At 33.4% G+C, this 57,671-nt stretch carries 48 protein-coding genes and 1 pseudogene (2 of these 49 cut by a window edge); 21 read left to right on the forward strand and 28 right to left on the reverse strand.

Annotated features, from left to right (window positions below):
• Both ABRY23_10195 and ABRY23_10200 read right to left on the reverse strand, forming a co-directional pair.
• Positions 1 to 146 carry the 5' portion of a 3-hydroxyacyl-CoA dehydrogenase NAD-binding domain-containing protein gene (locus ABRY23_10195; GenBank protein MFA3783421.1) on the reverse strand. Its footprint begins 2,260 nt before the window's first position, so the window shows 146 of its 2,406 coding nt (coding positions 1-146); the start codon lies at positions 144 to 146; the stop codon falls past the left edge of the window.
• A 31-nt stretch (positions 147 to 177) separates the two neighbouring features.
• Complete coding sequence (locus ABRY23_10200) at positions 178 to 1,989, reverse strand: long-chain fatty acid--CoA ligase (GenBank protein MFA3783422.1); 1,812 nt, start codon at positions 1,987 to 1,989, stop codon at positions 178 to 180.
• Positions 1,990 to 2,148: 159 nt separating this feature from the next.
• Here ABRY23_10200 and ABRY23_10205 point away from each other — a divergent pair, with 159 nt between their 5' ends.
• Positions 2,149 to 3,651 (forward strand): helix-turn-helix domain-containing protein, encoded by a 1,503-nt coding sequence (locus ABRY23_10205; GenBank protein MFA3783423.1) that lies wholly within the window; start codon positions 2,149 to 2,151, stop codon positions 3,649 to 3,651.
• 5 nt (positions 3,652 to 3,656) lie between these two features.
• Here the strand turns inward: ABRY23_10205 and ABRY23_10210 are convergent, their stop codons facing one another.
• Positions 3,657 to 4,121, reverse strand: coding sequence for an acyl-CoA thioesterase (locus ABRY23_10210; protein ID MFA3783424.1), 465 nt, complete (start codon positions 4,119 to 4,121; stop codon positions 3,657 to 3,659).
• Between the two features lie 218 nt (positions 4,122 to 4,339).
• Here ABRY23_10210 and corA point away from each other — a divergent pair, with 218 nt between their 5' ends.
• From corA to ABRY23_10225, 3 genes are all read left to right on the forward strand, one after another.
• Complete coding sequence (gene corA, locus ABRY23_10215) at positions 4,340 to 5,413, forward strand: magnesium/cobalt transporter CorA (protein ID MFA3783425.1); 1,074 nt, start codon at positions 4,340 to 4,342, stop codon at positions 5,411 to 5,413.
• 43 nt (positions 5,414 to 5,456) lie between these two features.
• Positions 5,457 to 6,503, forward strand: coding sequence for a mechanosensitive ion channel family protein (locus ABRY23_10220; GenBank protein MFA3783426.1), 1,047 nt, complete (start codon positions 5,457 to 5,459; stop codon positions 6,501 to 6,503).
• Positions 6,504 to 6,910: 407 nt separating this feature from the next.
• A complete protein-coding gene (locus ABRY23_10225; GenBank protein MFA3783427.1) occupies positions 6,911 to 7,573 on the forward strand; it encodes a PAS domain S-box protein in 663 nt (220 codons plus the stop codon).
• An 898-nt stretch (positions 7,574 to 8,471) separates the two neighbouring features.
• Here the strand turns inward: ABRY23_10225 and ABRY23_10230 are convergent.
• From ABRY23_10230 to ABRY23_10255, 6 genes are all read right to left on the reverse strand, one after another.
• Positions 8,472 to 9,821 carry an ATP-binding protein gene (locus ABRY23_10230; GenBank protein ID MFA3783428.1) on the reverse strand — a complete coding sequence of 450 codons (1,350 nt, stop codon included), beginning with the start codon at positions 9,819 to 9,821 and terminating at the stop codon, positions 8,472 to 8,474.
• 88 nt (positions 9,822 to 9,909) lie between these two features.
• Positions 9,910 to 10,578 (reverse strand): response regulator transcription factor, encoded by a 669-nt coding sequence (locus tag ABRY23_10235; GenBank protein MFA3783429.1) that lies wholly within the window; start codon positions 10,576 to 10,578, stop codon positions 9,910 to 9,912.
• Positions 10,579 to 10,742: 164 nt separating this feature from the next.
• Positions 10,743 to 11,051, reverse strand: a complete 309-nt coding sequence (locus ABRY23_10240) for a hypothetical protein (GenBank protein ID MFA3783430.1) — start codon at positions 11,049 to 11,051, stop codon at positions 10,743 to 10,745.
• Between the two features lie 200 nt (positions 11,052 to 11,251).
• Entirely contained in the window at positions 11,252 to 11,680 is a 429-nt protein-coding gene (locus ABRY23_10245) for a GNAT family N-acetyltransferase (GenBank protein ID MFA3783431.1), read from the reverse strand.
• A 4-nt stretch (positions 11,681 to 11,684) separates the two neighbouring features.
• Complete coding sequence (locus tag ABRY23_10250; GenBank protein MFA3783432.1) at positions 11,685 to 12,437, reverse strand: arylamine N-acetyltransferase; 753 nt, start codon at positions 12,435 to 12,437, stop codon at positions 11,685 to 11,687.
• Between the two features lie 5 nt (positions 12,438 to 12,442).
• Complete coding sequence (locus ABRY23_10255) at positions 12,443 to 12,925, reverse strand: DinB family protein (GenBank protein MFA3783433.1); 483 nt, start codon at positions 12,923 to 12,925, stop codon at positions 12,443 to 12,445.
• 208 nt (positions 12,926 to 13,133) lie between these two features.
• Between ABRY23_10255 and ABRY23_10260 the strand changes: the two genes are divergently transcribed.
• From ABRY23_10260 to ABRY23_10280, 5 genes are all read left to right on the forward strand, one after another.
• Positions 13,134 to 14,039, forward strand: coding sequence for an MBL fold metallo-hydrolase (locus tag ABRY23_10260; GenBank protein ID MFA3783434.1), 906 nt, complete (start codon positions 13,134 to 13,136; stop codon positions 14,037 to 14,039).
• A gap of 154 nt (positions 14,040 to 14,193) precedes the next feature.
• On the forward strand, positions 14,194 to 14,757 hold the full coding sequence (locus tag ABRY23_10265; protein MFA3783435.1) for an NADPH-dependent FMN reductase: 564 nt from the start codon (positions 14,194 to 14,196) through the stop codon (positions 14,755 to 14,757).
• 167 nt (positions 14,758 to 14,924) lie between these two features.
• Positions 14,925 to 15,611 carry a metallophosphoesterase gene (locus ABRY23_10270; protein MFA3783436.1) on the forward strand — a complete coding sequence of 229 codons (687 nt, stop codon included), beginning with the start codon at positions 14,925 to 14,927 and terminating at the stop codon, positions 15,609 to 15,611.
• Positions 15,608 to 16,270 (forward strand): DUF6062 family protein, encoded by a 663-nt coding sequence (locus ABRY23_10275; protein MFA3783437.1) that lies wholly within the window; start codon positions 15,608 to 15,610, stop codon positions 16,268 to 16,270. The genes ABRY23_10270 and ABRY23_10275 overlap by 4 nt, the downstream gene beginning before the upstream one ends.
• 1 nt (position 16,271) lies before the next feature.
• Positions 16,272 to 16,628: a zinc-ribbon domain-containing protein gene (locus ABRY23_10280; GenBank protein ID MFA3783438.1), complete on the forward strand. Its 357-nt coding sequence runs from the start codon at positions 16,272 to 16,274 to the stop codon at positions 16,626 to 16,628.
• A 19-nt stretch (positions 16,629 to 16,647) separates the two neighbouring features.
• Here the strand turns inward: ABRY23_10280 and ABRY23_10285 are convergent, their stop codons facing one another.
• The 6 genes and pseudogenes from ABRY23_10285 to ABRY23_10310 all read right to left on the reverse strand — a co-directional run bounded on the left by ABRY23_10285 (position 16,648) and on the right by ABRY23_10310 (position 21,212).
• Positions 16,648 to 17,259, reverse strand: coding sequence for a class I SAM-dependent methyltransferase (locus ABRY23_10285; GenBank protein ID MFA3783439.1), 612 nt, complete (start codon positions 17,257 to 17,259; stop codon positions 16,648 to 16,650).
• Positions 17,260 to 17,913: 654 nt separating this feature from the next.
• Complete coding sequence (locus tag ABRY23_10290; protein ID MFA3783440.1) at positions 17,914 to 18,795, reverse strand: SRPBCC domain-containing protein; 882 nt, start codon at positions 18,793 to 18,795, stop codon at positions 17,914 to 17,916.
• The gene (locus tag ABRY23_10295) at positions 18,788 to 19,672 is read right to left on the reverse strand and encodes a VOC family protein (GenBank protein MFA3783441.1); all 885 of its coding nucleotides are present in this window, start codon (positions 19,670 to 19,672) and stop codon (positions 18,788 to 18,790) included. The genes ABRY23_10290 and ABRY23_10295 overlap by 8 nt, the downstream gene beginning before the upstream one ends.
• A gap of 103 nt (positions 19,673 to 19,775) precedes the next feature.
• Positions 19,776 to 20,140: pseudogene (locus ABRY23_10300) on the reverse strand (DUF2200 domain-containing protein).
• A gap of 116 nt (positions 20,141 to 20,256) precedes the next feature.
• Positions 20,257 to 20,493 carry a hypothetical protein gene (locus ABRY23_10305; GenBank protein MFA3783442.1) on the reverse strand — a complete coding sequence of 79 codons (237 nt, stop codon included), beginning with the start codon at positions 20,491 to 20,493 and terminating at the stop codon, positions 20,257 to 20,259.
• 224 nt (positions 20,494 to 20,717) lie between these two features.
• On the reverse strand, positions 20,718 to 21,212 hold the full coding sequence (locus tag ABRY23_10310) for a hypothetical protein (protein ID MFA3783443.1): 495 nt from the start codon (positions 21,210 to 21,212) through the stop codon (positions 20,718 to 20,720).
• A gap of 686 nt (positions 21,213 to 21,898) precedes the next feature.
• Between ABRY23_10310 and ABRY23_10315 the strand changes: the two genes are divergently transcribed.
• The 4 genes from ABRY23_10315 to ABRY23_10330 all read left to right on the forward strand — a co-directional run bounded on the left by ABRY23_10315 (position 21,899) and on the right by ABRY23_10330 (position 27,412).
• Complete coding sequence (locus ABRY23_10315) at positions 21,899 to 22,492, forward strand: SCO family protein (GenBank protein ID MFA3783444.1); 594 nt, start codon at positions 21,899 to 21,901, stop codon at positions 22,490 to 22,492.
• Positions 22,493 to 22,522: 30 nt separating this feature from the next.
• Positions 22,523 to 22,972, forward strand: a complete 450-nt coding sequence (locus tag ABRY23_10320) for a copper chaperone PCu(A)C (protein ID MFA3783445.1) — start codon at positions 22,523 to 22,525, stop codon at positions 22,970 to 22,972.
• 69 nt (positions 22,973 to 23,041) lie between these two features.
• Positions 23,042 to 26,065 (forward strand): amidohydrolase family protein, encoded by a 3,024-nt coding sequence (locus ABRY23_10325; protein ID MFA3783446.1) that lies wholly within the window; start codon positions 23,042 to 23,044, stop codon positions 26,063 to 26,065.
• Between the two features lie 33 nt (positions 26,066 to 26,098).
• Positions 26,099 to 27,412 (forward strand): amidohydrolase family protein, encoded by a 1,314-nt coding sequence (locus ABRY23_10330; protein ID MFA3783447.1) that lies wholly within the window; start codon positions 26,099 to 26,101, stop codon positions 27,410 to 27,412.
• Between the two features lie 39 nt (positions 27,413 to 27,451).
• Here ABRY23_10330 and ABRY23_10335 read toward each other — a convergent pair whose 3' ends face one another.
• The 5 genes from ABRY23_10335 to ABRY23_10355 form a co-directional block, all read right to left on the reverse strand.
• A complete protein-coding gene (locus ABRY23_10335) occupies positions 27,452 to 27,772 on the reverse strand; it encodes a hypothetical protein (protein MFA3783448.1) in 321 nt (106 codons plus the stop codon).
• Positions 27,773 to 28,000: 228 nt separating this feature from the next.
• Positions 28,001 to 29,260, reverse strand: a complete 1,260-nt coding sequence (locus tag ABRY23_10340; GenBank protein ID MFA3783449.1) for an ABC transporter permease — start codon at positions 29,258 to 29,260, stop codon at positions 28,001 to 28,003.
• Entirely contained in the window at positions 29,253 to 30,176 is a 924-nt protein-coding gene (locus tag ABRY23_10345; protein ID MFA3783450.1) for an ABC transporter ATP-binding protein, read from the reverse strand. The genes ABRY23_10340 and ABRY23_10345 overlap by 8 nt, the downstream gene beginning before the upstream one ends.
• Positions 30,177 to 30,300: 124 nt before the next feature.
• On the reverse strand, positions 30,301 to 31,251 hold the full coding sequence (locus tag ABRY23_10350; protein ID MFA3783451.1) for a threonine/serine dehydratase: 951 nt from the start codon (positions 31,249 to 31,251) through the stop codon (positions 30,301 to 30,303).
• A 205-nt stretch (positions 31,252 to 31,456) separates the two neighbouring features.
• The gene (locus tag ABRY23_10355) at positions 31,457 to 32,056 is read right to left on the reverse strand and encodes a TetR/AcrR family transcriptional regulator (protein MFA3783452.1); all 600 of its coding nucleotides are present in this window, start codon (positions 32,054 to 32,056) and stop codon (positions 31,457 to 31,459) included.
• Positions 32,057 to 32,190: 134 nt separating this feature from the next.
• Between ABRY23_10355 and ABRY23_10360 the strand changes: the two genes are divergently transcribed.
• From ABRY23_10360 to ABRY23_10370, 3 genes are read left to right on the forward strand one after another with little or no spacing between them, the layout of a single operon-like run.
• A complete protein-coding gene (locus ABRY23_10360) occupies positions 32,191 to 33,477 on the forward strand; it encodes an ABC transporter substrate-binding protein (protein MFA3783453.1) in 1,287 nt (428 codons plus the stop codon).
• A complete protein-coding gene (locus ABRY23_10365; protein MFA3783454.1) occupies positions 33,464 to 34,357 on the forward strand; it encodes a carbohydrate ABC transporter permease in 894 nt (297 codons plus the stop codon). The genes ABRY23_10360 and ABRY23_10365 overlap by 14 nt, the downstream gene beginning before the upstream one ends.
• A complete protein-coding gene (locus ABRY23_10370; GenBank protein ID MFA3783455.1) occupies positions 34,354 to 35,184 on the forward strand; it encodes a carbohydrate ABC transporter permease in 831 nt (276 codons plus the stop codon). The genes ABRY23_10365 and ABRY23_10370 overlap by 4 nt, the downstream gene beginning before the upstream one ends.
• A gap of 157 nt (positions 35,185 to 35,341) precedes the next feature.
• On the opposite strand, the gene ABRY23_10375 is transcribed toward ABRY23_10370, so the two are convergent.
• Positions 35,342 to 37,999: a valine--tRNA ligase gene (locus ABRY23_10375; GenBank protein ID MFA3783456.1), complete on the reverse strand. Its 2,658-nt coding sequence runs from the start codon at positions 37,997 to 37,999 to the stop codon at positions 35,342 to 35,344.
• Between the two features lie 534 nt (positions 38,000 to 38,533).
• Here ABRY23_10375 and ABRY23_10380 point away from each other — a divergent pair.
• The 4 genes from ABRY23_10380 (at position 38,534) to ABRY23_10395 (ending at position 45,101) form a co-directional block, all read left to right on the forward strand.
• Complete coding sequence (locus ABRY23_10380; protein ID MFA3783457.1) at positions 38,534 to 39,355, forward strand: AraC family transcriptional regulator; 822 nt, start codon at positions 38,534 to 38,536, stop codon at positions 39,353 to 39,355.
• A gap of 159 nt (positions 39,356 to 39,514) precedes the next feature.
• Positions 39,515 to 42,424, forward strand: coding sequence for a TonB-dependent receptor domain-containing protein (locus ABRY23_10385; protein ID MFA3783458.1), 2,910 nt, complete (start codon positions 39,515 to 39,517; stop codon positions 42,422 to 42,424).
• Between the two features lie 17 nt (positions 42,425 to 42,441).
• Positions 42,442 to 43,644 carry a hypothetical protein gene (locus ABRY23_10390; protein ID MFA3783459.1) on the forward strand — a complete coding sequence of 401 codons (1,203 nt, stop codon included), beginning with the start codon at positions 42,442 to 42,444 and terminating at the stop codon, positions 43,642 to 43,644.
• Between the two features lie 86 nt (positions 43,645 to 43,730).
• Entirely contained in the window at positions 43,731 to 45,101 is a 1,371-nt protein-coding gene (locus ABRY23_10395) for a M20/M25/M40 family metallo-hydrolase (GenBank protein MFA3783460.1), read from the forward strand.
• A gap of 276 nt (positions 45,102 to 45,377) precedes the next feature.
• Here ABRY23_10395 and ABRY23_10400 read toward each other — a convergent pair whose 3' ends face one another.
• Together ABRY23_10400 and ABRY23_10405 are read right to left on the reverse strand one after the other, a co-directional pair.
• Positions 45,378 to 46,034: a porin family protein gene (locus ABRY23_10400; GenBank protein MFA3783461.1), complete on the reverse strand. Its 657-nt coding sequence runs from the start codon at positions 46,032 to 46,034 to the stop codon at positions 45,378 to 45,380.
• Positions 46,035 to 46,064: 30 nt separating this feature from the next.
• On the reverse strand, positions 46,065 to 46,661 hold the full coding sequence (locus ABRY23_10405) for a hypothetical protein (GenBank protein ID MFA3783462.1): 597 nt from the start codon (positions 46,659 to 46,661) through the stop codon (positions 46,065 to 46,067).
• A 208-nt stretch (positions 46,662 to 46,869) separates the two neighbouring features.
• On the opposite strand from ABRY23_10405, the gene ABRY23_10410 reads away from it, so the two are divergent.
• On the forward strand, positions 46,870 to 48,150 hold the full coding sequence (locus ABRY23_10410; protein MFA3783463.1) for a peptidase U32 family protein: 1,281 nt from the start codon (positions 46,870 to 46,872) through the stop codon (positions 48,148 to 48,150).
• Here the strand turns inward: ABRY23_10410 and ABRY23_10415 are convergent.
• The 5 genes from ABRY23_10415 to ABRY23_10435 form a co-directional block, all read right to left on the reverse strand.
• The gene (locus ABRY23_10415) at positions 48,137 to 48,505 is read right to left on the reverse strand and encodes an STAS domain-containing protein (protein MFA3783464.1); all 369 of its coding nucleotides are present in this window, start codon (positions 48,503 to 48,505) and stop codon (positions 48,137 to 48,139) included. The two genes, ABRY23_10410 and ABRY23_10415, sit on opposite strands and share 14 nt — an antisense overlap.
• Before the next feature lie 883 nt (positions 48,506 to 49,388).
• Complete coding sequence (locus ABRY23_10420) at positions 49,389 to 50,435, reverse strand: PorV/PorQ family protein (GenBank protein MFA3783465.1); 1,047 nt, start codon at positions 50,433 to 50,435, stop codon at positions 49,389 to 49,391.
• Positions 50,436 to 50,447: 12 nt separating this feature from the next.
• The gene (locus tag ABRY23_10425) at positions 50,448 to 53,897 is read right to left on the reverse strand and encodes a hypothetical protein (GenBank protein MFA3783466.1); all 3,450 of its coding nucleotides are present in this window, start codon (positions 53,895 to 53,897) and stop codon (positions 50,448 to 50,450) included.
• Between the two features lie 25 nt (positions 53,898 to 53,922).
• Entirely contained in the window at positions 53,923 to 56,688 is a 2,766-nt protein-coding gene (locus ABRY23_10430; GenBank protein MFA3783467.1) for a TonB-dependent receptor domain-containing protein, read from the reverse strand.
• A 201-nt stretch (positions 56,689 to 56,889) separates the two neighbouring features.
• On the reverse strand, positions 56,890 to 57,671 hold the 3' portion of the coding sequence (locus ABRY23_10435; protein ID MFA3783468.1) for a T9SS type A sorting domain-containing protein. 865 nt of this gene lie beyond the right edge of the window; the window shows 782 of its 1,647 coding nt (coding positions 866-1,647); its start codon lies beyond the right edge, outside the window; its stop codon occupies positions 56,890 to 56,892.

The following is a 57,671-nucleotide window of genomic DNA, read 5'->3' on the forward strand; positions in this document are numbered from 1 at the left end:
CCTTTTTTAATTTCTTCATCTGTAAGCTTAGGTGGTACTATATCGAGCAAATAAACATTGCAGCCAATATTTGCAAAATGGCATGCGATGCGTGAGCCCATAACTCCCGACCCAAGCACTGCAACATTTTTAATTATTCTTTTCATTTTTACATCTCAGTTTATTTGTGAAATTACATTATTCGTCTTTAGGTAAATTAATTGAACTGTTCTCAGCATAAATTTCTTCTATTAAATTCTTATACTTTTCGCTAAGAACATCTCTTTTAACTTTCATTGTAGGTGTTAATTCGCCTGTTTCTACTGACCATAAATCTGGCACCAATGCAATTTTTTTAATTTGCTGGACGTGTCCAAATCTCTTATTGTATTTTTGAACTTCCCTCCAAATTCGTTCTTTTACTACAGGCGAGGCTGCGATTTGTTCACGAGTAATCAACTCCATTTTTTTCTCTTTAGCCCATTTTCTTATGAATTCAAAATTGGGCTGGATAATTGCGGCAACAAACTTTCTGTTTTCCCCTATTACCATCATTTGTTCGATAAAGAAAGATTCTTTCATTTTATTTTCGATTGGCTGGGGAACTACAAATTTTCCCCCGCTGGTTTTAAACATTTCTTTTATTCTTCCTGTAATTTTCAAAAATTTTCCTTCAACAATTTCACCCACATCGCCTGTATGTAACCACCCATCTTCGTCAATTGCTTCTTTTGTAGCTTCTGGATTATTGTAATATCCAATCATAACATTTGGTCCTTTAGCAAGAATTTCTCCATTTTCACCAATTTTTATTTCAACATCAGGGATTGGTATCCCGACCGTACCAATCAAGTTTTCTTTTTTATTGAATCTATTGCATGTCAAAACGGGAGAAGTTTCTGTAAGTCCATAACCTTCAATTACAGGAATTCCGGCACCAATAAATATTCTTGAAAGACGAGGCTGTAATGCAGCTGAACCACTAATAATTCCTTTTATATTTCCACCCAGAGCTTCTTTCCATTTTGTAAAAACAATTTTTCTTGCAAAGAACAATCTTAAATTATAAAACCAATTGTTTTTTCCGTGATGGTCATAATGATTAGCAAGATTAACTGCCCATCCAAAAATTGCTTTTTTAGGTAAACTGAGTTTGTAACCTGCATCCATAATTCTTTCAAAAACTTTTTCAAGAAGTCGGGGCACGGTAATGAAAAAGTCGGGTTTAACTTCACGAATATTTTCGCCGACAGTCTCTAAGCTTTGGGGATAATTAATTGAGGTGCCGAGGATCATGTAAAAGTAAACTGCTGTCCTTTCAAAAATATGGCATAATGGTAAAAAGCTAATTGTGGTCTTAAATTTTTTTATTGGCATACAACGCACAAGTGAATTAACATTGGAAATAATGTTTTTGTGAGAAAGCATTACTCCTTTGGGAATTCCTGTTGTGCCAGATGTATAAATTATTGTAGCAAGATTTTCTTCTGTAATTGTATCATTAATTTCCTGCAGTCTTTTTCTTAAATTTTCATCTGCTGCTTCAGTTATTTCCGTCCAATGATGTGCTTTATCAATTCTGTTGAAAGTGTAAATATGCTGAATTTTATTCTTGATTTTTTTATTTACACGTTGAACTTTATCAAACAACTCTTCATCTTCTACAAAGACGAGTTTAACATCAGCATCTTGAAAAATGAAGCTATAATTGTCTTCGCTAGTATTTGGATAAAGAGGAACAACTATGCCACCCATTTGAAGTATCCCTAAATCAACAAAATTCCATTCCACTCTATTTCTTGAAATTATAGCAATTTTATCATTGGGGTTAAAGCCAAGTTTAAGTAAACCCAAACTAACATTATCGATTATTTTTTTTACCTCTGCTGTGCTGTATGCTCTCCACTTACCTGTAACTTTATCGCTGAACGCTTTAGGATTTGGATAATGTTCAAGCTGATAAGGGATTAAATCTATTAACCGATTTTTTGGTAACTGTGGATATTGCATGTTTGTGTTCCTCAATTTGTAACCTTACTAAATCAAAATAAGAAGAACTTAATAAAGTAGCAAGCGAATTTTCGCTAAAAAAGAAAATTTGCTTTTGGAAATAAAATTTAATTAAGTTTTGTTCAGTTTTCTATTTTTGTTATGATTTTTTTTAGTACTATGAATTTATCTGAAAATAATATAAAGTTAATCTTTGGCTTAAAACTAAAACAGCTGCGGCAAGAAAAAGGCTTAACCCTTTCTGAATTAGCCGAGAGGTCCTCTCTTTCAGTTTCTTACTTGAATGAAATTGAGAATGGGAAAAAACAACCAAAGCCAAAAAAAATTGCAGCAATTGCTAAAGCCTTAGATGTTCCATACGATAAGTTAGTTTCTCTTAAATTGAATAAAAATCTTGCACCTATTAGTGAACTGTTAGAATCAAATTTTTTAGAAAAACTTCCTCTTGACCATTACGGAATTGATGTTCATAAACTTCTTATTCAGCTTTCTCAAGCTCCTATACAGCTGAGCGCCCTCGTTTCTACTTTGATTGAAGTAGCTAAATCTTTAGAGTTGACAGAAAATCAGTTTAGTAACATTGCTATTAGAACCTATAAGGAACTTAATGAAAATTATTTTAGCGAACTTGAAGACTCTGTATTAAAGTTTTGTAAAAAAATTAAATTCGATTACAATCCGCCTGTTACATATAATCGTTTGTTAGAAATATTGACGAATAATTTTAATTATGAGGTAGATGAAAACTCTATTCCAGATACACCAGATTTTAGCAATATTCGGGCAGTTAGTGTTATCAACGGAAAGAGAAAGAAAATATTAATCAACCGAAAATTAGCTGATTCCCAAAAAGCCTTTATAATTGGCAAGGAAATCGCTTATGTTTTTTTGAAAATTTCCGATCGTTCAAACCTTTATTCTAATATTCCTTTGGATTCTTTTGACCAGCTTTTAAACAATTTGAAAGCCTCTTATTTTTCCACTGCACTAATAATTAATAAACAATCAATCATAAACGATATTTCTTTCCTGTTTAATCAGAAAAAATTCGATGAGAAATTTCTTCTTTCACTTATAAAAAAATATGATGTCTCACCAGATATGCTTCTTCAAAGAATTACTAACGTTTTAACTAAGTACTTCAACATTAGCAATTTCTTTTTCTTGCGGATTAATTCAGCTAAAAATTCTGGTGTTTATTCTGTTACAAAACAAATAAGGTTAAATATCAAAGATTATCCCAGCGAGTATCAAAACAATGAGCATTACTGCCGGCGATGGTTATCTATTGACATTTTAAAAAGATTAGAAGAACTACAGAAAACCAACGAAGATTTTAAATTACCAATAGCAGCAATTCAAAAGTCAGTTTTTGGTGATTCCAATAATGTGTACATAGAGATTTCAATTGCCAAGTTCTCATCTCTTCATCCTAACTTTAATTATAGCGTTACATTAGGATTTTTGTTAAACGAGGAATTGAAACAAAAAATTTTATTTGTAAATAATCAGTCTATACCAGAAAGAGTAGTTAACGGTACTTGCCAGCGTTGTAATATATTGGATTGTAAAGAGCGGGCTGCAAAGCCAACTATTTACGAAACTAAAAGACAATTAGAAAAACTGAAAAAAGAACTTAATAAAATTGTTCAAGAATCGTAATAATTTCACTGACTTTTCTTTTCAAAATCCTCAATAATATTTTTAATAGCCTGTGGTATTACTGTTGATTCGTTCTTTTTATAATCATAAGAAACCAGCTTGGTTAATGCCTTGGCAGCAATTTTCTTATGCTCATTGTTCACAATTGCAATAACGTGTTCTAAGTCAACGCTTTTATTGCCTATTTTTGATGTGCGGCTGTAAACTTCTAACTTGTCGCCTAATTTAATTTGATGTATATAATCAATCTCTATTCTTGCAACAACTGCATTGAACTCTAAATCCCTTACATTCATGTTTAACACATCTTTGTAGTATGAAAGACGAGCTTCTTCAAGGTAAGTTAAATATGTTGCATTGTTTACATGACCCATTGCATCAAGGTCAGAAAATCTAACTGTTATCTGGATTTTGTGCTTAAATTTTTCTAATTCCATTTCAGATAAATAATTAGTGAAACATGTACCCAAAATTATTTCTTTAGATGGAATATTAAAAATTTTTGAAAAGAGTTTTTTGTATTGAATCTACCATTAAAAAAATTATTTGCTAAAATCAAAACTATCTACATTTATTCTGGTTCAAAATATTCGGTGGTACATCCATAGCAAATTTTTTGGGTTAAATTTTGTAATTATTAAGGAAATTTTACTGGTTGTTTGTTAATTTTGAAAAAAATGAGTTTCTTATGTCCAACCGAAGGCAACAAGTAAAATCTAAAATTGGCAAGCCTCCAGGCAGCTTGATTTTTGTAGGGGAAAAAAATGTTGATAAAACAATAATTACCTTAGTTGAGTATGACCAGACCGAATATGAATGCAGAAAAATAGAATCACTTGATAAATTAAAACAACAACTAACAAATCGTAAAAAGGAAAAAGTATTGTGGATTAATGTAAATGGACTACAGGATGTTGAACTAATTTCTGAAATAGGTTCTTTGTTTGGTATTCATCCACTTAGCATTGAGGATGTTTTAAACAGCTATCAACGCTCTAAAGCTGACTTTTTTGAAAATGGAATCTTCATTGTGGCAAAAAATGCAGAAATAAAAAACAATAAAGAATTATCAATTGAACAAGTTTCTTTTTTTATTGGACAAAATTTTGTCATTAGTTTTCAACACAATCCAGAAGTCGATACCTTTAATTCTATCTATGCAATTATAGAAAAGGGGAAAGGAATTATTAGAAAATCTAAAGCAGACTATTTGTTGTATGTTTTGTTAGACTTCCTTTTAGATAATTATTTTTTGGTAGTAGAAGAATTAGGCGAACAAATTGACGATTTGCAAGAAATATTGTTAAAAAACCCAAAAACCGAAGAGTTAGCTAAAATTCAGAAGCTTAAAAAATACCTCCAAAATACCAGACAGACTGTAAGTCCACTTCGCGAACTGTTGAATAGTCTTATTAGAAGAGATTCTTTATTAATTACTGAGGAGACAGTAATTTATTTTCGCGACACACTTGACCACCAAATTCGTATTGTTGAAAATCTGGAAACCTTGCGCGATACACTTACAACTATGCTCGATATTTACCTTTCAAGCGTCAATAATAAAATGAACGAGGTAATGAAAGTACTTACCATAATTGCAACTATTTTTATCCCTTTAACTTTCATCGTTGGCATATACGGCATGAACTTTCAATATATGCCCGAACTTGAATGGAAGTTTGGCTATCCATTGATTTTATTTTTAATGATTGTAATAGCAATTCTGTTAGTGCGCTATTTTAAGAAAAAAAACTGGTTTTAATGCTTACCCAAGAAAAGTTAAACTACAAAATGAGGAGAATGTTATGGAATTCTTAAATGTAACTATCTGGGGAAATTCTATTAAAGATTACTTGCTTGCCATCGGTATAATCTTTTTGGCTGTGTTAATTATTCATATTATTCGAACAATAGTTATATCTAAATTAAAGAAGATAAAGAATGAAAACGGAGAAATAAAATATTCTTTTGCTATAAAAAGTATTAATAAATTTCTTATACCGGCTTTATATCTCACTGCCATGTACATAGTCATAGAGTCACTTAGTTTTGGCACTAAAGCCGATAAAATTTTTACTATAGTTATTTACTTACTTACAACACTTTATGCTGTTCGTTTTGGAATTGCCTTATTAAATTATTTTCTGACAAAATATGTGGAAAAATCACGAGGCGAAGAAGAAAGTAAAAGAATTAAACCACTATTTGCCTTTTTAAACTTTTTGATATGGATTCTAGGATTACTTTTTCTTTTAGATAACCTTGGTTTTAAAATCTCTACTTTAATTGCTGGATTAGGAATTTCTGGAATAGCTATTGGATTTGCTGCACAAGCAATTTTAGGAGATTTGTTCAGCTACTTCGTTATTTTTTTTGATAAACCTTTTGAACTTGGCGACTTTGTTGTCTTCGAAAATATAGCTGGCAGCATAGAAAAAATTGGAATTAAATCAACACGAATACGGTCTCTTTCAGGCGAACAGATAACTATCTCTAACTCTAAATTAACTGGCACGCTTGTTCATAATTATAAAAGAATGGAAAAAAGAAGAGTGGTTTTTAACATTGGGGTTACTTACCAAACTAAAGCTGATTTGTTAAAAAAAATTCCTTCTATCGTAAAAGAAATAATAGAAAAAAATGAAAATACTTTATTTGATAGAGCACATTTTAAAAGTTACGGCGATTTCAGCTTAATCTACGAAATAGTTTATTATATTCTTTCTTCTGATTACAATGTTTACATGGACGTACAACAGCAAATTAACTTAAGCATCTTCGAAGAATTTGAGAAATTGAAAATAGAATTTGCTTACCCAACCCAAACCATTTTTTTGAACAAAGGAAATTGATTTTCCTACTTCAATTAACTGTAAATTGGCAATAAGTTTAGCAAAACTAAGAGTTATAAAAAATTACTCTTTTAGCTCTTTGAAAGAAATGGAGAGAAAGCGACTCAAATGCAAGTATAATAATTCTCCAAATGAAGCAAAAAATAACTATATTATATACATATCAAAATTTTACTTAACATAATAATATGTTCACTTCAATTATTCGTAAACCATCTAAAAATAAAATAGACGAAAGCATAAATAAAACCGATTAGCTTGAATTTGCAATCACTTGTTAATTTTTTCAGCGTATTACTTAAGCAACATAAAAAAATCTTTTTCTCATATAAAGGTTTCATTCTGGGAATTTTTTTGTTCTTGTAAGCATAACCAGATTTTTTTCCAAATAAAAAGAGGTGCTTTTTATGGAACAAATATTAAAACCGGAAGAATTCTTAAAAGTAATCGCCTCATTTCTAACAGAAACCCATAGCGGTTTAGCGATTATTGATGTTAAGCATAGCTTGTTTCCATTTGTATATGTCAATAGAGGATTTTCTAAAATAACTGGTTATGCTTCAAATGAAATTATTGGCAGAGAATTCGGGTTCTTTTTAGATATTAGGACTAGAAATAATCTAATTACAAAAATAACTGCAATTTTGGAAAAGCCAGAGTCCTTTTCTATTGACACAAAAATTGTAAGCAAAGGCGGCAAGATAATAGATGCCTTAATTTTGTTTACGCCTGTTGTTTCTTATCCAAAAGATATCGAGCACATTTTTTTGATTGTGGATGATATTACAGATAAAAAAGCACGTATAGCAAATGAGGCTTCGTTAAAAACATTTAAGGTTACTATAGAGTCTGTGAATGATATTGTTTTTAATTATATGAATTATCTAAAAGTATTCCGTGATGATTTATTAGAAGTAAACGGACAAATCAACCACAAGCGTATTGAAGAATTAATTGCTGAGTATGATGTTCAATACAGAAACACATTTATGGCTCTTACGAAGTTTGAAAGCTTAACAAGTTTTAAGACCAAAAGCTTAACAGATGATTTAGAAATTTTTGATTTGTAACACTTTTCATACTGAATAAGCTAAGGATTTAACTTGTTACTAAGGTTGTAAACTCTAAGGAGTTAAACTCAAAAATAAGGTTTCTTTGACTCTTCAAACGGGTTTGACCTTATCTTTTTCTTCTAAACCTTAGTAACTCTAACTAACCCAAAAAAACTGAACCTTTGAGAATTCACCACTTTGTGGATTACCTTATATCTCCTCTTTGATTTCAAAGTTTCTGTCAAAATCTTTCTTTCGAGAACTGATTTTAGGTTCATTTGGGTTAAATATGAATTGTAAATTCCTTTTGTTCTATCTGTAAGAAGTTCATTACTATCCAACAATCTCAATTGGTTATTTCCCAAAACTATTTTTGATGTTATCCATAAGGTAATAAGGTTTAGATAGGTTCAAGGATTTGATTTGTTACTAAGGTTTATCTTCACTAATAAAGTTTTTTTCTCATTGCGGTAAGTAAAAGTCACGCGGTAATAAGAGACGACCAATATTTTTCCTTCATAGTAACTAGACTATGAATTTTTTAAAAGTGTTACTTGTTATTTATAACTACAGTTAAGAGTTTAGTTTAAAACCTTATTTATCTTACTTTAACCTTAGTAATCTCTGAAGACCACAGACTCATTAACCTTATTACCTTATTGCTTGAGATATAAAATCTTCCAAAATGTAATGATGAGTAGCTGCATTAAAATTTTTCTTAGTCAATTTTTCTAACAGCAGAGTAACTGCTGTTGTTATTCAAAGGAACCCCGGAAGCAGAGATTTTAACAGGCTCTGACAGACTTGCTTGCTGCAAGCAAGCCTACCGAGGTAGGCAAGTTTTATAATTGAAAAATTACTTTTAGACGTCCAAGCCTAAGGCGGTAATTTGAATAAAATAAATTGGTCAGGTTTATTACGATAAGGGCATTAAAATAGAAACTTTCGTTCTGCCAAATTTAGAATCAACCATAATATCGCCGTTATGCAAATTTATTATTGACTTAACAACTGATAAGCCTAAGCCAACGCCCCCCTTTTTTTGAGATTTTGGATTTTCAACTCTATAAAATCGTTCGAATATTTTATTTAAAGCCTCGGGAGGTATTTCGTCTCCTGTATTTGCAATATCAATCTTTAGCTTGTTTTCAGAATTGTTTTCTGCTGAAACGAGCAACTCCGAGTTCTCATTTCCGTATTTGATAGCGTTGTCAAGTAAATTAGTAATGGCCTGTTTCATTAAACCAGTGTCTAATTTTACATTTATGTTTTTAGGAATATTAGAAACTATTTTTATTTGTTTTTCATTTGCCAAATAAATGAAATTATTTAAGATGGCATTTAAAAACTCTTCTAAATTTACGTTTACTTTTTGAACGTTAATAAGCGAGTGGTCACTTTTTGAAATAAAAAAGAGATTATCTATAATTTTAATCAATCGTATGGTTTCTTCGTGGTTGCTTTTCAATACTTCTATATACTCATCAACTGTTTTTGGGGATTTCAATGCAATTTCAATTTCTCCACGTAAAATTGTTAACGGGGTTTTTAGTTCATGTGCAGCAAATATTGTAAACTGATTCATATAATCGACTGAAGTTTTTATTCGGTCAATCATTTCATTCATTTTACGGACTAAGCGACCGTATTCATCGGTAAACTCTTCACCGGGAATTTTTTCACTCATATTTTGAGCTGTTATCTCTTCTGTTTTTTTTACGATTGCGTCAATGCGAGAGAGTGATTTTGAAGAAATAATTGCGCCACCTAAAAACGAGATGATTAAAAAAAGGGGTGCAAGAAGAATATAAAGATCTGTTAAGCTGTTGAGTGTTTGTGATATTTGATCTTTTGGGTAGGCAACCAAAACAGCATAATTGCCGCTTTTGAGTAAGTAACCTCGTATTGTTTGCTGAGATAATGAATCCCCAACAAAATCGAACGCACCTTTTTTGTTTAATGCAATGTTTGGCAGTAAGAAGTCGTTTCCGGAAAGATTATCTGTTTTAAAAATTATTTTGTTCCCGGAGGAAATTTCTATATATGTATTTCTTTTGTTAAACACTACAATATCGTAAATTAAATCCCAAACCAAATCTTCTTCATTTTGGTAATTTTCATCGGGTGTAAAGGTATCCAAATCAACATGTTTTTCTTTAACAATTTTTATTATTGCATTTGCTTGCGCGGCTAAAGCAGAATCAAGTTTGTCCAAAGATTTAGTAAAAAGGTAAATGTAAATTATTACACCTAATAACAATTCCAAAAAAAGAAACACTAACGAGTACCAGAGAGTTGTTTTAAAACGTGTCGAAGAAATAAAGTTTTTCAATTTGTTAAACATTGTTGCTTGATTAATCTTTTATTATATATCCAATGCCTCGTACAGTATGAATTAACTGCTTTTGAGATGGGAGGTCAATTTTATTACGCAGTTTGTTGATATAGACATCTATAATGTTAGTTTCAGGGTCGAAATGATAATCGTAAACATGTTCTATTAACTTTGTGCGAGAGACGATCTTGTTTTTGTTATGAATCAAATATTCGAGGATAGCGTATTCTCTGGGGGTTAATGTAATTTCCTGTTCGCCTCTGTAAACTTTGTGAGTAATTAAATTTAGTGTGAGGTTATCAATTTTTAATTCGGTTGTTTTTTGTGTTTCTTTTCTTCTGAGCAAAGCACGAATACGCGCTGTTAATTCTTCAAAAGCAAAAGGCTTAGTAAGATAATCATCTGCTCCAGCATCAAGACCAGCTACTTTATCGCCTGTGCTGTCTTTTACAGTTAATAAAAGAATAGGTGTATTTACGTTTTGGGAACGTAAATCTTTTGTAATTTTCAATCCGTCTTTAAAAGGCAGCATTACATCAAGTACAATAACATCATACTCCTGAGAAACAGCCATTTCATAACCGTCTTTTCCATTATAAGCAACATCTACTGAAAAGTATTCTTCCTCAAGGCCTTTTTTGATAAAATTAGCCACTTTTTTTTCGTCTTCAACTACTAAAATTCTCATGCACATAACATAACAAAAAAAAGGGAGAGCGAAAACTCTCCCTTTAACCTATTTTCTTGAATTTATTCAACCCACATTTTTCATTAGAAAAAATTTGTCTTTCGACAAAAAATTCATTTCTAACCACAAGATGGTGAATTCTCATGAATTTTTTGGGTTGAAAATTATTTGCCTTCTTCCTTTGCTTCTTTCTTTTCTGCTTTCTTAGTCATTTTGTGCTTAGGAGCAGTTTTTGTGTGTGTTTTAGCCTCTTTCTTGGCGGTAGTTTTTGCTGTATCAGTTTTTTCGGTTTTAACTTCTTTTTTCTCTACTGCCTTCTCTGGCTTTTTAACTTCTTTCTTCTCCAACTTCTTTTCTACCTTCGGTTTCTCAGTAGCAGGTTTTGTTTGCGGTTTCTCCTGCGCAAAAATTGAGTTTGAAGTAAATGCAAACAAAACAAAAAGTGCCGTTAGAGATGCAATTAGCTTTTTCATATTATCCTCTATTTTTTGTTAGTGATTATTTTGTTAAATAATTATGAATTATTTACGCGGTAAACATACTGTGTAATCATTAAAATAAGCTTAATGGATTATTAATAATTTTTAATCTAATAAGCTGAATTTTCCTAATGAAAAATTGGGGTTAATGGGCTGAATCATTAACGCATGAGAAGTTTAACAAAGAAGTGATTTTATTCCTCTTTCTTTTTCTTCATATAGTAGTTGGACTCAGTTAAAATTTTGAACCCAAATTTTTCGTACAAACCGTGTGCGTCTTTAGTAGCCAGCATCCATGTTTTAACATCAACTAAATCTGGGTGACAGAGTACATTTTTAATTAATAACTTTCCTAATCCTTTCCCACGATGTTCTTTTAACACAAAAACATCTGCTAAGTAAGCCAAAGAAACGTAATCGGTAATAACGCGTGCAAAACCAATCTGTTTTTCTTTATAAAAAAGTCCGAAGCAAAGTGATTTTTTAATCCTTTTTTTAACGGATGCAAAATCAATCCCCTTTGACCAATAAGCATTTGTTAAAAACTCATAAATCATCCATGTATCAAACTTTGTTTTTTTAGTTGTAATTGAATACTCTTCATTTAATTGTATTTCGTACATAATGTTATTCTTCAAATTTTATTTCGAAATATTCATTTAAATATTTGTAAAACTCTTCTTTGGTTTTAATTTCCACTTTAATTTTTTCTTTTCCTTTTTTTATAGTTAACGAAGTATCAGAAAGTGTAATTCTGCCTGTTTCAGTAGCTTTGGAACAAAGCATCCTTGTTCTAAAAATTGATGTGGGCGAGTCTTGTTGAAAGTTACACATTTCTTCAAAGTCACTCAATAATCTTGGGATAATTGTGAAGCTGTAAAGCAGTGTCCACATTCCTTTTTCAAGTTTTTCGACTGCATAATTTTTGTTGCTTCCATTTACTCGGTATGTACCGCTAATATCGCTTACTATTCCTCTTGGCATTTGAATTGGCTTTCTAAAAGAATCACCGAAACCAACATCAACTAAGTAATCTTCTTTAAGGTGGACAAGTAAAGTCATGTGGTCAAATTCTGGTCCTAATCTTTTCCAGCTGTGATTATAAACTCTTGCAGAAAGCATATCAACATTAAAACCCAAGTTAGTAAGCAACCAATGAAAAAGTCCATTTAGTTCGTAACAAAATCCACCTCTTTTTGTAGGAATTATTTTATTGTAGATTTTTTCTAAATCAAGAGAAATTCTTGCGCGGTTGGGTATATCTAAATCTTCAAATGGAATTGCATATAAATGTTTTAATTGAAGTTCAGAAAGAAATTCTAACGAGGGCTCTCTTGTTTCCGACACATTTATTCTTTTAAGATAATCTTGTGTATTCATACTGATTAAAAAGATAATGGAGAAAGTCCTAAAAGTTTTCTTAGCATTGCAAGTTGACCCACGTGATAAGCTTCGTGCTGCGCTAAAAATGAAATCATATTTATAATTGGTTCATCATTGCCGGGGTAATCAAAATCAAGTTTAGCTTTTAATTGATTGTATGTGAGATTGCTCAGCTTTCTTTTTAGTACTTTATCAAGTTTAACCCAATTATCAAGAACAACTTTGAGTGGGGGATATTTTTTAACATCGTCAATAGTATTGTTCCAATTAACATACTCTGCAAATGGGTTTTTAGTTTTACTGCCCAAGTTTTTAATCATTACATAACGAGCATCAATAGTGTGAAGAAGAATGAACATCATAGAATTGATTTTTTTGTTGGGGCGGTTAATTGCAAGTTCTTCACTGACATCTTTAAAAGAATTTATTAACAATCTTGAATTAATCTCATAAATTGAAATTAAAGGCTTTACCTTAGGATGCATTTTTTACCTTTATTTTGTTTGAACTTTCTATTAAGTGTCTACTTTTAGTTAATGTAAAAGTAAATCCGCTAAAGCGAAAATATATGGTTCATTAATAAAAATGCATCTTTTTACAAGGACTGATGCAAAAAACATAACTGTTATTTTTTTACAATTGAATATAAAGCTTTTTCGTTATTAAATTTATTAAACAAAAAAAGGATTTGTTATGAAAATTTCAAGAAGAGCATTTATAAAAGCTACTTCAATTTTGGGTGGTGGGATACTTTTAAACGGAAATAAATTGTTGACTGCTAAAGCAGAAGAAGCTTGGAAGTTGACAAATATCAGAGATAACATTTGGACTTTCACCGAACAGGGAGGAACAATCGGAATCTTGGTTGATAAAGATGCATTAATTGTAGTTGATGCTCAGTTCCCAAATACAGCAAAAGATATGTTAACAGAGGTAAAGAAAAAAGTCGATAGAAAAATTGATATTCTTTTTAATACTCATCATCATGCAGATCACACAAAAGGTAATCTTTATTTAAAAGATTATGCAGAGAAGATAGTTGCTCATGAAAATTGTGTGAGACTTCAAAAAACATCGTACGGTAATGATGAAAAAAATCCCCAAGTGTATGCCGATATAACATTTTCAAAAAATTGGTCTGCAAATGTGGGCAAAGAACAAGTTTTTGCTTACCGTTACGGAAATGCACATACTGGAGGGGATGCTGTGTTTCATTTTGTTAATTCAAATGTTGTGCATGTGGGTGATTTAGTTTTTAACGGCGTTTACCCGTGGATTGGTGGGTTGAAAGATGAATCTTCTCTACTTACTTGGGCAAAATATTTGGAAGATATTGCAGACAAATTTTCAGAAGATACAATTTATATTTTTGGACACGGCACGGCTGTTACCGGCAATAAAAAGGATCTTTACGTTATGAGAGATTATATTGTTTCTTTACACGACTTTACTTCAAAGCAAATTAAAGCAGGCAAATCACTTGACGAAATATTAAAATCGGAAACTTTCCCTGGAGCAGAAAACAGAAAAGCTATGTGGAAAGATGCACTAAAAGCTAATCTTAATGCTGCTTACGAAATAATAACTAACGAAGGTTGAAAGTTCTTTTACTCGAAAAGTTCAATTTAAAATAGAATGAAAGTCATAGTGGAACACAAAAGAATAAATTGAACTTGGTTTTGGAATTGGTTTGCTGAATAAATTTGGAAACTTAGTGAGTACTTTGTGAAACTTTACTTTTTTTAGGATAAAAATGGAAAAAGAAAAAATTACAGTAGCAAGTTTTTCTGGCAGTCTTCGTAAAGGGTCATATAATACAATGCTATTAAAATACATTCAAAAAGTGTCGCCACCATACATTAATTTTGAAATCATTGATATTTCTCAAATTCCTTTATATAATGAAGATGTTAGAATACAAGGCGAGCCTAGCCCAGTAAAAATTTTTAAGGAAAAATTAGGTTTGGCTGATGCATTAATAATCGCAACACCAGAATACAACTACTCATTTTCTGGGGTAACTAAGAATGCAATTGATTGGGCTTCACGACCTTTAGATACTTCTCCACTAAATGAGAAGCCGGTAGCTTTTGTAAGTGTAGGAGGACGATTTGGTGGTAGCCGTGCAGTTTATCATCTTCATCAAGTAGCAATTTTTACAAATATGTATCCACTTAATAAACCCGAACTACTAATTTCCAATGGTGCCGAAAGTTTTGACGAAAACGGCAATCCTATAGATTCAAAAATTGAAGAAAGAGTACTGAAATTGCTCGACGCTCTTTATGAATGGACCTTTAGGTTGAAGAAAAAATAGTATCCCTTTTTCAGAAAATTTTTTTTATAATTGAATAAATACTTCTACCCTCTATAAAATTAGCGATGGGGTTCGCTTAACATCCCACCTGAGCGGGATTAATAACTCCTACTTTTAATAAAAAATAAGCAAGGTTAATTTTTCTTTACAGTAAAAGCGAGATTTATATGAAAGCACTAATTTTATCAGATATTCACGCAAACTACCCTGCTCTTCAAGCTGTATTAAACTACGAACCCAAGTATGATTTACTTATTTTTCTTGGCGATGTGGTTGATTACGGCCCGCATCCCAAAGAATGTTTGACTTTTGTTAAGGAAAATGCAGATTATTACGTGCGCGGCAACCACGATAATGCACTTGGCTACAACGTTGATTGTAATTGCATGGGCTCATTTCGCCAATACTCAGTTGAAACAAGAAATTGGCATAGTACATTATTAAGTAAAGACGATATTGAATTCCTTAAATCTATGCCAGTCTTAGAAACTGCTCATATAGATGACAAAACATTTTTTCTTGCACACGCCTCACCAAAAGGCAACATATTCAAGTATTTAAACGAAGACGAAATTGAATCAGAAGTCAATAATATAATAGCAGAGTATATACTAGTAGGTCATACACACATCCAATATAAAAAAAAGATTGAGTACAATTTAGTGGTCAATCCAGGCAGTGTAGGTTTGGCTCGAGATGGTGGGCAAGCTTGCTACGCAATTTACGAAGATGGCAATATTTATCTAAAAAGAATTAACTACGATGTAGGGCAAACAATTAAAGATTTGTTTAAAAGCCCTCTTTCTCTTTCTACTAAAGAAGGATTAAAAAAGATATTGTTGCATAAACCATGAAAAAAATATTAAAAACAACCAACAAAGAGGAAGAAAAACATTTAAGCTATTTTAAACTGATTGAACTTTTCGAAGAAGACGGATGCCCAATTTGCAATGGTAATAAAAAAGAAGCTTATAACTATCTCGATAATCTTCTCTACGAAAACGTAAATGATAATAAAATTAGAAATCAGCTTAGAAGTTCATTGGGTTTTTGCAAAGAGCACTCACAATTGTTAATTCAAATTAATGACTCGCTTGGAACAGCAATTATATACAACGATTTACTTTCTTATTTCGGGAAAAAATTGACAGCAGACCATTTTAAGACATTTAAAAAGAAAGAAAAATGCCATGTATGCAAAATAGTTGAAGAAGAAACGTTAAATAACTTGCATTTGCTGATTAGTTATTCTGATGATAGTGAATTTAAAAATGCATTTGAAAAATCAAGTGGCTTATGTGCAGAACATTTAATTTCGTTGTTGTTTTTATGTAAGAATAAAGATTCTATGGAATATTTTATTCGCTTTCATAAAGAAAAAATTGAAATGATGAGGAAAAATCTTGAAGAACTCATCCGAAAGAACGATTATAGATTTCGAAAAGAAAAAATTACTGGGGAAGAAGGAAAATCGTGGATTAAAGCAGTGAACTTTTTAAACAATTGGTACTAAGATGGTTTTTTATTGCACAAACTGCTGGAAGGAAATTGATGAAAATACACAAATCTGTCCTTATTGTGGAGCCGACCAAGTTGAACTGGATAATGAAGATTTTGTGACAAAATTAATCCGTTCGTTAAACCATCCCGAACCAACAACACCAATATTAGTGGCAAATATATTGGCTGATATAAAGGCAGTTGAAGCTGTGCCCGCACTTTTAACAAAATTGAAAGTCGAAAAAGATCCTTTCATTATAGAAGCCTTAGTAAAAGCGCTTTTAACTCTTAATCCCCAAACGAAAAACGAAATAAAAAAATTAATTGAACCAAATATTCCAATAACAATAAAAGATATATTCGATAATTAAATGAACTTAAGAAGGTTTTTCAATCATCTTCGCCATTTAATTTGGTACCGACAAAACGTATAACAACTGCTTCCCCATTGTGGAGCTCTCCCTCGTTAAGCAAAATTGTCTCTTTGGTAAGAGTCTCAAAATCCATCTCAATAAAATCTTCAACCACATCTTCTAATGAATAAAGCATATCAATTTCTTTTGGTCCGCCTGAATTTTTATTTATTTGTTCAGTGTGAAAAGCCTCAAGAATAACTTTGCCTGATGGTTTTAAAGAAGCAATTAACTTTTTATGAAATTCTTTACGGTAGTCTGATGGTAAATGAACAAAAATTAAACCTACGGCATCGTAATAATTCTCAGATGGTTGAAAGCTCGTTAAGTCACTTATCGTGTAATTTATTTTCACACCGAATTCATCAGCTAATCTTAAAGCTTTTTTTCTGCCTTCCTCACTTTGGTCAACTGCATCAACTTCCCAACCCAGCGTGGCTGCATAAACAGCATTTCTTCCTTCGCCTTCGCCGGGTAAAAGTATTCTGCCGGGATGAATTTTTTCTAATTCATGTTTAAAAAAATCATTAGGACTTTTACCATAAATATACTCTTCCTTAGAGTACCTCTGGTTCCATAATTCTTTCATTAAATACCCTATAAAAAATAAAACATGTAATGAAAATCTAACTTAAAGACTGCAAAAAAAGAAATCGAAGTTCATAAAATTTTGTTTAACTTTATTAAAAATCATATTTGCCAAAAATAATTTTTTATATCCTCCCTACGTGATTTATTGATGAGAATTCACCACGTCTTGGTATGTTGGGATTATTTCTTTCTATAGAATAGATATTTTATCCCTAGTGGAACAAAAAGCCGCTTAGAATCATTATTTTAACATTATCATGAGGCTTCTAAAAAGTAAGATTTTTCCGCCAGAATACGGCGGACAAGTTAAAAAATAGAACACTGACAACACGGACCTGCCTGAGCAGTCAGGTTTTAACGGATGCTTCGCTAACTCAACACAGGTTTTCACAGCCTGCCTGCTGAACGAATTCATTCGGCAAGCAGGATTTAAAATTGAACAATTACTTTCCACAAGGCGGTGAATTCTCATTAGACAGCCCCCTACATTGGTTTAAGCATAATCAATGCTTTATTGTCCTATTAGGACAAAATATTTATAGAATAAAGAACAAAGAAACAGATTAAATCCCTTTAGGGACGAAATAAAAAATGTATTGGACAGATATGGATTTTTCAAGAAAAGATGGCTGGTAATAATGCATTACAATCTCTACCTCTCACAGATCTCCTTTAACTTTACAAGTGCTTTAGGCCAGGTTGATAAAAAGTATTCTTTAAATTCTTCGCTTAAGTCCATCTCAATCTTCAAAATTGTTTTGCCGTTTGTTTCTACGAAAGAATAATTTTCAAAGGCACCAGTCCAGGATTCAACTTCAGATCCTTCGGTAATAATTTTTTCTCCGTCTATAATCCCAATATGTTGAATTGATACAAATTTGTTTGGGATTATTTCAACAATTTTTGAAAGCATTCCACCTTTCTTTCCATTAGAATCAGTACCAATAAATTTGATCTCATCACCTTTGCCCCAACTGCCTTCAAAGGTAGAAGTCGGATTAAATTCTAATGTCCAATTTTCATAACTTATTTTGTTATCCAATCCCAACATAATGTTGTAAACAATTTTAGCTGGAGCATTTATCTCGATTTTGAATTCAACCTTTTGTAGCTTACTTGTTGACTCAGTATATTTTTTAAAATTATTTAAAATTGCCTGCCAGCCATCACGCTGTTGTTCAAGGGTGTGAGAGTCTTCAGCTTCAAATGTTTCTGTAACCAATACAGAATCTTTCTGTGAAATAAAATTTATTTCTACTTTTCTACTATCGCCAAGCGTGTAGGATATTTTTTTATGTTTTTCAACCTCATCATAAACACCTCCAAAATCAAAACCAAATGAACCATCTTTGGCCTCCATTCTCCAGGAAAATTTTCTACCAACTTCTAAATCATTTTGTGCACGAGGGCAGCACCAATCCTCAGATGCAAAATTCCATTTTGTGATGTGCTCGGGTTGTGTGTAGTAATTCCACACTTTTTCAATAGGTGCGTTTATTAATGCTTCAACTGTAATTTTTGTTTTATCACTCATTGCCAGCCTCGATTAATTTTTTGATATCAAACTTCACCATTCCGAAAATTGCATTCATTGTTTTGCTGGATTTTTTCGGATTACTGATTAATTCATTTAATATTTTTGGAACTACCTGCCACGATACACCAAATTTATCTTTCAGCCATCCGCACTGAACTTCTTTCCCGCCGTCTGTTAACTTATTCCAGTAATAATTAATTTCATCCTGGGTATCACAATAAATTATTAGTGACAAAGCATCGTTGAAATCAAAATTGTGAGTCATTTTCCCACCACTCAGTAAGTTAAGTAAGTAACCGTTTAACTTTACTTGTCCGAATAATAAATAATCTTTTTCGGGATATTCCATTAAAATTTTTGAGTCGGGAAAAATTGAGGTGTAATAAGTTATCGCTTCTTTAACCAACGAATATTTATCATTTACAAAAAGAAGTGTTGGGACAATTTTCTGCGGCGAGTTTATTGCTTCAATATCAAGCTGCCACGAAAGGCCAAATTTATCTTTAACCCAGGCATATTTTGGACTCCAGTCATATTTATCCAGAGGCATATTGATTGAGCCGCCTTCGGAAAGTTTATCATACAAAAAATTTATTCTCTCTTCTGTCTCGCAATAAACAAAAAGTGAAGCAGATTCATTCAGCTTAAAATCAGGTCCACCATTAAGAGCCAGAAAATTTTGTCCGTTTAATTCAAACTCAACAGTCATTACAGAACCTTCCGGTTTATGGTGATATTCAAATCCTTCTTTACCATAACGAATAATTCTGTCGACTTTTGAATTCTCAAATAACGAAGAGTAAAATTCAGCCGCTTCTTCTGCTTCATTATCAAGCCAGATGCATGGAGTGATGGAGTTGTTTTGTGTATTCATTAATGTATTTCCTTAAATTATTTTTAATGTTTGAAGTAAGGTACTGAATAATAAAATCAAATAATAAACTTAAAACTAACTAAAGTATAAGTTGTGTATTTTTTTAAGATTTGCGGAATATTTTATCTAAGCTCCAACCTTTTGCAAGTTCATCAACAAGTTTATCTAAGTATCTTATTTTTTGAGTTAATGGATTTTTTTTTCTTCGACACGAATGCCACATATTACACCTTTAATCAAATGCGCATTAGGATTTAATTTCGCATCCTTAAAAAATTGTTCGAATGTTACTTTCTTTTCAATCAACTTTTGAAGTTTTTTTTCCTCGTAACCAGTGAGCCACCTTATAATTTGATGCAGCTCTTCTTTTGTTCTGCCTTTCTTCTGAACTTTAGCAACATAGTGAGGATATACAGAAGCAAAAGTTAATTTAGCAATGCGTTCATCTTGTGTGTAAGTTGTTTTCATAAATCACTTTTTTGTAGATGGTCTCCGATGTGGACAACCAGGCCAGCAACAGGATTGTCGTTTTCCCTCATTCAACCACTTTTATAAATTATTTTATCATTATTTTGATAGTAATACTATAATTCTTTTGTACAGTGCCCACAAACTTTTGCTTCTTTTGGCACCCATAGTTTGCAATGAGGACACTGTTTACCTGCTGTTAATGCGGCTAAAAATCCAATTGGACCAAATATCAGGCCCAAGAAAAACCAGACAACAGGTGACCCGCCTCTTTTTTCCGCAATAACAACACAACCAATTGTTGAAATTATTGAAATAATTCCCCAATACTGAATAGGTGTTAATATTTCCATTTTTCCTCCTTATTTTATTAAAGGCTTAGTAACTTTGCTGCTAAGTTGCAGCTCTGAGCAACAATACCGATTATTTGTAGTAATTTTTTATTATTAGAAAATTTTCTAGAATAAAATAAACTGAAATAGTAACTATGTTTTGTAAACTAACTCGATAATAAAAAAGATACCACAATAAAAACAGCTTGCGGGGCGGTCAATGTTGACCCTCTGTTTGGGCTCCTTTATCTTGTTATTTCAATTCCAAGTGACAGCATATAGCGTAAATAAATAGTTGAAGCAACATCATTACTGTAACCGTAACCATGACTATAACTTTTTCCATAAATGTTATCTAATGGAATTATGTAATTAATATTCAATGCTATACTTTTAGTTACATAATTGCCTAAACGAAAAAATACTGTCGGCTTAAAAAATTCGGCGTCATTATAATTATGACCTCCTTCTTGAGCTAAAACTATCTTACCAACAAAACCAAAATTTAAAAACCATAATTCATAAACATATTTTTGGAAATTAAATCCCAATAGCAATCCAGAATAATATTTATCCCCCAAAATTACTCCAGGGGTAATATTAAAAAAATATTTTTTCCCTAAATCAATCTTGATATTATACATGAATGAAAATGCGAATGATGGTCTGTAAGAAGTTTCTGCAGGAAGTTCGACTCCCATATAATCCCATGAACGTGTAACAATTTTTGGAAAAACCAAAACACCTTCAATCCCCAAACTATTTCTTGACGTTTGGCTAAAATTGTCGGTAACAAAAAAAAAGAACTAAAAGTAATAATAAATTCATTCTATTCATTTTAGAAACCCAGCTATTACTTATACAGCACATAATATTTAACCAAGGAACTATATCCTGCGTGCAACTGCAGGGCCGCAGTCCATCATTCTTATTATTTTGCTTTCCTTCAAAAGACACAATTAAAAATAATGTCTACACATCTATATTCTTAGTAGTAATTTTTATGTAAATGACGTCGCTGAGTGAAAGTAGCTTAGGCTTGGCGTTAGTCTCTTTGAAGGTCATTAACTATTCCCCTTAGACCCAAACATTTTCATTTGAAGTTAGCTGATTATAAAAATAATGTCAATAAAAAAATTTTGCTTTGGAGATAGGTACTGATTATACGCTCAAAAGAATATTGTGTATAAATTACAGCGATACTGAATTGAATATGATGTTCTAAAATTTATAGTTCCTACTTGCTGCGGGCGAGAAGATTTAGAATGAGTGTTTAATTCTTATACTGTTTGTCGGGGTTAAACATACACAGTGCACTTTGTTGTATTCTTCAATATCGTTCTAAAGCGGGTCAATTGTTTGTACAATGTTTTTCTTTATCTATATATTTATTTTTATTTTTTGTTAGAATTACGTGAGAATCAACTTGAAAAATAAAACGAGATTTTTATTTATTATAGAGCTGCTGCTAATATATGCTTGCAGCAAAGACCTCCCCGTAATTGATAGCTGGGATGATAATTCTTATAACCTCGTAAGCCAAAACAATCAGCCTGTAAAATTTCCAGATATACTTAAAGGAAAAATCAGCGTTGTGGGATACATCTATACAAACTGTCCAAGTATTTGTCCACTTACTACAAACAACATGCGGTTGATACAAAAGAAAGTTAAAGAAGATGGCATCGATAATGTTGAGTTTATAACTATCAGCTTTGACCCAGAGAATGATACTCCAGCGGCATTAAGGGATTATGCTCGCCTTCGTAAGCTAAATCTTTCTAACTGGATTTTTTTAACCGGCAGTAAAAGCACTATCGATTCATTAATAAAAGAAGTTGGAGTGTTTGCAATCAAAAGCGATTCCACAGTACTTCAGAACGGTAAAAAGATTTATAATTTTGTTCATACTGATAGGATTTCTCTTGTTGATAAAAACGGGAGAATCAGAAAAAACTATCAAGGAAGCAAAATAAATATAAGTGAAATAGTTGACGATATTAAATCACTATCCAATTAAAAATCTACAAACTAAACAAGGAACAGTTGCATGAAAAAATTAATCTTTGTAGTAATAATATTTTTTATTGTTTCTTGTCAAAATAAAAATGACAATAAACAAGAAGTGGTAAATCAAAAAGTTGATATAAAAAACCAATGGATAAGTCCCTCTACAGCTAAAGCTAATTCAGCAATGTTCTTTCAAGTAATAAATAATACCAACCAAGCAGATACATTATACGGCGTAAAGTGCAGTATTGATGAAGTTTCAATGATACATGAAACATTTACTAACGACGATGGGACCACTGGAATGAGACATGTAATGTTCATAGAAATTCCACCAAATTCTAAAATCGAATTTAAACCCGGCGGCTTGCACGTAATGCTGATGAACTTAAAGTCGGATTTAAACGAAAACGACACGGTAGATGTAACACTTCAATTTAAGAAGTCGGGCGACATAAACATAAAAGTCCCTGTTAAAGAAATTTATTAAAATCACCAAAGTGCTTGTAAAATAATTCATCGAAGCTGTATATTTACATAAAACATTGAAAGGAAATTTATGAGAAAAAAATTCCTCCTTTTTTCTCTCCTCATCACTTCACAATTTTTTGCTCAAGAAACTTTTCCCATTAATGGAGTGCAAAATAAAAACCACAACTACTACGGTTTTACAAATGCAACGATATTTGTGGATTATAAAACAAAACTCGAAAATGCCACATTACTTATACAAGATGGTAAAGTAGTTGATGTTGGAAGTAACATTAACATTCCAAAGGGTACAGTGATTTACGATTTGAAAGGAAAGTTTATCTATCCTGCTTTAATAGATATTTACTCTAATTACGGTGAGCCTTTAGTACATAAAGAAGCTCAACAAGGAATTAGAAAACCTCAGATTGAACGAACAACAAAAGGAGCTTTCGGTTGGAACCAAGCAATTAGGCCAGAAGTTAATGCCGAAGAAACTTTTGCAGTTGATAAAAAATCAGCAGAGGAACTGAGAAAACTTGGCTTTGGTTCGGTGCTGACTTCTCAAATGGATGGTATTGCAAGAGGTACTGCAGCATTTGTTTGCTTAGGTGACCAGTTAGAAAATGAGATGGTTGTTCTAGGTAAATCAGCAGCTTTATATTCATTCGATAAAGGGAGTTCAAAACAAGATTACCCAAGTTCTTTAATGGGTGCAATTGCTCTGCTACGACAAAGTTATCTTGATGCTCAATGGTATAAGCAATCTAAAGATAAAACCGAATTTAATATTTCGTTGGAAGCGTGGAATGATATACAATCCCTACCTCAAATTTTTGAAGTTAATGACTGGCAATCAGCATTAAGAGCAGATAAAATAGGTGATGAGTTTAATGTTCAATATATAATTAAAGGCAGTGGAGATGAGTATCAAAGAATTGATGAAATTAAAAAAACAAATGCACAATTTATCATTCCAGTTAATTTCCCCGAAGCTTACGATGTAGAAGACCCGTACAATGCTGTGCTTGTTTCTTTAGCACAAATGAAACACTGGGAATTGGCACCTCTTAACCCTGCTACCCTCGAAAAAAACTCCATTGAATTTTCACTAACAGCATATGGACTTAAAAACAAAAACAATTTTTGGAAAAATCTAAGAAAAGCAATTGAATATGGTCTTTCAGAGCAAACAGCTCTTAAAGCACTTACTTTTAATCCAGCTAAAATGCTTGGCTTGGAAAACCAAATTGGAAGTTTAAAAAAAGGAATGATAGCTAACTTTATTATCACATCTGCAAACCTGTTCGACCCTAAAAATATTATTTATGAAAATTGGATTAAAGGAATACCGTACCATATAGCAGATTATGATTTGGTTGATATTAGAGGAGTTTATGATTTGAAAGTTGGCAGTAGAAATTATAAACTTTCTATTGAAGGTGATATAAATAAGCCTAAGGCTACTGTTACCTATGATACTATGAAAATTGCTGCAGTATTGAATATAATGCGTAGACTTATTTCACTAAGCTTTGATGATAAGAAAACAACCGGTGTTACAAGACTCAGCGGAATAATAACTGAAAATCCTCTCCAAATAAAAGGAAATGGACAACTTGGCAGTGGCGATTGGGTAGAATGGAAAGCTGTTTTTATATCACCAATAAAATTAGAAGAAAAAAAATCCAAAGAAAAAAAACCGCTGCAGCTTGGCGATATAATTTATCCGTTTCAAGCTTACGGCAAAAAACAAGTACCAGAAAAACCAAAAGATATGTTGATTAAAAATGCTACTGTATGGACGTGCGAAAACGAAGGCATTCTTAAAAACACAGATGTCTATTTGAAAGATGGTAAAATTTATAAGATAGGAAAAAGCCTTTCGCCGGAGAAAAATGACGTTGAAATTATTGATGCAACTGGAATGCATTTAACACCTGGCATTATAGATGAACACTCGCACATAGCTATATCTGGTGGTGTTAATGAAGGAACACAAGCCTCTAGTGCCGAAGTTAGAATTGGTGACGTAATCAACAGCGAAGATATAAACATTTACCGCGCACTTGCGGGCGGTGTAGTTGCAGCACAGCTTCTTCATGGCTCTGCAAATCCAATTGGCGGTCAATCCGGCATTGTTAAACTTCGCTGGGGGAAAACACCAGATGAAATGAAAATTAAAAACGCATCCCCCTTTATAAAATTTGCACTCGGCGAAAATGTTAAACAAAGTAACTGGGGCGATTTTATGAGAGAACGCTTTCCCCAAACAAGAATGGGCGTTGAACAAGTTTACGTTGACTATTTTACTCGTGCAAGAGAATACGAAAACAAATGGAAAGAATATAATTCACTCTCAGCTTCTGAAAAAACTAAGGCTTCTCCACCACGACGTGACCTTGAACTTGAAGCCATTGACGAAATTCTAAATAAAAAAAGGTTCATTACTTGCCATTCCTACGTTCAGTCAGAAATTAATATGCTGATGAAAGTTGCTGATAGATTTGGATTTAATGTTAACACTTTTACTCATATACTTGAAGGATATAAAGTTGCAGATAAAATGAAAGCACACGGTGCTGGCGGCAGCACTTTTTCCGATTGGTGGGATTATAAGTTTGAAGTCTACGAAGCAATTCCTTACAACGCCGCAATTATGCACGACGTTGGCGTCATAGTTGCAATTAATTCAGATGATCCTGAAATGGGACGAAGATTAAATCAAGAAGCCGGCAAAACAGTTAAATACGGCGGCGTTCCCGAAGAAGAAGCATTAAAGTTTGTTACAATCAATCCTGCTAAACTACTTCATCTTGATAATAGAATAGGTAGTATAAAAGTAGGCAAAGACGCTGATGTTGTTCTTTGGACTAACAACCCGCTTTCAATTTATGCTAGAGTGATAAAAACAATTATAGATGGAATCTGTTACTTTGACGCTAAAGAAAGTGAAAATATGACTAAAGAAATACAAAAAGAAAGAGCCAGATTAATTAGTAAAATGATAGAAGAGAAAAAAAGCGGTGAGCCAGTCCAAAAACCAGAAAAGAAAGATCAAATCATTTATCAGTGCGACACTATTGTTGATAACTACATGAATGAACTGTAAAAATTAATTTCAAACAAATTTGGTTAATCTATCATGAAAACAATAAAAATTATTTTACTTGTTACTTTTGTTCTGTTAGTTCAGAAAATTTACTCTCAAAGGCCAGTCCCTGCACAACCCGAATCAAAAAGCATCTTACTTGTAGGTGGAACAGCACACATTGGCGATGGAACAGTAATAACAAATTCTCTTATTGGCTTTGATAAAGGGAAAATTACACTTGTCGCAAACGCTGATAAAGAAAGCATAGATAAATCAAAGTTTGATAAAGTTATTGATGTAACAGGTAAACAAGTTTATCCAGGCTTTATACTGCCTAACACAACACTCGGCTTGGTAGAAATTGAAGCTGTAAGAGCAACGCAAGATTATTCAGAAGTCGGGTCGCTCAATCCAAATGTCAGGTCATTAATTGCTTATAATACAGATTCAAAAGTAATTCCTACCGTCCGAGATAATGGTGTATTGATTGCTCAGGTAACGCCTCGTTCTGGAATTATCTCTGGAAGTTCATCAATATTTAATTTGGATGGGTGGAATTGGGAAGATGCTGTTTTGAAAGCCGATGATGGCATTCATCTAAACTGGTCTAATATTACAGTTTTAACTGGTGGGCGTACTGGTAATCCCGAATTAAAAAAGAATGACAAGTATGATGAGTACGTTAACACAGTTAAAAAGTTTTTTGCAGATGCAAAAGCTTATAGTGAGGCAAAAGAACATAAAGAAAAAAATCTGAAATTTGAGGCAATGAGAGGCCTGTTTGATGGTTCAAAAAATCTATATATACATGAAGACAATGTAAGAGAAATTCAAGAAGCTGTTAACATTGCAAAAGAAACAGGCGTTAAAAAAATTGTTCTTGTTGGCGGTGCAGATGCTTGGATGATTACTGATTTTTTAAAAGAAAATAATATTCCTGTTATTGTTAAAAGAGACCACTCGCTTCCACCTTATCCTGAAAGTGATGTTTATTTGCCCTATAAATTACCTTACCTGCTTGTAAAAGCTGGCTTACTTGTTGCACTTGATATGTCGGGAAGTATGGAAGCAATGAACGGAAGAAACTTACCATTTTTGGCTGGTACGGCAGCAGCCTATGGTTTAACAAAAGAAGAGGCTTTAAAAACAATTACTTCTAACACTGCAAAAATTTTAGGCATTGACGATAAAGTAGGAACACTTGAGATTGGTAAGGATGCTACCTTGTTTATATCTACTGGTGACGCACTTGATATGAAAACTAACAATGTAGAAATGGCTTTTATTCAAGGGAAAGCGCTCGATTTAAGGAATGAACAGAAAGAGTTATATATTAGATATATGCACAAATATGGATTGATGTAATTAATTACTTTTGCAGAGAATTTGAATTGAAATTTGCTATTAAATCTTTCCCTTTTTGTAGAGCAATTGTGTTTTAATTCTTTGTAATTGCCGCTCTATTATTAAGTCCGCAAGTTTAAACGGAATATTTTCCTTATCCTTTGAGTACAAGATTTCCCTAGTTTTATTTTCATCCACATCGATTCTGTATAATGTAGTTAAAAAGCGGTCGAAGTTTGAACTCATCAACAGCTTTATTCTTTTTGCAAGATAATTCTTAATATCGCCTAAATTTGTTTCAGTCACTGAAAAATTAATTTCAAGCGAAAAGTCCTTTGCTATCTTTTCAACTAAATTATTTTTTATTTCCTTTTCATCCATATTTTACGTGTAATTAATTTAAATATGCCGATAACACTTTTAGAATGACAATAAAAGAAAAGTATCAGAAAGATTATATTTTCAGTGATTAATCAAAAATTTTTCAATGGCAAAAAGGCTTTTTAAGTTGTGAAAATTTTGCTCCTTCAAGATTAGCAAGTTTAAAGCAGATGTTTATATAGTCAATCGAAAGTTTGCATTGATTATATAGTATGTTCATAGATCATGCTAATTTTGTTTAAGCCATTTTATTACTTCTGACCAAGAAGGTTTTTTGCCGGTTCTTAAAATTCCAACACGATAGATTTTACCGGCTATAGGAAAGATTGCAAAAAAGGTAAGGATATTAACTACAATAGTAAATATTAATTCCCATAGAGGCACCTCAACAATTGTCATTCTGGCTGGCATTACAATAATATTTGCTAATGGGAAAAATGAAGCTGCATTGCCTATTGCGCTATTTGGATTTTGGATAAGGGAAAATGCAATGAAAAATGGAATAATAATAAGCAGCATTACAGGCCAAAGGCCCGATTGTGCGTCTTGTGAATTATCAAATATAGCTCCTACTGCAGCAAAAAGTCCTAGAAAAATTAATAGACCAAAAAAGAAATTTATAAGTAAGTAAACAATCTGAACAGCAGAGACGTTAATTTTAACCTCTGGCGGTAAAGCAAAAATTGTAGTGGACGCAACTACTACTACAGGTGAAAGCCAAATAAGCATCTGCAGTGCACCTGTTGCAGCAGAACCAAGTATTTTGCCGGTCATTAATTCTTTTGAACTAACTGATGAGAGAATTACTTCTACTATCTTACTTGATTTTTCTTCAATTACTGATTGTAAAATCATTTGACCCATCATAAGTAAACTCATATAAAGAAGAAAAGTAAATAAATAAGAAAGCACAAGATTGCCATAACCTTCTTCTTCAAAACCGCTTTTTTTAGATACCTTAAACCCAGCAAAATCAACCGACTGTCTGGCAAAGTTCAACTCTTCTTGTGAGAGCTGTTTATTGTCAAAATAAGTATCGATGAGTACTTTATTAATGTAACCGCTCAATTTTTCAGAAAGTTTTATATTGTGTGGCGATTTCGAGTAATACTCAACCTTTTTATCTTTGAGGGCTGAAGTAGGTATATAGATAGCGCCGGTTATTTTTTCATCCAAAAGTTTTTGCTTGTTTTGAGTTAAAAAATCATTCAATTGTGATTTATCCATTGTGTAAAAACTAAAAGTATAATTTTCTTTTACCAAGTCGGAATTTAAAAGGTCGTTTTGCATTCGCTGAGTTAAATCTTCAGATTCAGTAATTATATACAAATTAAATTTGGTTGACTGCTCATTATACAAATAAGCTTGAATGCCAATAATGCCGAACATAAACACGGGGAGTAAAATCGTCATGAATATAAATCCTTTCGATATTACTCTTTCTTTAACTTCTCTTTTGAAAACAGCGTAGACTCGTTTATTAAACATTTTTAACCTCGTTTTGGTTATCGCTGCCAGCTAATTCAATAAAAATTTCATAAAGAGAGATATCATTTGCGTTAAATTGTTTAATCATTACATTGTTATCTACAAGCAGTTTTAGAAGCTGTTGAGTATACTTTGGATCTTTCACTCTAATACCAGTTGTATTCCCAAAATTATTTATTTTTTCAATTATTGGATTGTTTTGTAGAAAAGAAATATCACCCTCATAAGTTAGGCTAACATTTTTTTGTGCAAATTTTGCCTTCAGTTCGCTTAAAGAACCTTTCATAATAATTTTACCGCGGTCTATCATTGCTACGTGGTCACACATTTTTTCGGCGTAGTCTATTAAATGAGTGGAAAGAATTATCACTTTGCCTTTTTGTTTCATCTCAAGTATAATTTCTTTTAAAAGATTAGTATTAATTGGGTCTAAGCCTGCAAAAGGTTCGTCTAAAATTACAAAGTCGGGGTCATGTAATACCGTTATAATAAATTGAATTTTTTGTTGATTTCCTTTAGAGAGGTCCTCTATTTTGCTTAATCGTCTATCGTAAAGGTCAAATTTTTTTAAATAATCTACAGCTTTTCTTTCGATTTCCCTTCCAGTTTTTCCTTTAATTTCAGCAAAATACAAAAGTGTGTCGAGCACTTTCATTTTTTTATATAACCCGCGTTCTTCCGGCAGGTAGCCAACTCTGCTTTTAAATTCATGATTAACTTTTACACCTTGCAGGGTAACTTCACCGCTATCGGGAAGATAGATGTTCATCATCATTCTAATTGTTGTAGTTTTACCTGCTCCGTTTCTTCCAATTAAACCAAAAATGCTGCCTTCAGGCACTTCGAAAGAAACATTGTCAACTGCAAGAATTTTATCGAATTTTTTGGTAAGGTTTTTAACTTCTAACGCTATCATTTATTTCACTTTTTTTATTTCGTTTTTTACAGAGTTTTACCATTAAAAATAAATAAAAAAGAGTTGAGTAGTAAAATATTTTCAACAAAGACTTTATATCTCAATTATTATTATTTATTAATACTTAGCACCATGGAAGTTTGTCCAAATCCACATTACCGCCCGACAAAATTAATCCAATTTTTTTGTTTTCAAATTTTTCTTTGTTTTCCAAAAGGACAGCCAATGTAACTGCTGCAGATGGTTCAACAATTATTTTCATTCTTTCCCATATCATTCTCATTGATTTAACAATTGAGTCTTCTTCAACTGTAATAATTTCGCTGACATATTTTTTAATAATACTAAAAGTTAACTCTCCGAGCTGAGTTAATAATCCATCAGCAATTGTCTTAGGATTTATAGAGGGATAAATTTTATTGTCACGGATTGAACGGAACGCATCATCTGCACCCTTAGGTTCAGCACCTATTACTTTTGTAGAGGGTGAAAAAAAATATGTTGACAGTGCTGTGCCGCTTAGCAAGCCACCGCCACCAACAGGCGCTATAATAAAATCCAAATCATTAATTTCTTCAAAAACTTCTTTTGCTGCGCTTGCCTGTCCGGCTACAATTCTTGCATCATTATATGGATGAATGAAATAAGCACCTGTTTGCTCAACAACCTTTTTTAATGTTTCCTCCCTTGATTGCAATGTTGGCTCGCATAGAATCACCTCAGCACCGTAGCCGCGTACGGCATTTTGTTTTATTTGTGGTGCTGTATGTGGCATTACAATGTAAGCTTTTGTGTTTCTAAGCTTAGCTGCAAGTGATACTGCAGCGGCATGATTTCCTGAGGAATGAGTAGCTACTCCTTTTAATAGTTCATTTTCAGAAAGAGACAAAATTACATTGCTTGCCCCTCTCATTTTAAATGCACCTACACGCTGTAGATTTTCGCATTTGAAAAATAAATAACCGCCAAAAATTTCATTGAATGATGATGATGTAAAAACTGGCGTACGATGAATGAATTTTTTTATTCTTTCGTGTGCCCGCTCAATTTCTTGTTTTGAGGGAATATTTTGCATTTTACAAATCAACTTATTGAAAAATTAGGTCGAAATATACTAACGAGGTGAGGTATATAAAAATTTTTAATAAACACTGTTAACTAAATAATAATGTTATCTGCAGTCTTAATTTTTACGGAATATTAATTTTAGATTTTATTCTTTTCCGAATACTCTAAAATCAATTGACTTTCTGTTTTACTCAGGTAAAAAAATAATAATACTACAGTTTAACCGCATTCCAGAAAAAATCAACATGCTGCTCAACTAATTTTTTTACTTCAGATATAGAGGATTCGTTACTTACCATTAATTCGGATCTTATTAAAAAAAGCGGCGCAATAAATTCATCAGCTAAAATTTCGGGGTCTATTTTTTTGATGATACCTTGTTTAACCATCTCTCCAAGAATTATTTTGCATAATGACCTAAGTTCGAATAACAAGCCGTTAACAGAAATTTCAAGTCCAGAAATTTTACTGAACTGCTCCATCAAAAGTAACCTCATAAATTTCCTTTCTTCGGGTTCATTCCATAAATCAATCAATTTGTTTGAAAAGGCAACTAAAAATTTTTGGGGAATTTCTAACTCTTTTAGTAGTTCATCACTAAATATTTTTTTGCTTAAGCTTGATGATTTGTACTTATCAATAATTGAAAGAAAAATTTCCTCTTTGGATTTAAAGTGGTTATAAATTGCGCTTTCGCGCAAGCCAACTTGTTTTGAAATATCTCTTATAGAAGTGCCAGAGTAACCTGATACAGAAAATAAGTCCAAAGCAACTTCAAGTATTTTTTCCTTAGTATTTTTTAATTTTGACATAAAATAGATTAATGAACGTTCGTTAATATAACTTTTTTAATGTTTAAAAGACAAGCAATGTGTTATTGTTGGCAAAGTTTTTTAACTTTGTGAAAAATTGAACGTTCAGAGTACATGGAAGTTTTAGCGTTTAAATGCCAAGAAAAAGCTATATATTGCCAATACTTATTACATTGTTACTAATAACTGCTTGCCAAAATAAAAGCAATAAGGAATTCACAATTTGGATTGGAGGTGCACCTCAGGAAATTGACTTTTGGCAAAAAATTGTAGGTAGGTATAACCAGATTTCAGGCAATAATGCAGTACTAATCAGACAACCTACATATACCGACCAGCGTAGACAAAGCTTAATCGTTTCACTTGAAGCAAAACAGCCCAATCCCGATTTATTTTTGATGGACGTTGTGTGGATTAATCAATTTGCTAAATCGAATTGGTTAGAACCGCTAAATAAATATATTGAACGTGATAATTATTCAATCGATAAGTTTTTCGAAAGGGTAATTAATTCTGTTGATAAGCTTGAAAGAAATATTTATGCACTGCCTATATTTTTGGATGTTGGGCTTTTATATTATAGAAAGGATTTGTTGAAAAAATATGGTTTTGCTAACCCCCCACAAACTTGGAAGCAACTGATTAACTTAGCAAAATTAGTTCAACGAAAAGAACGAGAAATAAATAAAGATTTTTATGGCTTTGTCTGGCAGGGTGCCCAATACGAGGGGCTGATATGCAACTTTATGGAATTTATCTATTCTTTTGGGGGTTCAATTACAAATGAAAATAAAATTCAATTAATCACTTACGCAAACACAAGTGCGCTTACATTTATGCATAATCTTATCTACAAATACAAAATTTCACCATTAAATACTTATACCGAAATGAGAGAAGAAGAGGTTAGACGTTCGTTTCAAAATGGCAATGCACTTTTTGAAAGAAATTGGACATATGCATGGAATCAGCATCAAAGCAGCGGTTCATCAGTAAAAGGAAAGGTTGGAATTGCAGAACTACCGCATGAAGAAGGATCTAGTTCAGCTTCAGCCTTAGGGGGCTGGCATGTCGGATTGTCAAAATATTCTGATGTAAAATATGAAGCGTGGGATTTTATTAAGTTCATTACTTCTTACGAAATACAAAAAAAACTGCTACTCGATATAGGGTGGAATCCAAGTCGAAAAGATATCTATAGCGATTCTGTTCTATTAAATCAAATCCCACGTCTAAAAATATTATACGAAGCTTTCAATCATTCGGTACCGAGACCTGTAATTCCATATTACACACAGGTTTCAGAAATAATGCAGAGATACATAAACAACTGCCTGGCCAATAAAATTACTCCCGAAGAGGCTATTTCAAATATGCAAACAGAGATTGATAAAGTTACGGCTAATTATGAAAGTCATTAAAAATATTTTTATTAATAGCGAGACCCAAACCGCTTACTTGTTTAATCTCCCACTGGTTATTACTACTATAATATTTATCTTTCTGCCTGTTGTGGGCACAATAATTACAAGTCTTTTTCGAGATGTAACTTATCTTCCCGGAAAGTTTTTGCTCTTTGCAAATTATAAAAGAGCTTTAAGTGACCCACATTTTTGGCAGTCGGTTCAGTTTACTCTTTTGTTTGTGTTTTTTTCTGTATCGTTTGAACTACTTTTAGGATTAGTTTTTGCACTTCTCTTAAATGAAACAATTCCCGGCAAAGGATTTTTAAGAGTTGTAGTTCTTATTCCCTGGGCAGTACCTGTAGCAATTTCGGCAAGAGTTTGGCAGTTAATTTATCACTTTGATTATGGTCTGCTTAATTATTTTGTTCTAAAGCTTGGCATATCAAACGATAATGTAAATTGGCTGGGCTCTTCAGCTGGTGCATTTATTTCTATTGTTTTAAGTGATGTTTGGAAAACAACTCCATTTATAACGATAATTTTGTTAGCAGGTCTATCAACAATTCCTAAGGAATTATATGAACAAGCTGAAATAGACGGCACAAATTTTCTTCAGCGATTTTTTAAGATAACACTGCCGCTTATAAAACCTGTTATTGTTGTTGCACTTTTGTTTAGAACAATAGACGCTATTAGAATTTTCGATCTTATTTATGTTTTAACTGGTGGTGGACCAGGAGGCAGCACTACATCAATCTCGTTATATGCATATAATTACTTTGCTTCGGGTGACTTTGGTTATGGTTCGGCGGTTTCGGTGATTGTTTTTATTCTTGCTGCTGTACTTGCAGTACTTTATATGCACTTCGGTCAATTTAGAGAGGTAATAAAATGAAAGAGAGTGCTTGGATTAAACTACTAAAATTTTCTGGGGCAATATTTTTACTGATATTTTGTCTTTCACCATTTATATGGATGCTGATTATTTCTTTCAGCACCAGGCCGGACTTTTTATCAGCACGGATACAATTTATTCCTACAATTAACAATTATGCACAAATTATTTTTAACAAATCTTTTCATCTTTTTGATTATTTAAAAAACAGTGTTGTGGTATCTCTACTCTCAGCATTTCTTGCAATGTTTTTTGCAAGCTTATCGGCTTACGCAATTACTAGGCTAAACTTCCCAGGAAGAATTTTTATTCCACTACTGCTGTTAAGCGTATCAATGTTTCCGCAAATTAGTATTGTCGGTTATTTATTTAAACTGCTCACCTTTCTTGGATGGATAAACACGTACTATTCATTAATTTTTCCTTATCTTACACTTGGTCTTCCTCTTGCATTTTGGATTATGCTGAGCTACTTTTCACAATTACCCATAGAGCTTGACAACGCCGCTTTAATTGATGGTGCAACGCGGTTCCAAATACTTCGCAAAATCATTCTTCCCGTTTCCCTTCCAGGATTACTCTCGACTTTTATTTTGATTTTTATTTATTCATTTAATGAATTCCTTCTTGCACTTATGTTTACAATTGATTATAAAGCTAGAACCATTCCAGTTGGAATTGCAATGTTCGAAGGTTTTTATGGACAGGTTCCTTGGGGTTACATCATGGCTGCGTCGGTTATATCAATTATTCCCATGATAATTTTGATAGCCTTTTTCCAGAAATATATTGTTCGTGGATTAACAGAAGGCACCGTTAAAGAATAAGTTAACCCCAAATTTTTCACCAGCCTGCGCAGACAGATTAGAAAAGTTTGGGTTGAACTCTCATGAGTTTTTTGGGTTAATATAATTTTCTAATGCACAGTCTGAGTTAAAAAGTTTGTTTGCAAAAGAATTTTAGCAGAAAAAAGCCTTTGCAAGTTTAATTTAAGTCATTTAATATGGCTTTAAGTTTATCAATTGATGTCTGCCAATTATTCATTTTTATTTTTTCACGCTCTATAATTTCTTGTGGAGCTTTAGAGACAAAGTTTTGGTTGCTTAATTTTTTTTGTACGCTTTCTAAAGAACTGCTTAATCTTTTAATCTCTTTTTCAATTCTTGCACGTTCAATATTAATATCAATTATTCCTTCTAAGGGGATATATACTTCACAATTTTTTATAACCGCTGATGCGCTGGTCTTAGGTTTTTTCATCTGCGAATTGGTTTCTAATCCGTCAATTTTTACAAGAGATTTTATGTACTTACTTTGATCTTCGTTTAATTTATCCGTTTTTAAAAAAACTTTTATTGACTTAGATGGTGGTATGTTCATTTCCCCGCGGATATTTCTAATTGCCGTAACAACATCCTGAACAAACTGCATTTCTTCTTCAGCTGTTTCATCAATATGGGCATCGTAATTTAATGGAAACTGAGCAACTGAAATACTTTCGCCATCTTTTCTTTCGTCGAGTAATTGCCAAATTTCCTCGGTTATAAAAGGCATAAAAGGGTGAACAAGTTTTAGCATTTCTTCAAATAGTGAAATTGCGCGGCTGAGTACAGCAGATTTTTCTTCATCGGTGCCGTTGTAAAGTCTTTGTTTTGAAAGTTCAACGTACCAATCACAGAAATCATTCCACACGTAAGAATAAATAATTTTAATTGCGTTGTTAATTTCATAACTATCGATAGCTTTAGTAAACAAATCAATAGTTTTCTTGAAACGAGATTGTATCCATTTATCAGTAAAATCCAAATGTTTATTAATTAGTTCTTTATTAACAGGAATATTTTGTGCATTCATTAAAAGAAATCTTCCTGCGTTCCAAATTTTATTTGCAAAATTTCTCCCAAGCTCAAGTTTATCACTGCTGAAAAGTACATCTTGTCCAAGCGGTGCTATGTAAATCATTGTAAATCGAAGAGCATCAGCACCGTATTCAGAAATCAAATCTAATGGGTCTGGAGAATTGCCAAGTGACTTGCTCATTCTTCGTCCTTGTTCATCTCTAACGGTACTGGTAAAGTAAACATCCTTAAAAGGAATTTCTTTTTTGTAGTGCATTCCGGCTATTATCATTCTTGCAACCCAGAAAAAAATTATATCTGGGGCAGTAACAAGCAAATCGGTTGGATAGTAATAATCTTGTTCTTCTTTACTTTTGAACACATCAAAAGCCCATAACCAACTTGAGGCCCAGGTATCAAGAACATCTTCATCTTGTCGTAATTTAGCAGAGTTGCAGTATGGGCACACTCTTGGCTCTTCAACTGAAACGATTGGTTTTTTACAGTTAATATTTTCAGATTCATCGTTCTGGCAGTACCAAACTGGTATTCGGTGCCCCCACCACAATTGCCGCGAAATACACCAATCTTTAATGTTCGACATCCAATGTTCGTAAGTTTTTACCCAATGCTCTGGATAAAATTTTATCTTTCCTTCAAGTACAACATTCAGGGCTGGTCTTGCTAATTCGTCCATTTTCATAAACCACTGTTCAGATAAATATGGTTCGATAGGAACATTACCTCGTTGAGAGTAACCAATTTTAGTCGTGTAATCTTCAATTTTTTCTAAAAGACCAAGTTGCTGCAATTTGTCAACAACTTTTTTACGCACTTCATAACGGTCCATATTTTGAAATTCTGATGGGACATTCTCATTTGTTGTTGCGTCTTCGTTAAAAATGTTTACAATTTCAAGATTATGACGCATACCCATCTCATAATCGTTAACATCATGTGCGGGGGTTACTTTTACTGCGCCGGTACCAAAATTCTTATCTACATACTCATCAGCAAAGAGCGGTATTTCTCTTTTTACAATGGGTAAAATAATTTTTTTGCCTATTAATTTTTTATAACGTTCATCTTCTGGATTAACTGCAACACCTGTATCACCAAGCATTGTTTCTGGTCTAGTGGTAGCAACAACTACAAATTCATTGGAGCCTTTTACTGGATACTTAAAATACCACAACTTCCCTTTTACTTCTTTATAAAAAACTTCTTCGTCAGATATAGCCGACCTTGTAGCAGGGTCCCAATTCACCATTCTATAGCCGCGATAGATATATCCTTTATGGTAAAGATCCACAAATGTTTCAATCACTCGTTTATAATAATGGTCGTCCATAGTAAACCGTTCTCTGTTCCAATCGCAGCTTACGCCAAGCTTTTTTAATTGTTGAATTATTATCCCGCCATATTTTTCTTTCCATTCCCAGCAATATTTTAAAAATTCTTCTCTTGTTAAATCTCTTTTGTTGATTCCTTTTTCTTTTAAATAATGAACTACTTTGGATTCAGTTGCAATTGAAGCATGGTCCGTCCCAGGTACCCAACAGGCATTATAACCACACATTCTTTTGTAGCGAATGTATATATCCTGAATAGTATTGTTGAGAATATGACCCATGTGAAGTATGCCGGTGATATTTGGAGGCGGGATTACAATTGTGTACGGTTTTTTACTTTTATCAATTTCAGAATGATAAAGATTATGCCTGTACCAGTAGCTGTACCACTTATCTTCAATATCTTTTGGATTGTAAATCTTAGGAATATCAGCAAAGTTTTTTAATGCCATAGTTAATTCCACAAATTCATTTGAAAATTGTGTGTAAATATACAAAAAAAGAGAGCGGCTTAATTGTTAACTATAGCTTTTTCTATTGTAATTATTGTATGAATTAAGTAGAAGATAATAAAGAAAATTAATAAAACAATAGCAGGGTTTTACGTATTAATCTTCAGTAAAATGATTACTGCTAATATTACAGCGGTGAACAATTACATTAAACCCAAATGAGCCCATCTGAGAATTAATAAGCACGTAAGTCGGAACGGCGTTCCGACTTACTATAAATCGGTTTGCTATCCGACCGGATTAAAGAATATTAACAAAAATACAAAGCTTATCAGGGTTAACTTGAAACTTGGTTGTTAACTGCTGAACATTCTCACCTAATGCAATCCCATTATCCAATAATAAAATGATTTACACTTTTAAAACGTTTCATTATATTATTTACCAAATATATAATGAAGTTCTTTTACTTAAGTATATTTTAAAATCACAAAAGAAAGGGAAGTTTACAGAAACAATTATACTTTAATTAAAATGTGCACAGACGGTTTTAATGGTAAAATAGAAAATTATTGGAAGTTTCAAAGCTTCGCTATAAGTGAAACAGTATATTCTCCAAATGCAGTTTTAGAGCCGCATATTCATACCTTCCCTATATTATCAGTAATAGTTGAAGGGGAATTAACAGAACAAATTGAAAACAAGGAGATAAGGCTTTCTTATTCCTCTTTAATTTATAAGCCGGCTGGTGAAATGCATTCAAATAAGTTTCACAAAGAGGGGGCAAGATGTTTAAATATACAATTAAGTCAAGACTGGCTTGAGAAGCTTCAATCCACTGGATTGGATTATACTAAGGTTTTAAGCTCTTCAAAACAATCAAATACCTCAACTCTTGCTCGTCTTAAAAACGAACTAAAAATTAACGACACATATTCTGAAAAGATAATAGAGGGCTTAATAATTGAACTGTTTGCTGACTTAACAAGACCAAATAATTTAGCCGATGAAAAACATAACCCACCACTTTGGTTAAAAACTATTATCAACTATATGGACGCAAATCCTGAAGATAAATTGTCTATAGGTAATTTAGCCGAAATGGTAGGTGTTCACCCTGTACATTTTATTAATACTTTCCGAAAGCATTACAATATGACCCCAGCGGAGTATTTAAGACAGAAAAAAATTGAGCTCATATGTAAAGATTTATCAACCACTAATAATTCTTTATTAGATATTATCTTTAAATATAATTTTTCCGATCAATCGCATTTCATCAAGTTCTTCAAAAAATATCTTGGCATTACTCCTTCCCAATACATAAGCATTCAAAAAAATTATAATAGAAATTAATTTTTTACAATAGCATTAATTTTTTACAATACAATGTTTTTCTTCGATATTAAGTTCAGTTTATGTTTAAAGACAGATTATCTTATATGTAATTAACTATAAAGACTCAATTCCACTTTAATTAAATAATCAATTATAAACAAACCAAGAGGGGAGCAAATGAAAAAAATCCTTACATTTTTTCTTTTTCTATTGTTTATCCCCATTATGATAATGGGGCAGGGCGCAACAACAATTAAAGGAAAGGTAACGGATTCAGATGGTAGCCCATTACCTGGTGCTAATGTTGTAATTAAAGCACTAAATATTGGTACGGCTACAGACATCAATGGCAATTATACTATTGATGTGCCAGCAAGTATGTCGCACGGCCAAACCGTTGCTCTTACAGCAAGCTTCGTTGGCTATAAATCAGTTACTGTTAATGTGACATTAAGCGGTAAAACAATAGAACAGAATTTTACGTTACAGACTGATGTTTTTCAGAGTGAACAGGTAGTTGTAACTGGTATAGCGAACAAGCGTTCTAAAGGTGTAGCTGAAGTGTCCGTTTCCAGAATGAACGCTGTTGACTATTCTGCTACTAATTCTTATCAATCTTTCTCACAGCTTATTGCTGGAAAAGTTAGCGGCATTCAATTAACTCCAACTTCGGGGAATGCTGGAGCTGGATTCAGATTTTATGTTAGAGCAGGTGGTGGTATTAATGGAAATGAACAGCCTGTTATTTATTTGGACGGCGTTAGACTTTTCGATGCAGAATTAGGTGCATTTGGAGTTGGTGGACAAGGAATCAGCTCGCTATCTTCTTTAAATCCAGATGACATCGCTAATATCGAAGTACTAAAGGGTCCTGCAGCAGCATCTACTTACGGTGTTAATGGTTCTAACGGAGTAGTATTAATTACAACCAAAAGTGGCTCAGCTATGCCTGGCGGAAGAGGACTTTCAATTAATTACAGATACAATTATGGATTTAATGAACAATCGAAAAAGTATAGTACTGATAATTTTTTCTCCGCTAATGATGCAAATTCTATATTTATTAAAGGATATATCCGCGAACATTCAGTTGATATTTCAGGCGGCGGCAATCAAATTAGATATTATGGGTCTTTCACTAGCAGGTACGAAGGAGGTATCTTACCCAATACCGACTTAAACAGAAAATCATTAAAGGCAAACATCTCGGCATTCCCAAGCGATAAGTTGACTTTAAGACTTAACAGCACATTTAATTATAATGATATAAATCGTCCTCAAAACGATAATAATATTTTAGGCTTTTTAGGCAACACGCTCCTGTTTCCTACTTCTTGGCAATTTACAGACAGCTTGGCTGTAAGAGGCTTAACGGACATAAATAGAGAAGATCAATTTATAGGTAACTTCCAAGCAACTTACACTCCAATTGAAAATCTTGAGCTTAATGCTAGTGTTGGCGTTGATAATTCAACTTCAAGAGAGGATAGAACTTTTCCAGCAAATTTAATTTACTCTGGTCGTACACGCGGCGAAAGAGATGTTTACAACAACGAAAATAAACAGTTTACTTACGACCTAAATGCTAAATACAATTACAATATTACCGATGAATTAAAAGCAACATCTATTGTTGGTGTCCAATTATTCAACAGATCATTTAGAAGTGCATTTCTTGGAAGTCAAACTTTTGCTACTGAGTTAATTACAAACGTTGGTGCTGGTTCAACTGTAAATCTTTACGGCGAAGGTTTTATAAATACTCGCGATGCAGGTATATTTACAGATAACTCATTTAGTTTTCAGGACAGATACTTCTTTACAATAGGAGTTAGAGAAGATTTTGCAAGTTCAATCGGCGCTGAAGCTCCTTCAGTAATTTACCCGCATGCCAGTGCTGCTGTAAGATTAGATAGACTCGGTCTCGTACCAAACGATTTCTTCAGCTTATTTAAACTTAGAGCGGCATACGGTGAAACTGGTCAACTACCTCAACCTACAGACCCAATTCCATTATTATGGGGTGCAACTACTGGCGGCTACGGCGGCGGTGCTACTATTGTTAACATCGGTAACCCAGCAATTAAACCGGAAAGAATAAAAGAATTTGAAGTTGGATTTGATGCTGAGTTCTTAAATATGTTTTCTTTAGAATTTACTTATTATCGTCAAAATGCTAATAATTCTATTGTTGGATTTAATAATGCACCGACTACAGGTCTGACCGCTTCCTCTGTCCCAATTAATGTCGGCTCAATTAAAGCCTGGGGTTTTGAATCTTTATTGCAAGCAAACTTGTTAAGAAGTGCCGATTACTCTTTGGACTTGAGTTTTATTTGGAACTATCAAACAAACGAAGTAACTAGCATAGGAGGAGCCCAACCTATTTTCGATGGCTTTAACCAAAATGTAATTAAAGAAGGTTTACCTAAACATGAGTTTTACTTAATAAAAGTAAATGGCGCAAAATTTGATGCTAACGGTAAATATGCTGGTCCAGATGTAACTACTGACAGATTCGATTTTGGCAACCCAATTCCAAATCATACCGGTTCGTTTACACTAAACTTCCGCTTCTTCAAAAACTTTAATTTGTACGTACTGGCAGATTGGGCATTAAAGAGAAAAATGATAAATGATACTGAGCGTTTTGCTACTAGATTCGGTAATAATCCAGAATATCAAAAACTTAAAAACCAACTGGGCTTAGCTACTGGTTCACAAAAAGATCCTAATATTACACCTTTTAACCCAGGTACACCAGAATACATAGCTGCTGCTAATGCTTATGCAAAGTTGGATGGAAATTATCCCTCCAATTATGTAGAAGATGCACAATTCTTCAAATTAAGAGAGCTCAGTATAAGCTACAGCTTCAGAGATTTATTAGTAGATTTTTTAGGCCAGTATGGAGTTAAAGATATAGTTTTAGGTTTCTCCGCAAGAAACTTATTTACAATTACTCCTTATACCGGTTCCGACGTAGAGCTCAATTCAAACGGAAGTCGGAGCTTAACAAGAGGCTGGGATTTTCTAACACTACAGAACCCCAGAGTTTTAAACATGTGGATGAGAGTATCATTTTAACTATAAGGAGAATAGTAATGAAAAACATAAAAATATTTTTAATAATTACTTTAGTAGCAATATTAAGCTCATGCAAAGACTATGTGACAAGTATAGACCCTCTTATTGACCAAATTGAGGATGCAAGGTTGAATAATCAAAGCCAAATTCCATTTCTTATTGCTGGCGTTCAAACACGTTTTGCATTTGCTACTACACAACTAAACAATATAGCTGATGGTTTATCAGACGCTTTCATTTTTGATCAAAATGTGCCAAATGCTACTTTTCCGACTTACTTAGATATAGACCGTGGTCAAATCTTAACTGATAATAACTCTGTAAGAAACGTTTACACTCCACTTGGTCAATATCGTTTTTATGCTGATAACCTAATTGACAGGGTTAATAAAATCACAATTACAGATAACAATTTAAAAAATCAAGCCTTGTATACCGGCTACTTTTATGGAGCGTATGCCAGATATCAGTATGCTACATACTTCGGTAAAGCACAAACTACAGGTGGCTCTCCAATTGATGCCGGACCATTTTTGTCTTCTAACGAATTATATGACCAGGCAATTAGTCGCTTTAAAGAGGCATTAAAATACACTACAGATGCAAAGAACATTAGAATTGTAAATTCATGTATTGCTCGTGCTTACCTTTACAAAGGTGATTATGCAAATGCAGCTACTTATGCTAAACAAGGAATGGTTAATGGCGACCCTCCATTCCAAGCACTGCATAATGTACAGCAGAGCTCAGATTACTGGGGTAACTCGGGCAATGGCAGAACGCAATTTGTTTGCGACTTTAGATTTAAAGCCTATATTGATGCTGACCCAAATGAAGCAAATAGAATTAAACTTGCTACTAAATTAGGTAACGATAAAAAGACTACTTATTATTATCAGGTAAAATACCCTACTAACGATTCACCAGAAATTGAAATGACATGGCAGGAAAACAATCTGATGTTAGCTGAACTTGCACTTCGCGGACAGTCAACAGGCGATCCGGTAGCTTTGGTGAATGAAGTAAGAGCCTCTCACAGTATAGCACCATTGGCAGCTGTTGACCTTGATGTAATTTATACTGAACGCGATAAAGAATTGTTCTGCACAGGCAGCCGTTTGCCAGACGAAAGGAGATTTAATAAATGGCATTTAGGTGCCGGTACTTGGCAATATTTCCCGATTACTATCGATGAGATAAATAGTAATCATAACCTGTAGTCCTTTTCTCCATTTAATTGATTAGAAAGGCTGTAAATTATTTGCAGCCTTTCTTTTTTATTTCTAAAAAGAAGAAGGAGAGCAAAATGAGAATATTTTTTCCGAAAGGATTTCTGCCTATAATCCTTATGCTGTCGGCTGCACCTGCCTTCTGCCAAAACAATTTTTTTAATCGAGATGAAACAATTTATAAAATGGTTAATGAGATTTCTGCTGATACTTTAAGATACGACATTGAAAAACTAGTTGGATTTAAAACTCGACACACATTAAGCAATACAACAAGTGAGATTGAAGGTATTGGCGCTGCAAGAAGATGGGTTAAATCTCAATTTGAAAAGTATGCTATGAATTCTAACGGCAGACTTTCAGTTTCTTTCGATTCATTTTTTGTTGAGCCAGATAACAGAAGAATTACTCGTCGTGTAGAATTAAAAAATGTAATTGCAACATTAAAAGGAACAGATAGTACTGATAACAGAATTGTTGTAGTAGGTGCTCATTTAGATTCAAGGGCAACAGATGTGTTAGACTCCACATCTTTTGCGCCAGGTGCTGATGACGACGCTTCAGGTGTTGCTTTAGTTTTGGAACTTGCTCGTGTTATGTCTAAAATGGAATTCACTTCAACAATTGTTTTTGCTGTTTTTTCAGGGGAAGAGCAAGGGTTGTTCGGCTCAAAGCATTTAGCAGAGAAAGCAAAAAGCAATAATTGGAATATCATTGCTATGCTTAATAATGATATTGTTGGTAGCAGCGGTCCTTCTAGCGATACTTTTCTTAAAAATAATCTTGAAGTCAGAGTTTTCAGCGAAGGAATTCCTTCTTTTGAAACAGACTTTGAAGCAAGAATAAGGAAAATGACAGGTTTGGAAAACGACAGCAAATCAAGACAATTAGCAAGATATATTAAAGAAATCGCAGAAAGATACGTTAATCAATTATCCATTAATTTGATTTACAGAAGTGACCGTTTTTTACGTGGGGGTGACCATACCCCATTTAACATGAACGGGTTCCCCGCTGTAAGATTCTGCGAAGCAAATGAGAATTATGATCATCAACATCAAAATGTACGCATGGTGGGAAATAAACAGTATGGCGATTTAATCGAGTTTCTCGATTTTGAATACTTAAAGAAAATTGCAGGTGCAAATTTAGCTACCATTGCAAACTTATCTTTAGCATGTGATTCTCCAAGAAATGTAATTATAGAAGTAAAAGACCTAACAAATTTTACAACTTTAAGATGGGAAAGGCCAAAGGGAAAAATTCCTTATGGATTTTTTGTACTAATCCGAAAAACATCAGCTCCAATTTGGGAAAAGAAAATTTTTGTTAAAGATAATTCGGTGACTATTCCGTACTCAAAAGATAATTTTATTTTTGCTGTTCAATCTGTTGATGAACAAGGGCATGAAAGTCTCCCGGTTATACCTGTCCCCTCTTCTAAATAATTTCAACACAAATGTAGGGTTGTCTAAAAGGCAAATTATTTATTCCTTGTTGTTCAACAACAATTTTTAGACAACCCTAATTGAAGTTATCCACGCTCATATTAACCCAAAAAATTCATGAGAATTCACCGCCTTGTGGCATGTCATCATAGTTATTATTACCATTTATGTAACTTGTTTAACCCACCTTTCACGAAGTGTGGGAATCCACCCACGAAGTGGTGGATTTCCATTTTCATAACCTGCCAGCAACTGGTGGAAAACTTGAGTTAAACTTTACAGACCGAATACTACCCCAGCTAACAAGTTGATGCCAGTTGACTTAATTTTTTGATCTCTAATACCTGTATCTTGATACCAGCCTTGTTTGCCTGTATCGTTCAAAACATCAGACAAGCCAAGCGAATAACGCGCGTCAAATATTATCTTAGTACGAGGTGCAACGCTGAAACTAACGCCAGCTCCCAAATCTATTCCAAAATTAGTAGAGCTTACTTGGTCTTTTATGTCTGTCTCTTCACCGCCGGATTCACCTTTTGCAGATAAAATAAAAGCTAAATTCGGTCCTGCAAATGCATAAGGTGTTACAACACCACCAGCTGGTATGTTAACCTTAAAAAGCACAGGAATTGCTAAAGAAGAAACCTTTATAGTTGATTCCAAACCATTAGCACTTAATTTACTTCCTCCTTGTGTATATGTTGGCTCAATTTGTAAAGCAAAAATATCTGCGAATGCAATTTCTGCTAATGCTCCAAAATTTACCCCTGTTCTGCTTGATTTCTCTAACACAGAAGGTAAGTCAGGGTCAAAAGATAAATTTGCAATGCTCATTCCTGCTCTGACTCCAAGACTGAAAGTCGTTTGTGCGTTAATTTTATTGAAAACAATGAGCATGGAAACTATTAAAACTGATAGGTACACTTTTTTCATATAAGCTCCTCTTAGTTTTATTTTTTTTGTTTATGGTAATTCGTAACGAATACCCGTTGTTATAGCAACATAAAAGACAGTATTAGTTTTAGAAGTTGATTGACCTGTCCACCAATCGTATGTTTTTTCGCTGAAAAAGACAGGACCAAATTGTAGGTCGGCTGGTATGTAAAGGTTGTTTGCAACTTTGAAATTAGCTCCACCGCCAATTCTAATTCCAAAGTAAGGACCGCCAGAAACAAACCAAAGACTGAGTCCACCGTTAACATAAGGTTTTACTGTTGAACCAGGTATATCAAAGTAGTACTTAAAATAATCAGCCCACTCAATTGGTGTTCCACTCTGAGTGTTGATATTCAGTTCAGTACCAACAGCCATACCCTTACCGAAGAGGACTTCACCCATTGGTCCAATTTGAAAACCAGCTGAAGTACTTCCGCCACCGCTGCCAATTGACATACCAATTCTCCCTCCAATTAACCAACTTGTCCCTGAACTAGGAGGAAGCGGGTTTGGTGATGACAGATTGAATGAACTTTGTGCAGTTGTAATTAAATGTGGAGAGGTAATGAGCATTATTAAAAGTAGAGAAAATTTTATGAATAAATGATGAGATTTTTCTTCCATAAGCCCTCCTTTCATGTTAATGTAATTTTTTTAAAATAAAAAACTTGTATAGTGTAACCTAATATTTAGAATTAAAATTGTCAATCAATTATTATTTCTGGATACGAAATTTTTCCTATTATAAAATAATTTTATCTTACAAAAGAAATAACTACTTTGATTTTTTTAGATTGCTACAGTAGCGTTTGTAATTATTTTTCTTTTATTAATGAGTGCAAAGTTAGGTCATAAATATTTAGTATTTTTGTACAATATGAGTGGTAAAGTTAAAAAACCTGAGCTGATTGCCCCTGCGGGTGATTGGACAATGCTTATCGCTGCAATCAACAGCGGTGCCGATGCAATTTACTTTGGATTAGATAAGCTTAATATGAGAGCCAATGCAAAAAACTTTACATTGGACGATGTGCACTCTGTTGTATCTTTATGTAAAGAAAAAAAAGTTAAAGTTCACTTGGCTCTAAATAGCATCGTTTTTGAAAATGAAATTGAAGAATTAGATAAAATAATCTCGGAGGCAAAGGCTGCTGGGGTAGATATGATAATTTGCTGGGATACTTCAGTTATTATGAAGTGTATTGAACATAAAATTCCTTTTTGCGTAAGTACACAAGCATCAGTATCTAACTCATTAGCAGCAGAATTCTATCAAAAATTGGGCGCAAAAAGAATAGTTCTTGCAAGAGAATGTACTTTGGACAAAATAAGAGAGATAAAATCTAAAGTCGATGTAGAAATTGAAACTTTTGTTCATGGCGCTATGTGTGTTGCTGTAAGCGGCAGATGTTTTATGAGTCACGAAATTTTTAATAAGAGTGCAAACAGAGGAGAATGTATACAGCCATGCAGAAGAGAGTATGAAATTCGCGACATAGACGGCGGTTATTCATTATTGCTTGGACGAGATTATGTTATGTCGCCAAAAGACCTCTGCACTATTAACTTTATTGATAAATTAATTGAAGCTAAAATTGATGCTTTCAAGATTGAAGGAAGAAAAAGAAGTCCAGAATATATTTCTAAAGTAGTTTCTGTTTACAGACAAGCAATTGATTTGTATTTTGAAAATAAACTTGACGAGAAAACCAAACAAAATTTTTACAAAGAATTAGAAAAAGTATATAACCGCGGATTTTCAAACGGATTTTATTTCGGGGAACCTACAGGTTCTGATTTTTCAACTGCATATGGAAGCTCCGCTACTACAAGAAAAGTATATATTGGAAAAGTTTTGAATTACTACAAAAAAAGTAAAATCGCTTATATAAGTTTAGAAACTGGCAATATTAAAGTGGGAAGTTCGTTGTACATTATTGGAAAAACAACAGGTGTTGTTGAATTAAAACCGAACAAATTTATAAAGGACAACATTTCTGTTGAAGAAGCAATGAAAGGAGATAAAATAACATTTGAGTGTGAAGACTTAATACGAGAAAACGATAAAGTCTATAAAATTGTGAATGTGAAAGAAAATGCTACTTCCAATTAAGTTTTGGCGGACGATTAACACCATAACTTTGAATTGCTTCATCTATATTTTGAAAAGTTTTAAATACCTTATCCATACGAGTTAATACAAACATTAAAGATGGTGCTTCTTTATTGTAGACAAGTCTTAAATCCCCATTTAAAGAATTTACCCTTTTGAACAAAGAAACAATTGCGCCTAAAAAAGTAGAATCAACATATTCACACATACTAAGATCAACGATAAGTTTTACTGTGCCGTTATCTATGGTTTCGTTCACGAACTCCCTAAATTTTACAGCCTTTGCTAAAGTTGCTCTTATAAGGAAAACGTGAATTACAGCGACATCTTCGAATTTTTCAACTTTGAAATCCATGTAAGTATGTTATTATTCTTATCTTTTACTAAGCTAATATATAAATTATCCCTTTAATTTTATACAAAAATACTAATAACTGCCACATATCTATCCAATATATTTTTTATTTCGTTCCTAAATGGACTTAATCTATTTCTTTGTTCTTTATCCTATAAATATTTTGTCCTGAGGGGACAATAAAGCTTTGATTATGCATAAACCAATGTAATCCCTTTAGGGATTATATAGTTATAGAATAAATAAACATCAAACTGAAGTTAAAAGTCCCGTAGGGACGAGATAGGGTTTGATTAACAAGACAAGTAGAATAGTCCAAAATCATGAAGTTTTCTAAATTTATTTGGTAATTCATCCCTTCGGGATTTGATTTCAAAATTATTTTGGACAGCAGCGAACTGCCAAAATAAAGGATTGTTTAGCATAATCGAGAAGAATGATATTTTAAAATAAAGAAGGCGAAGAACCAATTTTTTATTTGTTTCTTCGCCGCTCTTAAGGACGGAGGGTACTTTCTATTACTCAATTTGAATGCCATAAAATTAACTTTGTAAACTCACGACTAAATATTAAAATATAGAGAAGAAACTATAGGTGCGTGTTCAACACGATGATTATTCTCAAATAACACTGCGAATTTTTTTCATTCTGTATGAATAGCATTCGTAGAGGGTATAAAGTCAGTTAATTATATCCTCTGAATGATTTTGATGTATCCCCTAAAAAATCTTTTTTGAAGTAACCCAACTCTATGAAGTCATTGTGGAATATTAGGATTAATAATGGTGTTAACATTCATTCTATCTTGAACAAATCAATACTTTCACATTTTGCATTCTGAGTCCGAGATTGTTTGTTTCATTCTACTTTCTTGGACTATCCGTTAAAACTTAATTCCAGCAGAAAAGAAATGGACTTCAGTTAAGCGTCCATAATCTTCATAAGCATAATCGAATATAAAAGTAATGTAATTTGCTAATCTATAGTTAAAGCCTATTCCGAGTGTAAGTCCTTTTTCGCTATCTCTTTCAAAAAGGGCGTTCCAGCCAGCTCTAATAAATACACTTTCATTCCATGCAAATTCGGCACCTGAATTAATATACTCAGTATGGTCATTGGGATGAACTGCATCAACAGCAAGTGTTAATCTGCTATCATTATGTTTTATAATATCGGATGACAAACCGAATCTAAATAAAAGAGGTAAATCGAATTCATCAAGTTCTAAGTGAGAATTAATTAGATTATCGCCGCCAGCACCCGAGCGAGTAATAACAATTGCATCTCTGCCTTCAAGCCTCATTTTTGTTCCGAAATTAGAAATACTTGCTGCAATTCTTAACTCATTTAATATTGGAATTCTGTAGATAGTACCAACATCTACAGCAAAGCCAGTTGAACTCATATTATAAATAAATTCACGGATATATTTTGCGTTAAAGCCAATTGAGAAGTTATCTGTTAAATATCTTGCGTAGCTTAGACCAATAACCATTGAGCCCACATCAAAAAATTCACCAGTACCTTGTGGTCTTTCAATTGTTCTTACTGGCATTTCATCTACTGACAAGACTGTTACAGAAGCACCTAATGTTCCAAAGCCTTCAATGTTGGATGCAAAAGATGCATAGTCAAAACCAATGTCGGCATAAAGTAGTGCATGATTAAAATAGGCTTCGTTAGATTTTAAGCTTGCTAATCCACCCGGATTCCAATACATAGAAGTAATATCGTCTGCAACTGCAGTATAAGCGCCACCCATAGCGGTTGCTCTTCCGCCGACTCCAATTTTTAACACTTGTGCCGCAGTTGTACCTGTTTTGACAGTCTGAGCATTCATAATTGATTGGAAGACAATCAGAACAACTAGTAAGATTAAATTATTTGTTTTCATTAGTACCTCAGAAGTTAGACGAAAGTTATACTTCATTTTCACCTCTCGTCATTTTATCAAAGCAAATTTTATTAATTTTTCACCGATACCAGGTGCATCAATGTGAGCGATGTACAAGCCGTACGCTACACCAAAGCCATCTTTATTGAGCAAATTCCAATATTCCCTGCCGTTCGAATATGGTTCGTTGTGTTCTAACTGAGCCACCAATTCACCCGATAAAGTAAATATTCTTATAGTGCATTGGGGAGGCAGATTTTCAAAGTAAATTCTTCTTTCACCACGACTTTGGCTTGGTAATCTGTTCGCTGGTTCAATATCGTTGGCAGCTATATAAGGATTTGGAACAACATAAATATTACTTAGTGCATCTTTTGCTTTTTGGTTATCTACAAAACCTGGTGTGGTTTTAAGTGTGAATACATCATTTGTAGTAAATGGTCTTTTTGTAATAATATGCAGAACATCTCCATCTTTAGGCACAACCGTATCAGTTGCTGTTGCTTGTGCTATTGTAATTCCCCAGGTAAGTGTATCTGCAGTGGTTCCTTGTGCACCTGGTTGGAACAATACAATTTCATCTCCTCTTGTCCATGCGTTGTCGTTCACGGCTTTTTCATTAAGCAATGCTTTAACTGGTTGTGGAATTCCTGTGGTAACATCTTCTACTTTAAAATTAACTGGAATTTCTACAAGCTTTCCACTAACCACTTTTAATGCAGTGTATTCATTTTTACTTGAGAAAGTGATGTCGTAATCTGCCGGATAAAGTTTTTTTCTGTTAGCAGCTCCAACAGAAGAAAGTTTAACAGAAAAACCTATGTTTACCGAGCCTGTCCACCCCGACTTCTCCTCGTCAAATGCTAATGTTGGATAATCTTTTACTAATAAATTAATGCCATCGAAAACTGGATTATTGTCCTCACCATTTAGTGATGTACTTTGATAAACCGGGTAATAGCGATAAGTAATGATGTATTTACTGTTGTTTGGCATAGCTGAATTCTCTGTTCTTTTGATTTTACCAGTTTCAAGATTAAGGATGTAATCTACATCCCTTATATAACTTTTACCGGATTCATCTTTTACACTAAGATTTTCGTCATCTATTAGGTTCTTCTTTGTCAATGCGGTATACTTTGTATCGAACAAATAAAATTCTTCTCGCATTACATTAACACTCTCAACAGTATAATTTTTTTGCTGGATTTGTTTTCCGTCTTTTATCAAAGTATTACTAAATTTCAATGTGTATTGATTATCGATAACATTAAGGTCGTTAATAATTTTAAATTGGACTGTTCCATTACCAATTCCCTGATGGGCAAAATTTTCGTTTTTAATTGCAGGTGCAACATATCCACTTGTGCGTGGACCCGGGATAACTTGAACAGTATTATCATCGAACCTAAGCTGAGAAGTTATCGGGTCTACGGAAATTTTCTTTGTTGTTTCTGAAGGCGGAATACCAAGTGAATCACCATGGTCGTAAGCCACAACAGCATAATAATATGTTTGTCCATTTATTACATTATTACTGTCAACAAACGAATGGACTAAGCCTGTATTATCGCCCAAATAATAATTTATTCCTCTGTTTTGGTACGGTACAGGATGGTAGCCAAACCATTCATTTTTCAAATCCCATTTTGCATCAAACCCTTTTGTATCTTTTAGTGGTTGATAAAGGAATGGTGCACCTCTGCCATCAGTAATAGTTTTAATGTCACTAAAATCTGGTTCTGTACTTCTATAAATAACATACCCTTCAAAATCTTTACCTGTTATTGGGTCAACACTTTCTTCAGAAGAAGTATCCCAATATAAGGTAACTTTTTTATCTCCGGGTACAGCAGTAACTTTAGGTAGACTTGGCGGCTTGAAAAATCTATAATTTTTGTTGTAAATATCTTGAACTGTTTGAGCATTGACCAAAAGGTCATTTAAATCATCTCCAAATAAAAATGCCATAGAGATTCGTTTAGTTTCACCTTTTTTTAATGAAATATATCCGGAGCCGAAAATGAAAACTATATCTGTATTCTGTTGAATCTCACTAAAGTTTCCAGGTTTAGAACGATTCCACATTGATTCATCGTTAGAAATTTTATCCTCGTTCCAAGTCCAGCTATTAAAACTTGTCAACCCAATTTGGTCGGATTCATCAAGGTCGGTAAATTCAAAATTAGGTTCACCGGGATAAAGTGGGTCAGCTGAACCGTCTGGCAATCTTTTACCTCTTGTTGGTACACCGTCGCCTTCACCTTCATCACCCGTGTTAGGAATCCCATCTATTCCCACATCATCAGTTTCGGGATTCCAGTCGCCGTCGTTGTCGATACCGTCATCTTGTCTTTCATCTACCATACCATCACCGTCGTTATCAATGCCGTCATCACTGTTGCCTGGACTTTCAAGGAACTTGCAGCCCAGATATCCGAGGGGCAAGCCACGATCTCCTACACCATCAGGGTCCCAAAAGTAAACCATACTTCTTGCGTAAACTGGAATGTTATCTACATTAACTTTATCGGTGGAATAAGGCGGTATAAAAAAGCCATTGTCGTCATCATTATCGACACCACCAATATCTGGGTCGCCATAAATACCAAAAAAAACTGTATCTAAGTCTTTATCACTTACATTTGTAATTGAATAGACGAAAAAGATTGCATTTGCTGCTAAAGAATTACTCCATTGAAAAGCCCTCCCTTCTATTTGAATACCAATGCCTCTTCGAGTGGTATCATTAACAAAAGGGTAATACTTGAACTCGCGATTGTCACGGTCATCCATTACCCAAAATGTTTCTAAGTCGGCATTATTTTCGCCTTGAACCAAGTAGCCAGGCCAAACATATTCTCCTAAAGTCGGATTATACCAATTTCTTGGCCAGCTGTCGGGTTTACCATCATGGTCTTGGTCAATTGCCGGATTAGACGCCATATTAGGTTGATTGGGGTCGGCAAAACCAGGCAAAGGTTGCCATACCCATTTTTCACCAGTTGGGCTTTCTTCACGAAGACCATCATAATCATTAAGACCATCAGATATTATGTGAATTCTTTTGTTTGGGTTATCGGCTGATGGTACTGAAGCACCTATAATTGGGCAAAACTGAAATATATAGGGCAGATTGTTCCAGACAAGGTCTGAAATTTCTCTAATACCCCCAAGCCCTGCACCAATACCTCCATAATTAAAGACTTCTACTGTAATATTATTACCATTCATTAGGTAAGATTTACGGTCTTCCATCCCTGTTGTTTTTAAAAACCTTTTCTTATACTTATCCTTCGAAGTCAATCCCTTTAGAATTTTAACGCCTTCTTTCTGTGTGCCTTTGCTTTTACTTATATGCTGTTGAATTAAATTTGCAATTGCATCGTAACCTTCTGCTTTTTTCTTAATGTTGGTCTGAGAATAAGTAATCGTTGTACTGTATAACAGAAGAATTAAAAGCAGCGGAAGTATATTTGCATTATTGAAGTTCTTCATGATTTAATCTCCACTTAAACTTGTATCAGAATTCGATTGACATGCCAACTCTTACCTCGCGGGGTGCTTGATAGTAGTTCGGTCTATTAAAATACTCTTGTGAACTATGGACACCTGGGATAGTTGCAGCATATTCATCTACTTGTTTTGCGGGACCTTTAATTTGATCAAGCGAGTATGTTGCTCTTCCTGTGCTGTTATATACAAGCCTTTCGTTAAGCGTATCAAACAAATTAAAGACCTTCACGAAGAGAGTAACAGCTGTAGTGTTAAATGTAAATGATTTCTCCGCTAAGAGATCAACAGTGGCTTGGGATGGCTTTCTCCCGCTGTTTGCAGTTAAGTATATTTGTCTTGTTGAAATTTCCGGGGTATATGGCAGACCAGTACCTAAACGTCCGACTAAAGTAATATTCCAATCGGACGGTTTACCAAAAGATATTGTGCCGTTTAAAGTGTGAGTTTGATCCCAAGAAAGCGGCACTGGAACTTTTTCACTTTGTCTTCCGGAAGATAAATCAATAAAGAAATTATCTGCGCTTGTGTTATTTCCTTCTGCAACTTGAAAAGTATAGTCTACAGTGACACTAAGCATATCGTTCTGTGTTCTTCTTTTAGTTAGCGAAAATGTTATACCTTTAATGTTGCCATAGTCTTTATTGACATATTTTTCGTAGGTCTTGCTACTGCTTGCTCTTATTTCTTGAACCGCAAGCAAATCTCTCACATCCTTGAAATAACCAGTTATATTGAATGCAAGATTATCCGTCAATTGCTGCTGCAGACCAATTTCGTATGTAACAGTTTTTTCTGGATTTAAATTTGCGTTCCCATATCTTGGTATTCCAGCAATTGCTTCGAAGTTTGGATTGTCGTATAAAAAGCTAAATGGTGGAATCTGATAAAAGTGACCGTAAGAAATGTGGATTATACCTTTATCTGTAATTGGGAAAGAAATGCCGATTCTAGGGCTTAAGCTTGTTTTAGGAGAAGCTTTTGCAAGTAATGTGCTTTTGTCAATATAAGGTGGAACAGTAGGATCGTAAGGTGTAGGATAGAAGATATTTGTGGAATATTGGGCATCGGAATAAAAATAATCATATCTCAAACCAGCATTGATGATGATACTTTCAAATTCCATTTTATCTTGAATATAGGCAGAGAATTCAAGGGGATTTCTAGTGTACAAATCGTGTACTGAAGTTTCTGGACCTAAAATAGTTGGGGTTAGATATTGAGTTGTATCTCGGAGTACTTCAAATTGTTCAAAATCCATTTTATAAATTTTGCTTTGTAGGCCAAATTTTACTTCGTGGTTATTATTTAATTGGCTTGTCAAATCAAATTTAAGTTCAATGTTGTTAGACCTTTGGTAAAAATGTTCATTAAGAGTTCCTCCGGCAACAAAAGTAAGATCTGCAACTTTATTTAACTTGTGTTCGGGTTGATAGCGAGGATCAGCGTGAAGAACAGTTAAATCCATCCCAGGTCTAAAACTCACCTCATTGCCCGCAGCATCGAGCAATGGATAAAGGTAGCGCTTAAAATCATATATATTATATGCTCCTTTTAAAGAGTAAAAGGTACTACTGCTAATAGCATGCCGTATTTCAAGTGAATTTAGCAATCCCCATGCGTAATTGTTGTAGTTAGCATCTGGATTAAACTTAAAGTCGTGAGAATAATTTTGATATTTACTTTTAGAGTAAACTACATCGTAGTTGATTTTTATGGTAGACGCTGGTTTAATGGTGAGTTTAGCAGTGCTATTAAAGTCCTTACTAAAATTCATTGGAACAGCTTTTCCATCTCCTGTGGAAACAACTGTAATATCTGTCGCACTTCCAGGCTTAACATAAACAGAATCCCATGGATTATGTTCTCTAATACCGTAGAGGTATCCTTCGTCATTGTCATATCTTGCTGATAAAAAGAAAGTTACTTTATCGTTAAGGAAAGGAACTGGGCCGCTAAAAGTTGATTCCATTACATAATTTGTAAAAGGTTTTACAATATTTATATTAGTAAAAATATTATCACGGGGTGTAATATAATCGCCGGAATAAAAAGCGAGGTATCCTTTATAATTTTCTCCCCCTTCTTTTGTGATAGTATTAACAACACCGCTTAATGCGTTGCCATATTCTGCATTAAAAGTACCGCTTACAACGGAGAGTTCCTCTATCGCATTGGGTGAAATTTGTACGCTCCTTCCGTTATCAAAAGGGTTAGTTGCAGTTAAACCATTAACAGTATAAGCTACTTCATTTGCTCTCCCCCCACGTATGTGAATGGCGTTATCCGCACCTTTTACAATACCAGCCTGTAAAGTTAATATTTGGTCAACATCTTCAACAGGCAAGCTTTTAATTTGCCTGGCATCAACTACGCTTTTTGACGAGGTTAAATCTTTCCTTACAAGGGGAGTTTTTGCTTGTACTGTAATAGCTTGAAGGGTAATTTCTCCTTGTTCAAGTTCAATATCAATATTAGTTGTAAAATCAGAAGAAACTTTAACCCCTGTAATTATTTTTTTTTGAAAACCAACGCCTGAGGCAACGATATTATATATACCAGGCGGAATATTATTAATAATATAATTACCGTTAATATCCGAAGCTGCTCCTAAGGTTGTACCTTCAAGTATTATGTTGATTCCTATTAGAGGTTCTTTTGTACTTGCATCAATTACTTTACCTGAGATTTTTCCAGTTGTTCCTGCTATTAAAACTGAAGGCAAGGGGGAGAAAGCTGTAAATAGATAAATTAAAACGAGTAATTTTTTTTTCATTACTACCTCTAAGTTGCAATAGTAATCTTTGTTAAGAGAAGCAGATAAACTAACCCCTCTTCTTCATCAATCTATGTTTAGCATATAAAAAAGAGGGGGTATAAAATATTTCACTAAATAATAAGCTGCTGCTCAATTTATATTTTTATAAAACTATGTTTACCGCAAATATCTACTTAGATTAATATCCTAATGTAATTTTTATTTGATTAACTGCATTTTTTTAGATATAACATTGTTACCCGCAGTAAGCTTATAAATATAAGTTCCACTTGCTAAACCTGAAGCATCGAACTTAATTTCAAATTTTCCTGCGTTCATTTGTTCATTGCTAATTAATGTGGTGACCTCACGTCCCAAAATATCATAAACTTTCAAAGTTACGTTTGTACTTACAGAAAGTCCAAATCTAATAATAGTTGTTGGGTTAAATGGGTTAGGATAATTTTGTTCTAAATAAATATTTGTCGGAAGTTCACCACGAGTAATTTCTCTTACAGCTGTGGGAGTATGTTTAAGTTCTACGATTGCAAGGTCCGCAGTGGTATCATTAGAAACCCCTCTGGTATAGCCTTGGGTATAAAGTACTTCGTCATCAGTATCGCCGTCAATGTTAGCTATGTAAACAACATCGAGTTGCCCACCAGTTCCTCCAGGGGCAGGTACTAGCAATGAATCAATTATTGATGTTTTATAATTAGCGCGGTCGGAAATGTCTCCCCCTTGAAATTCAACTCTAAGGACAGCATTATTTGGAACACTTGCTGGACTGCCTCTAGTACCAAATACAAAATCCAATTTGCCGTCACTGTCAAGATCTCCTTTTGCAGCGCCATTAAGTGTGTGCACATCAATTAGTGTGTCGGTAACATCAAAAGTTTGTAGAGTATCACCAGCTTGTTTAAGAACAAAAACTCTAGTGGGATTACCCCAGCCGCCTAAAACAATTTCATCAACGCCATCACCATCTAAATCGGCAGTTA

Source organism: Melioribacteraceae bacterium 4301-Me, assembly GCA_041538185.1.
In the GTDB taxonomy this organism is placed as follows: domain Bacteria; phylum Bacteroidota; class Ignavibacteria; order Ignavibacteriales; family Melioribacteraceae; genus Pyranulibacter; species Pyranulibacter aquaticus.

Excerpts from the sequence above, each read along its gene's own strand:
- ABRY23_10200 (MFA3783422.1), bottom strand. The coding sequence starts at position 1,989 with ATGCAATATCCACAGTTACCAAAAAATCGGTTAATAGATTTAATCCCT.
- ABRY23_10205 (MFA3783423.1), top strand. The coding sequence starts at position 2,149 with ATGAATTTATCTGAAAATAATATAAAGTTAATCTTTGGCTTAAAACTA.
- corA (MFA3783425.1), top strand. The coding sequence starts at position 4,340 with ATGTCCAACCGAAGGCAACAAGTAAAATCTAAAATTGGCAAGCCTCCA.
- ABRY23_10220 (MFA3783426.1), top strand. The coding sequence starts at position 5,457 with ATGGAATTCTTAAATGTAACTATCTGGGGAAATTCTATTAAAGATTAC.
- ABRY23_10225 (MFA3783427.1), top strand. The coding sequence starts at position 6,911 with ATGGAACAAATATTAAAACCGGAAGAATTCTTAAAAGTAATCGCCTCA.
- ABRY23_10235 (MFA3783429.1), bottom strand. The coding sequence starts at position 10,578 with ATGAGAATTTTAGTAGTTGAAGACGAAAAAAAAGTGGCTAATTTTATC.
- ABRY23_10240 (MFA3783430.1), bottom strand. The coding sequence starts at position 11,051 with ATGAAAAAGCTAATTGCATCTCTAACGGCACTTTTTGTTTTGTTTGCA.
- ABRY23_10245 (MFA3783431.1), bottom strand. The coding sequence starts at position 11,680 with ATGTACGAAATACAATTAAATGAAGAGTATTCAATTACAACTAAAAAA.
- ABRY23_10250 (MFA3783432.1), bottom strand. The coding sequence starts at position 12,437 with ATGAATACACAAGATTATCTTAAAAGAATAAATGTGTCGGAAACAAGA.
- ABRY23_10255 (MFA3783433.1), bottom strand. The coding sequence starts at position 12,925 with ATGCATCCTAAGGTAAAGCCTTTAATTTCAATTTATGAGATTAATTCA.
- ABRY23_10260 (MFA3783434.1), top strand. The coding sequence starts at position 13,134 with ATGAAAATTTCAAGAAGAGCATTTATAAAAGCTACTTCAATTTTGGGT.
- ABRY23_10265 (MFA3783435.1), top strand. The coding sequence starts at position 14,194 with ATGGAAAAAGAAAAAATTACAGTAGCAAGTTTTTCTGGCAGTCTTCGT.
- ABRY23_10270 (MFA3783436.1), top strand. The coding sequence starts at position 14,925 with ATGAAAGCACTAATTTTATCAGATATTCACGCAAACTACCCTGCTCTT.
- ABRY23_10275 (MFA3783437.1), top strand. The coding sequence starts at position 15,608 with ATGAAAAAAATATTAAAAACAACCAACAAAGAGGAAGAAAAACATTTA.
- ABRY23_10280 (MFA3783438.1), top strand. The coding sequence starts at position 16,272 with ATGGTTTTTTATTGCACAAACTGCTGGAAGGAAATTGATGAAAATACA.
- ABRY23_10285 (MFA3783439.1), bottom strand. The coding sequence starts at position 17,259 with ATGAAAGAATTATGGAACCAGAGGTACTCTAAGGAAGAGTATATTTAT.
- ABRY23_10290 (MFA3783440.1), bottom strand. The coding sequence starts at position 18,795 with ATGAGTGATAAAACAAAAATTACAGTTGAAGCATTAATAAACGCACCT.
- ABRY23_10295 (MFA3783441.1), bottom strand. The coding sequence starts at position 19,672 with ATGAATACACAAAACAACTCCATCACTCCATGCATCTGGCTTGATAAT.
- ABRY23_10305 (MFA3783442.1), bottom strand. The coding sequence starts at position 20,493 with ATGGAAATATTAACACCTATTCAGTATTGGGGAATTATTTCAATAATT.
- ABRY23_10320 (MFA3783445.1), top strand. The coding sequence starts at position 22,523 with ATGAAAAAATTAATCTTTGTAGTAATAATATTTTTTATTGTTTCTTGT.
- ABRY23_10325 (MFA3783446.1), top strand. The coding sequence starts at position 23,042 with ATGAGAAAAAAATTCCTCCTTTTTTCTCTCCTCATCACTTCACAATTT.
- ABRY23_10330 (MFA3783447.1), top strand. The coding sequence starts at position 26,099 with ATGAAAACAATAAAAATTATTTTACTTGTTACTTTTGTTCTGTTAGTT.
- ABRY23_10335 (MFA3783448.1), bottom strand. The coding sequence starts at position 27,772 with ATGGATGAAAAGGAAATAAAAAATAATTTAGTTGAAAAGATAGCAAAG.
- ABRY23_10340 (MFA3783449.1), bottom strand. The coding sequence starts at position 29,260 with ATGTTTAATAAACGAGTCTACGCTGTTTTCAAAAGAGAAGTTAAAGAA.
- ABRY23_10345 (MFA3783450.1), bottom strand. The coding sequence starts at position 30,176 with ATGATAGCGTTAGAAGTTAAAAACCTTACCAAAAAATTCGATAAAATT.
- ABRY23_10350 (MFA3783451.1), bottom strand. The coding sequence starts at position 31,251 with ATGCAAAATATTCCCTCAAAACAAGAAATTGAGCGGGCACACGAAAGA.
- ABRY23_10355 (MFA3783452.1), bottom strand. The coding sequence starts at position 32,056 with ATGTCAAAATTAAAAAATACTAAGGAAAAAATACTTGAAGTTGCTTTG.
- ABRY23_10360 (MFA3783453.1), top strand. The coding sequence starts at position 32,191 with ATGCCAAGAAAAAGCTATATATTGCCAATACTTATTACATTGTTACTA.
- ABRY23_10365 (MFA3783454.1), top strand. The coding sequence starts at position 33,464 with ATGAAAGTCATTAAAAATATTTTTATTAATAGCGAGACCCAAACCGCT.
- ABRY23_10370 (MFA3783455.1), top strand. The coding sequence starts at position 34,354 with ATGAAAGAGAGTGCTTGGATTAAACTACTAAAATTTTCTGGGGCAATA.
- ABRY23_10375 (MFA3783456.1), bottom strand. The coding sequence starts at position 37,999 with ATGGCATTAAAAAACTTTGCTGATATTCCTAAGATTTACAATCCAAAA.
- ABRY23_10380 (MFA3783457.1), top strand. The coding sequence starts at position 38,534 with ATGTGCACAGACGGTTTTAATGGTAAAATAGAAAATTATTGGAAGTTT.
- ABRY23_10385 (MFA3783458.1), top strand. The coding sequence starts at position 39,515 with ATGAAAAAAATCCTTACATTTTTTCTTTTTCTATTGTTTATCCCCATT.
- ABRY23_10390 (MFA3783459.1), top strand. The coding sequence starts at position 42,442 with ATGAAAAACATAAAAATATTTTTAATAATTACTTTAGTAGCAATATTA.
- ABRY23_10395 (MFA3783460.1), top strand. The coding sequence starts at position 43,731 with ATGAGAATATTTTTTCCGAAAGGATTTCTGCCTATAATCCTTATGCTG.
- ABRY23_10400 (MFA3783461.1), bottom strand. The coding sequence starts at position 46,034 with ATGAAAAAAGTGTACCTATCAGTTTTAATAGTTTCCATGCTCATTGTT.
- ABRY23_10405 (MFA3783462.1), bottom strand. The coding sequence starts at position 46,661 with ATGGAAGAAAAATCTCATCATTTATTCATAAAATTTTCTCTACTTTTA.
- ABRY23_10410 (MFA3783463.1), top strand. The coding sequence starts at position 46,870 with ATGAGTGCAAAGTTAGGTCATAAATATTTAGTATTTTTGTACAATATG.
- ABRY23_10415 (MFA3783464.1), bottom strand. The coding sequence starts at position 48,505 with ATGGATTTCAAAGTTGAAAAATTCGAAGATGTCGCTGTAATTCACGTT.
- ABRY23_10420 (MFA3783465.1), bottom strand. The coding sequence starts at position 50,435 with ATGAAGTATAACTTTCGTCTAACTTCTGAGGTACTAATGAAAACAAAT.
- ABRY23_10425 (MFA3783466.1), bottom strand. The coding sequence starts at position 53,897 with ATGAAGAACTTCAATAATGCAAATATACTTCCGCTGCTTTTAATTCTT.
- ABRY23_10430 (MFA3783467.1), bottom strand. The coding sequence starts at position 56,688 with ATGAAAAAAAAATTACTCGTTTTAATTTATCTATTTACAGCTTTCTCC.